Origin of the sequence: Sphingobacterium sp. UDSM-2020 (assembly GCF_016132525.1) — a bacterium.
Classification (GTDB): Bacteria; Bacteroidota; Bacteroidia; order Sphingobacteriales; family Sphingobacteriaceae; genus Sphingobacterium; species Sphingobacterium anhuiense.
Window position 1 is genome coordinate 1,844,140 of the sequence record NZ_CP066166.1, and the last position, 57,671, is coordinate 1,901,810.

Genomic DNA, 57,671 nt, shown 5'->3' on the forward strand with positions numbered 1-57,671 from the left:
TATGAAGATTTTCTCTACCTCAATTTTACGTGCTAAATGGTTTTTTTAGCTGTTTAGAAGACTGGGGAGACCTATTTCTCTAAAAGACAGCTAAAATTGGTTTTATAATTATTAAATGTTAATTTAACACTTGTAAAAAGTCTGCTTTTTACACAGATTTATACCTATACAAACCAATCATTTACGCCAATAATTATGAGGTACAACTTATTATGCCTTCTTATTTTTTTATTGCTATGTTTTGATATGCGAGCGCAGTCATCCATCGAATATCTGGGGATTGATCATGGCTTGTCCAATGATTTTGTGACCGATATTTATCAAGATAGGGATGGATTTCTGTGGTTTGGAACTTTTAATGGCCTCAATCGTTTTGATGGCTATGAATTTAAGATTTTTAAAAATAATCCATTGGCGAATAAATCCCTTCCCGACAATCGAATCACCGATATTCTTGAGGATCAAACTGGTAATCTCTATGTTGCAACCAAGGGCGGATTGGGTTTTTTTGACATGGATCGCAACCATTTTACTCGGATAGATCTTGTTAGAGGCGGGGCGGAAGTGCAACCCATTGATTTTTCCATCCATCAGCTGGAGAAAGATCAGGATGGTCAACTCTTTGCGACTTCAGGAAAAGCGGGTTTATTGGTGATCAAGAAGACCGGAAAAGGTCTCAGGGCGCATACTGTCCCATTGTATATTTCAGGAAAAGTAAGTGATCAAGCATACAGTGTCAGTTCAATCTGTAAAACTTTCGATGGAAGATTAATGCTTATGATACATGGGGTGGGCTTAGCGATGTATGATCGTAAAAACAACGGTATTCAAGTTCTTGTACAGGGAGATTTTAATGCAACATTGATGACTGCTTCTAGTGATGGAGGTATTTGGTTTTCAAATGGCTGGTCGGTCACTCACTTTGATTGCCATGCTAATGCCTTTCAGTATTACGGTTTGGAAAATGGCCTCAGTAATAAGCGGATTGTTAATCTTTATTTTGGCCAGGATCGTAAAATTTGGGTATGCACGGATGGTGATGGCATTCAGAAGATTAATATGGACACCAAAAAAATCGAGAAGAATACGGGGTTTGATGAAAAAAAACTTGCGGGCAATGCTGTTGTTGCTATATACGAAGATACTCAGGGACGCAAATGGTTAGGTACGATTCGCGGGGGAGTGAATGTGATCGATCCGCAGAAGGGTAAATTTCAATTGGTTAAACATCATTCCCAGGATAACCAGACGAGTGCACGAGATTTTATTTCTGTGCTGGAGCAAGCAGATCATGATCATATTTGGGTCGGTACGGACGGTTCTGGTTTATTAAAGTGGAATATAAAACAGAAAGTGTTTGTTCCGTACCCCAATTCTTCACGGCTTTTATCAGAGCGTGCATTTGTCACGGGACTTATTCAGGATGATCATCATCAATTATGGATCGGGACATATGATTCCGGTATTTTTAAATTAGATATGACTAGCGGTCAAATCAAATCATATACCTGTTATTATCCTCAAACCGAATATGTCAATGCAGCCTCTTGGCGTTTGTTTAAAGATAGCCGAAAACGCATCTGGGCATCGACTTTAGGCGGAGGAGAGGTTTATCTTTTTGATGTAAGGGAAGATCAGTTTAAACCTTTGAACTTACCGATATATGATGTGCTTACTTTTTTTGAAGAAAGGGAAGATATCCTCTGGATGGGCTCCTGGTCTGAACTGATCCGCTTGGATCTGCAAACAAGACAATTTAAAACATATGCAGTGGGTACACCTGTCCGGTTTATCAAGCAGGCTGATCGTCATCATTTATGGATAGGTACCGAGGGGGGCGGGCTACGTTACTTTAATATAGCGACGGGTCAATCTAAAATTTACACAGAAAAAGAAGGATTGCCAAGTAATACCTTATTAAATGCATTAAAAGATGATTTTGGCAATTTGTGGATATCGACTTACCATGGTCTATCGAAATTTGATACCAAAACGCGCTTATTCCAAAATTTCTATAAATCCGATGGATTGCAAAGCAATCAATTTAATTACAATGCCGCGCTGAAACTGTTCGATGGACAATTGGTGTTTGGAGGTATTCGAGGATTCAATTTGTTTCATTCCCGTGATCTTTTGGTCCATGCAGTCTTTCCTCCACTCAAATTGACGCAACTCCAGATTAATAATAAACCATATGGTTCTGATAAGCATTATGGTACAGATCCGCTGAATGAGGTCAGTAAATTGACCATCCCTTATAGCCAGGCGGTATTATCCTTTTCATTTGCCGCATTAGATTATAGTTTTTCGGATCGGATTAAATATGCTTACTTTCTTGAAGGCTGGGATAAGGACTGGAATTATGTAGGTAAACAGCGAGCAGCATATTATTCGCACCTTAAAGAAGGAATTTATACTTTAAGGATTAAATCGACAGATGCAAATGGTAATTGGAATTCAAGTGAGCGCACTATTTTGATCCAGATCTTACCGCCATGGTGGCGTACAGGCTGGGCTTATGCAGGCTATGGAATGGCTGTTGTTGCCGCATTATATCTTTATTTTCTGTATGTACGGCATCGTGCATTGTTGTTAACCAAATTGAAGACTGCTGAATTTGAACGCGATAAGGAAAATGAACTGACAGAGAAAAAGGTTACATTTTTCACGCATATCGTGCATGAAATACGTACACCACTTACCCTTATTATAAATCCAATCAAAGAATTACTGAAGGATAACAAAGATCAGATAACAGATTATGAAGAACTTCAGGATGTATATCGTCATTCCAAGAGATTGCTAAATCTGGTTGATAAATTATTGATCTTCAGAAAATCCGAAGGAAACTTTGATGAATTATCTCTTGTTCATTTGGATATCGTACGTTTGGTTAGAGAAGTTTTTTTATGTTTTCGGCAGATCGCACATGCGCAAAATATAAGCTATTCGTTGGAAACGGATATCGAATCTTATCCATGTTATGGGGATCTTGAAAAATTGGAAATCTGTTTTTTTAATCTCTTGCAGAATGCCTTAAAATATACACAAGATGGTGGTATGGTGACCGTACATCTGAACAGGACGGTTACAGGTATTCGCATTGAAATATCGGATTCGGGGAAGGGTACTCCGACTTTGCTGAAGGAAGATATCTTTAAGCCGTTTCAGCGTGATTTCTCTTCTTCCAATACGGTAAAGGAAGGTTTTGGAATAGGCCTATTTTTAGTCAAAAAATTTGTGGAAATACACCAAGGTGAAATCAGTTATCACCCCAATGCTGATCGAGGTATGACTTTTTGTGTTGATTTGCCCCAGCATGCTATTCTGAATGATGAGGATCATATTTTAGAAGTTTCCAACAGCGCTTTTTCTTCCCGGGAAACGATGGGGCTAAATGATCCGGTTATGACAGAAAAGGCCGACCGTAAAAATAGTCATTATGTCGAGGTTTCAGATCGATTGATCCCGATAGAACGAGAAATCATCCTATTGGTAGATGATCATGCTGATATTCGAAATTATATCTATAAACTGTTTCAAGATAGGTTTCATGTCGTACAGGCTGAAAATGGTGAGCAGGCAATAGCAATTTTACAAAAAATAGAACCGCATATCATCATCAGTGATATTATGATGGAAGGAGGTACGGGGATTGATCTTTGTCATAAAATTAAGAAGAGCAATCAATGGAGTCATATCCCTTTAATTCTTTTGACGGCAAGTTCGTCATCCGAAATAAAGCTGAAGGGGATTGAAGGGGGGGCTGATGATTATATTACTAAACCTTTTGATAAAGATATGCTGGTGGCACGTGTGGACAATCTGATTCAGAATAGGAATCGTCTGCATGAATACTTCCATAGCCATATAACGTTGCAATCGAATGACCACAAAATTCCGGTTGAATATAAAGAGTTTTTGGAGAAAGTGATCCAAGCGGTTGAAGCACACTTGCTGGAAGAAGATTTTACGGTAAAAGTGCTCGCCGAAACAATGGGTATGAGCCATTCAAATCTCTATAGACAAATTAAAGCGATATCAGGAAAATCTGCTAACGAATTTATCCGGTACATCCGACTTCGTAGGGCGGCACAACTTTTAATTACGACCAAAGCGAATGTCAACGAATCTGCTTATCAGGTGGGGTTTCGGGATGTTAAACATTTTAGACAACAGTTTACGAAGCTTTTTGGCTGTACACCATCAGAATATCGAAAACGCTATCCTCATTTAAAGAAATCCTATGCGCTAGATGGACTACTGACTCATTAAGATCTGTGTCGATGAGAAAGGTCGACTGTGGAAATATATGGACCATCAAAAGTTCAGATGGTTCATCATGAGAAAGATGAGTCAATGTTCATATCTCTATTAATTTCTAGAGATACCGTCTGATATGGATTGTTATAATCAAGTTAATAATTATCCATCGTCTCCAGGTTCTTTTTGCCTTTATGGTCAAACATAATGTTATGTTAACACAGTCTTAACCCGCAATTGATCTTGCATGCGTAGTATTGCAACAGTTTTAAACAACCCTGCAATTGCTTGCTGTGTTTTGAAGACTTATGAAGAATGAAAAATAAAAAAACTAGATTTTATCGGTATCCTGTATCTAAAGCAACCTCTTTGCTCTTGATCGCAGGATTAGGAATGACTACTGCTGAAGCGAACAACAATTTCTTTGCTAAACAGGAAATTTTAGCGATCAAGCAACAAGGTATAATCGTTTCTGGACGTATTGTGGATGCAAAAACCAATGTTCCTGTTATAGGCGCTACGGTATTGGTGGATGCTAAGGCGGTAGGTACGACAGATGCACAAGGAAAATTTGAAATTAAAGCCCTGCCGAATCAACAGGTAACTTTTAAAAGTGTGGGCTACCAGCAGGTACAGCGCATTTTTACCTCTAATTCACAGCAAGTTGTCATTGCTTTAGAATCTTCAGATGTTGCAATTTCTGAAGTAGTCGTGACGGCTTTGGGAATTAAAAGAGAAGCAAAATCACTAGGTTATGCAGTCAGTACCATCAGTAGTAAGCAGATGACCGATGCCGCATCTAGCAACTGGGTGGATGCGATGAAGGGCAAAGTTGCGGGTCTTAATATTACGCAAGCGAGTTCCGGACCTTTAAATACGGCAAGAATTACACTGCGAGGTGATCAATCCTTAGATCCGACGAAAAATGAGGCTTTGATTGTTGTTGATGGTGTGCCTATGGTAAATGGTCGCTTTAGTTCTGGCGTAACGGATGCTTATGGCGCCGGATCTAGCGGAGCAGATAAGGATGTACCGGTCGATTTTGGGAATGGTCTGGGTGATATCAACCCAGATGATATTGAGTCGATCTCCGTGCTAAAGGGGGCAGCTGCGACTGCATTATATGGAAGCAGAGCTGGTAATGGTGCTTTGATCATTACGACAAAATCTGGTAAGCGCAATGGGAAGGGGATGGGCGTTACGGTCAATTCCAATACGAGTTTTCAAGATATCTTAAAGATGCCCGACTTGCAGTATGAATATGGTCAGGGAAACTTGAATCGGAATGCAGCGGGAGAGCTTTACTATTCGTACGGACTCAGCGAAGATGGCGCGAGTACGGGAGGTACTTCCAGTGCCTGGGGACCTAAATTTGATGGACAGCTGTTTTATCAGTACGATCCTACAGTGGAGGGACAGGGTGCTACACGTACTCCTTGGGTGCCTTATAAAGATGGTGTAAGAGGTTTTTTTAAAACCGGAGCGACTTACATGAACAGTGTGGCATTGGATGGGGGAAATGATAAATATTCGGCCCGCGGTTCCATCACACATACCAAGAATAATTGGATCATGCCGAACACAGGCTTTGAACGTCTGGTAGCATCGTTCAATACAAGTGCTCAAATTAGTGATAAATTGAAATTAAATTTAAAAGCTAATTACACGAATAAGACGAGTGATAATCTGCCTGCAACGGGGTATAATAATCAGTCGATTTCCTACTTTATGATCTTTCAAAATCCAAGTATAGACTTGGATTGGTATCGCCCGATGTGGCAGAAAGGTCAGGAGAATATTAAACAGATCCATCCTTTCAGTTCTTATATTGAAAATCCATTTGTTATCGCAAATGAAATGACCAATAGCCTAAATAGCAATGGTTTTGATGGAATGGTACAAGGTGTATATACGTTCAATCCGAAATGGGAATTGATGGTACGTTCTGGTATGAATATGAACTCTAACCTGCGCGAGCAACGCCGTCCTTGGGATACAGCAAATTTCCCTAAGGGCTACTATAAACAGCAGGATATCTTCTATTTAGAGTCGAATACTGATGCCTTATTGACGTATAACGATCAACTTACTCCGGACTTTAAGATCCGTGCTACGATGGGTGGTAACTTGATGAAGCGGAATATCAAAGAAGCTGTAGGGGTAGCTCGAGGTTTAAATTTACCTGGTATTTATAAATTGAGTAATGCCCTGACGAATGCATTAGCCGACGGTAATAGTTTAACACGCAGAGAGATCCAAAGTATGTTTGGTTTGGTGAATTTATCATGGCAAGATAAAATTTATGTGGATGTTACCGCTCGCAATGACTGGTCTTCAACATTACCTGCGGAAAACCGTTCTTACTTCTATCCTTCGGTGAGCAGTAGTTTTGTCTTAAGTGATCTGATGACTTTACCAAAGGCGATTTCTTTTGCCAAGTTGCGTCTATCCTGGGCACAGGTTGGTAATGATGCAGATCCTTATCAAACGAGTAAATATTACTCAAGTTCTATTTTCCCAGGGTCAGCAGAAGCTCCTTCAAAATTACATAATGCGGAACTGAAACCCGAAATTTCGACTTCTACGGAGGCTGGATTGAATGTTGCATTCCTGAACAATAGATTGACGGCTGATATCAATTTTTATTACAACCGCTCTAAGAACCAGATCTTAACGGTGCCATTAGATCTGACGACGGGATACAGTTCTGCCATCATTAATGGCGGTTTAATCCGAAATCAAGGTCTTGAAATCAGTTTAACCGGTACACCGGTTAAAAATCAAAACTTCCAGTGGAATACGACCTTGACCTGGTCTAAGAATGATAACAAAATCTTAGAATTAAGTGAGGGAGTAGATACACCGCAGCAGATTATTGCTTCTAGTGGGTTTGGCGCTGCACAGATTATTGCAACGGTTGGTGGATCTACGGGTGATCTGTGGGGTTACGGTCTGGTACGTAATGATGCTGGACAGGTTCTGATTGATGGAAAATCAGGACTTCCTGTTCGACCATCGGATAAGGTGAAGATAGGAAATGCCTATGCCGATTGGCGGGGTGGATTCAGCAATGAATTCCGATATAAAAACATCAGCCTAAGTGCTTTGATTGATGGACAATATGGGGGTATAGTATATTCCCAAACGCACCATAAAATGTCGGAACAGGGTAAACTGACCAACACATTGAAGGGACGAGAGACAGGAATGATCGCTGGTGAAGGTGTGATTGCTAATGCTGACGGAACTTTCAGCCCAAATACAAAAGAAGTGCCTATCAATACCTGGTATGGTGATTATTACCGTCGTGCGAATGTCGAGACGAATAGTTTTAATGCTTCTTATTTAAAACTTCGTGAAGTACGTTTTGAAGTGGCATTACCCAAAAATTTAGTTTCCCGTTGGAAAGTGAATAGTGCTTCGATCGCCTTTTTCGGAAGAGATTTATTTATGATCAGCAATTTCCCAATGTTCGATCCGGAGACTGCCGCGCTAAACGGTGCTACGATTATGCCAGGAGTGGAAATGGGACAAATGCCGAGCACAAAAACATATGGTGTTAATTTGAGAGTGAGCTTTTAAGGAGGAATTTAGAGATGAATAAAAAATATATCGGTATCGCATTTTTAGCTGGACTTACTAGTCTTGTAAGCTGTACCAAGAATTTTGATGAATTAAATACAGATCCCAACAAAATTGAACAGGTGACACCCGGTTCTTTAATTACGCCAACTGTTTACGGCATGAGTACGTATTTTACGGTACGAAGTAATGACTTTACCTGGGAAATTATGCAAACAGGTTTGGCCAATCCCAGCGCTGCGAATGGCATCCACCGCTACTATTTTACAGAACAGTCGGGCGATGGCACTTGGAATACAAGTTATGCTTATCTGCGTAATATCCGCGAAATGGAAGCAGCTGCGTTGACAAGTAATAATGAGGCTTATCAGGCTGTTGCTAAGACTTTGAAAGCCTATATCGTAGGTATTTTAACCGATAGTTTTGGAGACGTTCCTTTGTCTGAAGGTCTACAGGCTGAAAGTGGCATAACAAAACCGAAGTTTGATACCCAGGAACAGATTTATGCGGATATGGTAAAGGGATTGGAAGAGGCAAACAAGCTTTATCAGGGTGAGTCTGTCATGAACGGGGAAGATATCCTGTATAAGAATGATAAAAAGCTATGGCGTAAATTTAATAATTCGTTACTACTACGTTATTATTTACGTCAGTCGAAGCGTATGGATGCTTATGCAAAAATTAAAGTGATGCTGGACAATCCCGCCGATTATCCGATCTTTCAATCAAATGCGGAAGCAGCGGTGGTACAGGTGACGGGCTTAGCTCCTTATGATTATGCTTGGGGAAGAAGACAGGATTATGTGAATTTTACGGCAATGGCTGAATTTTTTGTCGACAATCTGAATGCTTTGAATGATCCTCGCCGTCCCTTTATCATGAAAGAAGCGACACGTTTAGTAGATGGTAAAGTGGAGAGCATAGGCTATCGTGGAATCCCGGCAGGGCATTCCGGCGATCTTTCTGCCTATAACTTCAATCCGAGCACACCGAATGGAGATTTAGTATATCCAGAAGCGGTGGGTACTCCTGTTAAAGAACTGATCATGCCTTATGCTGAGGTTGAATTTATCAAAGCAGAAACTTACTTAGCATTAGGATCGACAAATGAAGCTAAAACGGCGTATGAGAAAGGTGTAAAAGCTTCGATAGAACAATATGGTGGTGTTGTGCCGGTAACTTATTTTGAGAATGAATCCGCAAAATTTGATGGTACTCAGGAGCGCATCATGATGCAGAAATACCTAAGTTTATTTATGGTGGATTATCAGCAATGGTTTGAATATCGTCGCACGGGTTTTCCAAAACTGCCTAAAACACCTTATATGTTTCATGATGGGGTAATGCCATCGCGGTTTATGTATAAAAATGAGGTCAGAAGGTTTAACCCAGATAATTATGCAAAGGCTGTTGCGCAAATGGGGGGAGATACTTACCACACGAAAGTATGGTGGGAAAAATAGTTTTTTAGAGCGATATCATATCGTTTTATTTTATGAGCCGATTACATCATGTAATCGGCTCATTTTTTGTGATGGATGGAAGGTTAGCGTGTGAGAAGATTAGAAGTTCAGGGCTTTAGACTTTTAGATTACTCATTCACTATATGACTATTCGGAGGGGAGAAAGTGATTGATACACCTGTTCCGATGTGAGCGATAAGCTGAAATTTTGTGTATAGTGTTTGCAATTGGTTTAGGAGTTGCTACTTTTGCAAACAAATTAATCTTTATTTAAATTAACATCCCTTTCATGATCATACGAATTCTGATTTTTATCATGCTCACCTTTAGTTCCTTTGCCTTAACGGCGCAGGTCAGTCCCCGCATTTCCAGCTCCTTGGATTCCAGCAAATCAGTTGGTTCTGGAAAACCGCGATTGATCTTTCAGCTTGAACATGAAAGTGGCGGTGAATTGAAGATGAATGAACGTACAAAGGAAACGCTTGCAGATTCGTATTACAGTGGTATTAATTTCCGCGTTGGCTTTCAGAGTCAGTACCGTGACTCTGTCACGAGTGTGTACAATGAACTATACAATTACCCGATCTATGGTATTGGAGTGTATAGCAGTACTTTTGGACAGGAGCATCTGGGTAAACCTTTTGCAGTCTATGGCTTTGTTGCCATTCCTATTAAACCAAAAGTAGATAGCAAATGGAATTTTAATTACCGAATTGGTCTGGGACTTTCTGGGCGGTTCAATCCTTATAACGAAGAGGATAATCCTTTAAATCTGATTATTGGCAGTAAGAACAATGTTTACATCGATCTTGGGGTACAGGCAAATTACCGGTTGAGTCAAAAATTCCAACTTGGAGCAGGAATTGCTTTTCATCATTTCAGCAATGGTGCCCTGGCATTGCCCAATACAGGAATAAACTTACTACCGCTCAGTCTTTCTGTGGCATATAGCCCTTCAAGCAAACCTTTTGACTTTAGAAAATCGGCAATTCCCCCAATGGAAGATAAGCAGGAACTCCATTTTAATTATGCTTTTGGATTTAAGCAGATTGATCGTGAAAATGATAAGCAATACTTTAAATCAACACTTGGCGCTTACTATAGTAAACATTTGGGTTATAAATGGCGTATCGGTGCCGGAATGGATGCTTTCTATTCCGCTAGCGGTAACGATAAACAAGTTGCAGGCGATAAAGCGGGGTCATTTTCAGCGTTATTTTCTTACGGACCGGCATTTTACATTGATCACGTTCTGAATTCAAGATTATATCTTAATGGTAATGTTGGAGCCTATTTACACCGTAATAAATTTAATGGTGAGAGTAGCCCGATCTATCTGAGAGCCGGGGTTCGGTACAAAGTTTATCGCGATATTTTTACAGGTGTTTCTATTAAAGCCCATGCCGGAAAAGCGGACTTTATCGAATGGACTATGGGGTATGGATTGCAGTTAAAAAAGAAAAAGTAGCATTATTATAAAAATACATCATAAAAAAGAGCATCTGAATAGCATTCAGATGCTCTTTTTTGTGGAGACTACTGGGTTCGAACCAGTGACCCCTACCTTGTCGAGGTAGTGCTCTAAACCAGCTGAGCTAAGCCTCCATTGTTGATCCTATAGGTCACGGAAACGGGTTTGCTTCCCTATGCCTGAATGAACTGGTGCAAATAAAGCAATTTTATTTGTAAAATAAAAGTTAGTTATCTAAAAGCAGTTCGTTTTTAGTATTTAGATGGTAGTAATTAGTATTTAGATACTAGTAATTAGTAGTTAGATGGTAGTAATTAGTATTTAGATGCTAGTAATTAGTAGTTAGATGGTAGTAATTAGTATTTAGATGGTAGTAATTAGTATTTAGATGGTAGTAAGTAGTATTTAGATACTAGTAATTAGATAGTAGATGGTTAATCGATTAGAACTTTTGTTGACGGGTTATTTAATAGTATTTAGACGATATAAGATTACTCGGTCACTATTTAAAAGTTTTTTAATTATTTTTGAGAGAATTGACATTTGAGAAACTATGAAACAAACAGCTTTACCTCAGAATGTGAAAGGACTTAATGCGGTAGTATTAATCATAATGGCTTTGGTTACTTTAGGTGCGATTGAACCTTGGACCGCCTGGAATGTGGATCCGACATCTCCTGGTTATGGCTGGAACAGATTCAGTTATTTTACAATCCAGAGTAATTTTATTGCGATGGTTACTTACCTGATTGCGGCTGTGGCAATTTTTAGAAATAAGCAACTTGGTGAATGGTTCAGGTATCTTCGCGCGGGAGCAGTTCTTTATATGATGGTAACCGGGATTGTATTTGCCGTTCTGCTTCGTAACACGCAACTTGACCCAGACCATTTTAGCTGGAGCAATTTTATTCTGCATGAATTTGGTCCATTTTTTATTACTGTCTGGTGGTTGTTATGGCCTTCACGAAAACCGATTACATCCGGCAAAGCCTTTTATTTATTGATATTCCCGTTTTTGTGGGTCATCTACACGTTTATCCGAGCTTCGATAACGGGTTGGTACCCTTATCCGTTTTTAGATCCCGCAACTGCCGGAGGTACAGCGGGGGTTATGACCTACGTATGCGGTTTAACAATATTCTTTGTCGTTCTCTGTCAACTGCTTGCATGGATTAGCCGTGCAAGGGAAAATAATAATACACTTTATTAAATATTGAGATAATAGTAGTTAGTAACTAGACTAGAGCTGATTGCTTCGAAGAAATTGCCTATTTTTGTAAGTTGTGAGATCCTTCTTATTGCGATGTTTAATAGAAGGTGAGATGGTTAAAAAGTTAATGGGTTAAGAAAGTATATCACTTGTGACTGTTTTACATTAAAATAAAAAAGAATTGGAAATCCTACTAGTTGAAGATGAGCCATCTGTAATTTCGTTGATTGAAAGGGGATTGAAAGGAGAAAACCATTCAATCAGTGTCGCTATGGACGGATTTACGGGGTTAAAAATGGCAGGTCTTAACCAATATGACTTGATTATTTTGGATGTGATGCTTCCGGGGATGAACGGATTGGAGATCTGTCGAAATATCCGGAAGACGAATAAAGACGTGCCCATTTTGATATTAAGTGCATTAAATCAGACGGAAGATATTGTTGAAGCATTTAATCGTGATGCTGATGATTATCTGACGAAACCTTTTAAACTGGACGAACTTCGTGCGCGAATCAATCGGCAGTCCCGAAAGGCCAGACAGCAGACCACGACCAGTAACACCATTACTATTGATAATCTCGTTATGGATAGAGACAGTAAGAATGTGCAACGTGGAGGTAAATCCGTAATTCTGACGGCTACTGAATACCGATTACTGGAATATCTAATGGTCAATAAAAATAAGATTTTATCCCGGGTTGATATTTTGGAAGAGGTATGGGGTATGGATTTTAATATGAGTACCAATGTGGTGGATGTTTATGTCAACTACCTGCGTAAAAAAATAGATCATCCTACAGAAAAGAAACTTATCCATACTGTTATCGGTATGGGCTATATACTGAGAAATGAAAATTAGAACGAAGGTCATTGTACTTTTTTCAGCGATTTCGATTGCCTATATTGTATCTTTCGCCCTATACGTTTCTTATTTTACGAAGGACAGTCTGCAGACCAAATTCTATCACCGGCTGGAAGAAAATGCCACTATTGTCGGTAATCATATCATACAGAATGATGCGTATAATAATAAGGTGTACTACGAAGTAACCCGAAAATATCTACGCCAGCTTTCTGAGGGTAAAGATTATCTGTTGCGAATTGTTAAAGGACATACCGATCTCCGCTATAAACCCGATCTGCCTTTACCTGATGCTTTCTATGAAGAAGCAATCGTAAAAGGGAAAGCGCAGTTTCTGCATCATAAAACCTCCTATGTAGCCCTATTTTTTGTCGATTCTCTACACAAAGAAAACCTATTGGTTATTTCTGCGGGCGTTGATGAGTATGGACATGATGAACAACAGATACTGGATCACACTTTGATTTCAGGTGGATCATTAGCGATTATCTTGGTTGTTCTGCTGTCTTTTTATTTCGCCAATAGACTGCTTGCACCTATCAAAGCCATCAATAAGGAATTAACTCAGGTGGATATATCAAATCTGAACAAACGGGTTAAAAATAACTATTCGAATGATGATGATGAAATCGGAATATTGATTTCCAATTTCAACGCCATGATGAAACGACTGGATATTTCGGTCAAATCACAGCAGAGCTTTATCGGCAATGCATCCCACTCGTTACGTACACCTTTAACGATTATTGGTGGGGAAGCTGAGCTGGCTTTGCATCATCTGGATAAAAATCATGAAGCGTATTATTCGGTCGAGGCAATTGCTAAACATGCTTCAAAGATGAATCTCATCATCAATAATCTTTTGCTCTTGTCACGTACCGGATTTGAGGGTAAGATCGAAAGCAAACAGTGGATCCGGATCGATGAACTCTTATATGATGTACAGAAGAGTGAAAAAAGCATGAACCCGGACTGTGAGATTTTTTTGGATTTCTCGCATATTCCTGAGGATAGCAGTGAGATGAATATCTTTGTGAATCCGGATCTCTTTTATATTGCCTTCAGTAATATTGTTTCTAATGCCTGTAAGTACGGGGATAAAAAAATGGTCACGATTTCACTGGTCTGTCATGAAAATCTTGTCGTAGTAAAAATTTCAGATCATGGTATCGGTATCCCGTTACACGATCAGCCTCATATTTTTGATTCTTTTTATAGGGCCTCCAATGTGGGTGCGATCTATGGAAACGGATTAGGATTAGTGCTGGCCAAGCATATTTTTGAATTGCATCATGCCATACTTTCGGTTTCCTCGATTGAAAATAAGGGGACATCTGTAAGCGTCTATATCCCTAAGTAAATTTTTCCATTTAGTTCTCCGAAGAGGAAATTATTTAAAAAATTTTGTTTTCATGCGCGTTTCATCGGCATAAAAAAAGATCGGATGAAGTAATTTTTCGTTATTATTCACCTTCTTTAAACTTGTTGATTTATAGGTGTTTAGAATTATTATGTTTGTTTAAACTAATTACACCCTCAAAAATTACGAATTAGCCCCTCTCTTTCATTAGCCCCCTTTCATAATATTGGACTGTTTAAAACGAACCAATTATAAATTATGAAAGAAAATGTACTTTTTTGGAAAGGGAAAGGTTTTTTTATCTTTTTTTTTCTGTTGCTAGGCTTTAATTATGCCTCTGGACAAATCACCAAGATCCAGGGAATAGTTAGAAATGCCACAGGTATTTTACCTGGAGTGACGGTTGCAGCCGAAGGATCTTCATTAAAAACGCAAACGGATGGAAATGGTCAATACAGCTTAAATATTAATGGTGCCAACGCTGTTATATTTACCTTTATTGGTTATGAAAAACAACGTATTGTTCTACAGGATGTCACCGATTCAAAGAATGGTATTTATACTTTAAATGTGACATTAAAGGAGTCTGAAGGAGACCTTTTGGATGAAGTTGTTGTTGTTGGATTTGGAACACAGAAAAAAACAAATCTCACAGGGTCGGTTGCTGTTGTTGATGCGAAGCAATTAGAAAATAGGCCGGTGAGAAATGCGATTCAAGCGTTACAAGGTCTTGCTCCCGGATTAAATATTTCGCAAAATGGTGGAAGTCTGGAAGCTAACCCAACGATAAATATTCGTGGTGTAGGGACGATCGGAACTTCTTCTTCTTCACCCTTAGTCTTGATCGATGGATCAGAAGGCTCATTAGCTGCCCTCAACCCTCAGGATATTGAAAGTGTATCTGTCCTCAAAGATGCAGGCGCTGCTTCTATTTATGGCTCTAGAGCCGCATTTGGTGTTATTCTGGTTACAACAAAATCGGGAAAGGTTGGAAAGACTACTGTTAATTATAACAATAGCTTGAGAATGAATAAACCGACCTTGATGCCGAAGATGATGGATTCCTACACGTTTGCCCAATATTTTAATCAGGCGGAAGTCAATGGAAATGGTACGCCTCATTTTTCTGAGGAATACCTGAAGCGCATTTTAGATTATCAAAACGGATCAAATAAAAATTCAATTATTGTATCACCGGACAATCCGCAATATTGGGCAGATGGGTATGCATACGGAAATGATAATGTAGATTGGTTTAAGGCGATGTATCGGGATCAAGCCTTTTCACATGAGCATAACTTAAGCCTGAACGGAGGATCGGATAAAACAACGTATTATCTGTCAGGAAATTTTATGAAACAACAGGGTTTGATGGCCTTCAATACAGATCATTATGATCGGTATGCGATTTCGGCAAAGATAAACTCAAAAGTATCCGACATTTTTCAAATTGGCTATAATGCGCGATTGGTAAGAGAGGATTATGAACGGCCAGCCGCACTGACCAATAGTTTTTATGATGATTTAGGCCGTCAAGGATGGCCCACGCTCCCGTTATACGACCCGAATGGATTTCTATATAGTTCGCCTTCACCTGCTTTGGTTATGAAAGAGGGCGGGGTGGATAATTCAACCAAAGATTACATTTATCAGCAATTGCAATTAACATTGGAGCCTTTAAAAGGTTGGAAAACGATTGCTAATCTCAATTATCGTACGACAACACAATTTCGCCATTGGGATTCTCAAAAACTGTATAATCATGATGTCAATGGTAATCCTTATTTATATAAAAATACGTCGAATGTCTACGAATTTGGATTGAAGGAGAATTACTACAATATTAATATTTACTCAGAGTATGATAAGCGCATGGGCGATCATCATTTTAAAGGGATGGTCGGATTTCAAGCGGAACAAACAGCCTTCCGTAATTTAGGCGTGCAACGGGATGGAATTATCCTGCCGGATCAACCGGTTATTAATATTGCTTCAGGAACAGATATCAATGGCAATCCTGTAGTACCATCGGTTTCTGGGGAATATCAAAAATGGGCTTCTGCAGGTTTTTTTGGTCGATTAAATTATGATTTTAGGGATAAATATCTTTTCGAAGCAAATTTGCGCTATGATGGATCTTCTCGATTCAGAAGTGATAGTAGATGGGGATGGTTTCCTTCTGTTTCTGCTGGTTGGAATGTGGCTAAAGAGACCTTTTTTGAAGAGGCTTTACCCTATATCAATATGTTTAAGTTCAGAGCTTCGTATGGAGAATTGGGTAATCAGAATACAGAAATATGGTATCCAACTTATGTGGTGCAACCTACGGGAACAAACAATGGCGGCTGGTTAATCAATAATGCACGTCCTAATACAGCTTCGGCTCCGGGATTAGTCAGTGCGCTATTGACATGGGAGTCTATTAACACCACCAATATTGGTGTTGACTTTGCCGCTCTAAATAACAAACTTTCAGGTTCATTTGAAGTATTTGATCGTAGAACTTACGATATGGTAGGCCCAGCTCCGCAGTTGCCTGTTACATTGGGTACTCAAGTACCAGAGACCAATAATACGGACTTGAAAACACAGGGCTTTGAAGCGACTATTGGCTGGAATGACCGGACAAAAGGCGGATTAAGTTATGGTGCTAAGTTTTTGATTTCGGATAACGTGACAACAATAACACGATATCCAAATGAGATTGGTGTATTAAATAAATACCGTAAAAACCAAAGGTGGGGTGATATCTGGGGTTTGCAGACGCTTGGGATAGCAAAATCACAAGAGGAAATGGATCGTCATCTGGCATCGCTTCCTAATGGGGGTCAGACCGCTATCGGTACACAATGGGCGGCAGGTGATGTGATGTATAAAGATATAAATGGAGATGGGAAAATTGATAAAGGTGGTAATACCGAAGGAAATCCAGGTGATTTGAGCGTCATCGGAAATAATACACCAAGGTACACTTTTGGTTTAAATCTAAATGCAGAGTATAAGAATTTTGATTTCAGTATTTTCTTTCAAGGTGTCATGAAACGTGATGTATGGCAAGGAGGCTATTATTTCTGGGGAGCGACAGGTAATAAATGGTGGTCTACGGGTTTGGTCGATCATTTAGATTATTTCCGTACTGCAGATAATGTACTTGGTGAAAACCTGGATGGATACTATGCTCGTCCGACTTTTGGTACTTCTAAAAATCAAGAAATACAAAGCCGCTACCTGCAAAATGCTTCTTATATCCGAATAAAAAATGTGCAATTGGGATATACGATTCCTAAAGCGACGACCAATCGTATCGGTGTCGAACGTTTACGGGTGTATATCGCAGGAGAAAACGTATGGACGGGATCGAAGGTGGCGGGGATGTTTGATCCTGAAACCATTGACGGAGGCAGTAACGGTACTGTGTACCCTTTAACAAAAGTATGGTCAGCGGGCTTAAGTGTAACCTTTTAAAAATAATTCATCATGAAATTCAAGCATAAAATTTTTAATATATTTCAATTGGGATTGATAACTGCGGTCGGTCTTTCTTCTTGTAATAAATATTTGGATATTAATCCACCTTCCCAAATCATCCCGGAAGTTTACCTGACAGAAGAATCTCAATTAGCGGCTTATACCATTGCACGTTATACGGATGTATTTCCTTCACACGGTTCCTGGTCATTTGGAACATTTGGCATTGATGGTAATACGGATAACATGGCCATGCCAAATCTAGATAACCGTTTTATTCCAGGTCAATGGCGGGTTGGAGCGGAAGGTGGAGATTGGGATTTTTCAAATATTTACCAGATGAATTATTTCATAAACACCGTGGTGCCAAAATGGAAGGAAAAAAAATTACTGGGTAATGCATCTAATGTGGAGCATTATATAGGAGAAGCTTATTTTCTGAGAGCTTATGTTTACTTTACAAAACTGCAGGCATTGGGTGATTTTCCGATCATTAAAAATGTCATGTCCGATAAGGATAAAAATATATTAATCGAAGCGAGTAAACGAGCGCCTCGAAATGAAGTAGCACGTTTTATCCTGTCTGATCTGGATTCCGCAATAACTTTATTGAAGACAAATTCTCCCGATGGAAAGAAACAGCGAATATCACAACATGTTGCACAGCTTTTAAAATCGCGCGTTGGTTTATATGAAGGTACCTGGTTGAAATATTTTAAAGGAACTGCTTTTGTACCTAAGGGTGCGGGTTGGCCAGGGGAATCGAAAGATTATTTGAAAAGTTATACGTTTCCTTCTGGAAGTATTGATGGGGAAATTGACTTTTTCTTGTCAGCATCCATGACTGCTGCCGCCGCGGTTGCGGATGCGGTTGCTCTGGTCAATAATACTGGAATCATTGAATCGGCCAATAATGAAAATCCTTATTTCAGCATGTTTGGTGCGGTGGATATGTCCAACTACAGTGAAGTATTGTTATGGCGCCAGTACAATCAAAATCTGGTTACCCATAATGTTCCGGTGTATCAGCAACGGAGTAATTATGCGGTTGGTTTAACGCGTAGTATGGTCGAGAGTTTCTTAATGAAAAATGGACTCCCGGTATATGCTTCCGGTAGCGGATATCATGGGGATGATTACATTGCAAATGTGCGAAAAGACCGTGATGGTCGATTGCAGTTATTTTTGAAAGAACCGGGACAGAAAAACGTGCTGATCAATGTTGGCGCAGGTACACATTATACTTTGGTGGAACCGTATCCCAGCATATGGGAAACAGATTGGGAACGTCGTTATACAACAGGATACACCATCCGTAAAGGTATTTCCTATGATGGTCTACAGACAAATAATAATGGCGGATATACCGGAAGTATTACGTTTAGAGCTGCGGAAGCTTATTTAAATTATATTGAGGCTTCTTATGAAAAAAATGGTAATCTGGATGGAAAAGCGGAGGCTTATTGGCGAGCAATCAGAACCCGGGCAAAGGTGGATCCTGATTTTAATGCAACTATTGCGGCAACAAATATGAGTTTGGAAAAGAAAGACTGGGGCGTTTATTCTGCTGGAAATTTTGTTTCACCGACCTTATATAATATCCGCAGGGAGCGCAGAAACGAATTGATGGCCGAGGGTTTACGATTAATGGATCTAAAACGCTGGAGAGCAATGGATCAGTTAATTACGACTCCAGATCATTATGAAGGGTTTAAACTCTGGGGGCCTATGAAGGAATGGTATACGGCGGCACAGTTGAAATATGGTGCTTCGAGTGATCAATCTGTTGTCTCCGATCCGGCTTTAAGTATTTATCTGCGTCCTTTGGAAGTCCGCAGTAATGCGTTGTCATATGCAGGAATTAAATTTGCGATGGCGCATTACCTATCTCCTATAGCCATTGAGCATTTTCAACTTACTTCGGTAGACGGTAGTATTGAAAATGCGGTTATTTACCAGAATCCGGGATGGCCTTTGGTTGCCGGAAATGGGGCAACAGGCTATTGATAGGTGAACCTACTTGTAGACATCAATTAAAGAATTGTTTTTTTTGCCTAGTATCCCCCTCCATGACACGATGAGATGGGGGATCTTTTATGCAAAGCGCGATCTTAGGAGAAAGAGGCTTAAAAGGATTTTACTAAATAACGTATTTTATTCATGAAAAAACTATACTACTTGATTTTTCTATTGCATCTTACTATACAGGTAAATGCACAACATGTTTCTAAGGCAGGGTATACATTGGTCTGGTCTGATGATTTTGATGAAAACGGATCTGTGAATGATCAAAATTGGAAATTTGAGGAGGGGTTCATGCGTAACCAGGAAGACCAATGGTATCAAAAAGAAAATGTATCCTGTAAAGACGGAATATTGACTATCGAAGCTAGACGAGAGATTAAACCTAATCCTACTTATAAACCGGACAGTCCACATTGGGCGCTTTCGCGACCAGGTATCAGCTATACGTCTGCATCGATTAATACATCTGACAAGCATAGCTGGAAGTATGGCATCTTTGAAATGCGGGCCCGTATTCCCGTGGGTAACGGGTTGTGGCCTGCATTTTGGACGCTAGGAATCGAAAAAGAATGGCCTTCTAACGGGGAAATAGATATTATGGAATATTATAAAGGTAATATTTTAGCAAATATTGCTTCTGGCACGGAGAAGAGATGGCAGGCAAACTGGCATAGTCAGAAAAAAGCGGTTTCTACTTTAGGGGGAAAAGAATGGGCCGAAAAATTTCACGTTTGGACTATGTACTGGGATGAACATGAGATCGCTTTGTATGTGGATGATATACTGATGAATAAAGTGAAGCTGGCTAAATTGACAAACCGTGACGGTACAGGATTTAATCCTTTTAAACAGCCACATTATATCTTACTTAATTTAGCTTTAGGCGGTATCAACGGAGGAGAAGTTGATGAAAATCTCTTACCTGCCAAATATGAGATTGATTATGTCAGGGTATATCAAAAGATTGATAAACAGCAAAAGAAAGAAAAATTCGTACCCGGGGAACTTTGGCAGGATAATCAAGGCAACCACATAAATGCACATGGTGGTGGAATTGTACATCATAATGGTACTTATTATTGGTATGGTGAGAAAAGAGGGGGAACTGAATCACAGGGCGTCAATGTTTATTCTTCTAAAGATCTCTATAACTGGACTTTTGAGAAATTGGCCTTTTCTCCGTCAGATGATAAGGAGAGTGATATTGCTTGGGGTTGTATCATAGAACGACCAAAGGTTATATATAATAAAAGGACTAAAAAATTTGTGATGTGGTTTCATCTCGAGTTAAAGGGTCAAGGTTATGCCGCGGCGCGGGCTGCGGTTGCAATTAGTGATTCTCCCACAGGTCCCTTTAAATTGGTAGACAGCTTTAGACCTAATGGTCATATGTCTAGGGATATGGGACTTTTTGTGGATGAAGATGATACTGCATATCATATCTATTCTTCAGATGAGAATTACGAATTGAGATTATCAAAGTTGACTCCTGATTATTTGGCTCCTACAACATCAGATAAATTATTGTTCAGAAATCATCGCGAAGCTCCTGCATTGTTTAAATACAATAAAAAATATTATTTGTTTACAAGCGGTTGTACAGGTTGGGCACCCAATAAAGCGGAATTGCATGTTGCAGATGATCTTTTTGGCCCCTGGACTTCTTTAGGAGATCCGATGCGTGGCCACGACGCGCAAATTACCTTTGACGCGCAATCTACTTTTGTTTTACCTGTTGCGGGAAAGAAGGACGCCTTTATTTTTATGGCGGACCGCTGGAAGCCTAAAAATTTGTTGGATAGCCGCTACATCTGGCTCCCGATTGATCTTAAGGATGGTCAGATAACCGTTTCGTGGAAAGATCAATGGAAGCTTGATGTATTTAAATAAAAATTTGACGTTCATCAACCGCATTGCTTTGAGGTTTAGAAAATTGATATCAACCAATCAGCCTGTCTGGAACATTAAAAGTCTGTTTTAAATGTGTTATAAACAATTTGAAACAGATTTTTTCACCTTAAAAGTCTGCTTTAAATTGAATTGTCTAATCGGGTAGCCGATTTCTATTTTGAAATGCTTTTCGGTATTTTTTTACATAATCGGAAGGATTTGATCCAAATAGCTTTTTGAACTGTTCTCGAAAATATTTGATGTCGTAAAACCCAGTCATATCAGCAGCTTCATTAATTTTTGCGTCCGTATTGATTAGTATTTCTGCCGCTTTTTTGAGTCTGACCGATCGGATAAATTCATTTATTGTTTGTCCGGATATGGCTTTTATCTTTTTGTAAAAATTGGAATGGCTCATACCAATTTTTGCAGATAATGATGTTACATTCAAATCTTCTAATAAATTCTCTTCGATGATGCGAATACACTTTTCAATGAAATCTTTGTCTTTGTCGGTTATTTTTAATGCATTGGACTGAAGGGTAATTGCATTGAAGAAAAACTCTTGTAGATGCTGACGATTTTTGACTAGCGTATTGACTCTGGCCCGCAGTACAGCCGCATCAAATGGTTTGCTCATATAATCATCTGCCCCAAACCGGATCCCCTCTAGTTTAGTGCTGGAAGAAGCACTGTTGGTGAGTAAGATAACTTGAATATGACTGGATAATGAATTGGATTTTATAGCTTGACAGAGCTCTATACCGTTCATACCATCCATCATTACATCGCTGATCACAACCTCGGGCTGCTTACTTTTAATGGTAGATAATGCATCGATGCCGTTTGCTTCATGATAGACCATATAATCATTTTCAAAAAGCTTAACCAAGTAATCTCGTAGCTGATCATCGTCATCAACAACTAATAAACCTACTTTAGGACTAACAGAATGAAGCTTATTAGACGAGTTTGTTGTTTCTGTTGGTGAAGAGATCCATGTTTCCATTAGCGTTGCGGTATAATTACTAGCTGGATTGGATGAATGGTCCTGTTGATAGTTTTCGTTTAGTAAGGGAAGCTTTAGCTCGAAGACAGTTCCTTGTTCCTGCGAACTTTGATAGGAAATTTCTCCTTTGTGCATCGCTATAAAAGTTCGGGTCAAATACATGCCAATTCCAAATCCAGTCTGTTTTTTTGTTCCATTGCGGTTGTCGGAATAAAATTTTTCAAAAATCTTATCGCCGATATGATCCGGAATTCCGATGCCGGAGTCTTTGATCAATATTTGTATATGCTGTGGATGACATTTTATAGTAAAAGTGATTTGACCATGTTCTGGTGTAAACTTAAAGGCATTTGAGATTAAATTACAAAGTACAATTTCTATTTTTTCTTTATCTGCTTGGATGATAATGTCGTTATGATCTGCAGAAAATTGATAATCAATATGCTGTAGTTTTGCTTGTGCAGAGAAATAGAAATAGATCTCTTCTGCAAAGTGGTGTAAGTTAAATTGACTAATGTGAAGTTTCTCACCCTGTTCCTCCGCTTTTCTAAAAATTAATAATTGATCGACAAGACTTAGAAGGCGTTTGGCATTCCGGTGCACCACTTGTAATGTGGCTGAATTCCGGTTATCTTCATCGCTTTGCAACAGGTCTGTTATAGGATTAATAATTAAAGTAAGTGGCGTCCTGAATTCATGTGATATGTTCGTGAAAAAGGCTTGCCTTTTTTCATAAATTTCCCGTTCCTTGATGACATGCAATTGCGAAACTTCAACCTGATATTGGAGTGCCGTTTGTTTGTTTCGATAGCGATTGTAGTAATAAAAGGCACATGCTATCCCTGATAAATAAATGAGATAAGACCACCAGCTGCGGTACCAAGGGGGTAATATACGGATCGTTAGCGTTACAATGTTTTTTGTCCACTTGCCTTCAGTATCTGTTGAATTGATCAGTAATGTATACTTTCCTTCGTATAGATTATTATAATTAATGGAACGGGAGACTCCTGCATCATTCCAATTTTTATCCCAACCTTCCAGCATATACCTGTACTTGATCTTGTGGGGTGAGGCGAACTCTAAGGCTACATAGTCAATGGATATTGATGATCCATAGGATAATGTTATTTGGGAAATCTGATGTTTATCATTGAGTTGAACCTGATGAGTGGAGTCATTCAGTTTAATATTATTAATTTTGATGGCAGTCAATGCCAGTGATGGTATGTGTTTTCTGGCTTGGATCTTGTCAGGATCAAATAAGTCAAATCCATTGATACCGCCAAAGATGAGTTGTCCGTCACTTAGTTTATGAGCGGCACTATACGAAAATTCATTGTTCAGCAGACCATCTGTTTGATCGTAATTTGTGAATGTTTTTGTCGCTGTATTAAATCTAGACAGACCATTAAAAGTACTTAACCATAAATTTCCTTTCCGATCTTCTAAGATATTTAAAACAGAATTGTTCGAGAGTCCATTGCTCTGGGAATAATTAACTTTTATTTTTTTGATGTTTGGATCAAATTCAATCAGTCCACGACCTTCGGTGCCGATCCACATACGACCTTTGCTGTCGATATAGATTGAACGGACGGGTTTTCCAATGTCATAAGATTCAAAAGTTTGCGATTGTTTATTAATCTTTATTAATGTGTTATAATTTCCAGCCCAAAGACTTCCTGATTTATCTTCGATTAAGCAGTTCAGATCGATTAAGGAATCATTGAATTGCTCGAATCGATCTGTGATTGGGTTATATTTGTAGAGGTATCCATTTGAAAAAGTAGTTGCCCAAATATTTCCTGCAGCATCTTCTAATAGAATCTGTACGCTACTATTGATCAATCCACTCTTAGCAATACAGCTGTAGGTTTTAGATTTACCATGTTGCTCATATCGGACAATCCCATTGTCGGTTGCTGACCAGATGTTACCCTTACGATCTGCTAAAATATTATTAATAACATTGTCCGTTAAGTTCTGATCCCCTTTTTTTATAGTTCGAAATAGGTTTGTGGAACGGTTCCATATATACAGTCCATTTCCTTCTGTGCCTATCCAAAGTGTGGATGGATCAACTTGAGCAAAGGAGCGTACAAATTTTGGATAGTTAGTACTGTTTTGTAATGATATATCCTGCTGTGATTGGAAATTCAGTTGCTGATCATCAATCAAATGGATACCTCCCTTAGCAGTTCCAATCCATTTTTTGTTGTCTTGTCCTACATAGGTCGTATAGATCGCATTGCTCGTTAAGGCATGCGGAGCTAAGGAAGACTGATTCAGATAGCGCACATTATCGGTTTTTAAATCGATGATGGATATGCCATTGTCTTGGGTAGAAACCCATAACTGATTGTCATTGACTAGGGTTATTTGATTGACCTGATCTGAACTTATTTTTTTTTGAAATACTTTTGATATTTTTCGAGATGCGTTATGAAAAGTGTATACACCGTGGTAGTTTGCTATAAAAATATCGCCTGTTTGATTACTGGCCATACTTGTTGCTTCTAGAATATCATGATTGATAAGTTGTAATTCTTGACTTTGAATATCGAATCGATATAAACCTCTGTCACTAATAAATACCCAGATTTGATTTTTTTTATCAATATGGATTACAGGAACGGAGTAATCCACTACCGATTTTTCTTTGTCAAATTTTAATGGAATACGGATGGCATTATCCCGGTTATTTTCTTTGAGTAATAGTCCTAATCCGTTTGTCCCAATATAAACATTGTTTTTTTTGTCAACTTGAATCGTCTTTGTGTCAACATTCATGATATATTTCGTTTCAGGATTGTCATAGTCTAAGAAAGACAAAAGGGAAAAAGTATCAAAATTTCGGTCATAAATAGCAACGCCTTGTCCTGTGCCGATCCATAATTTTTTTAATTGATCTTCTACAATGCAATAAATATAATTGTGGGGAAGACTATTGGTCTGATTCAGCTGATTGCGGTATGCTTTGATTTCGTAACCATCGTAACGGTTTAATCCATCAAATGTGCCAAACCACATGTAGCCTTGGCTATCTTGAAAGATTGATTTAACCGAACTGTTCGATATTTGCTGATTGATATTCGAATTCGTGATTTGACTTACTGCACTCCACGGTTGTGTACAATACAATAGAAGCAGTATTGAAATTAATAGTTGATGAAATTTATGACTGTTCATTGTTGTGATTTTTCCATTCAACAGCATTTATCTTGGTTAAAAATGGCTTTTTATTTACCAAAACAAATGCTGCTATTTCCCTTGTCATCAGATTTTTAAATATCAAATATTTTTAAATATCATTTATTTATAGATAGACATTATACGCTAAACGACACCTCGTTTGGAGACATATTTTATATTTAAAACCGGTGATTTTTTAAAGATATAGAATGTTTAATAAATAATAAGTGTTTGCTTTACATTTATCAAGCTAACAGATCTTTTAAAATGAAGATACAGGTGGGTAATAGATAGGTTTTTGTAAAACTCATCTTCGTAGGAAGAATGCTTTATTCGATGTGAAATAATAAATATGAGTATGACTCAAAATTGAGGCAGAAATTTGAAACACTAAAAAGCCCTGTTTAATTCTAAACAGGGCTTTTCTGCAAGAAGATAAATGACCTTGCTATTACTTTATTTTTATAAGTTTCACGGTATTCGTATTTGCGGGTATATGGTAACGGTTGTATTTATCCTTGTTAAATCCTTCAATTTCATAGCCACTTTCCGGATTGATATTCAGCAAAATATTTGGTACTATCGCGGATTGACTTGTATTAAAGTTTAAGAAGACAGTTTTATCTTTTAGATTGTAGGTGAGTGTTTCAATTTCTCCGGCATCGGACGTTAACCATAAATTTTCTTTGGCAAGAAAAACACGGCCTTTTGAAGCTGTTTTTATTGCGACTTCGATGTTATTTTTATTGGCTTTCAGGTTACCACTAAATGCCAACCAGCCAAATTCTGGATGTTCTATGATGTAAGTGCCTGAGTTTACGGCATAGCCATAAAACCCAGTCCCGTAATCGCCAGATATACCATCATTAGCTAAAGTAGAGGGGTAAGAATGGAATGCTGCGGGACCAAAACCATCTGCAGTTACATTGGCTAATGCTCCCATCATACCTGCATGACCTACGCGGAGCAGGTAGAAATCATCAGGGTGATCTCGGTATTCTGTTAATACAGGGATAGCATTTAATGCGGAACCATAATGATGAAGTTGACGCTCGATGCGGGATAGTTTTCCCCCATATACAAAATCCCAATACCGGCGCGCACTACCGTTGTATCCCCAATGTGGTACTGTAGGCATATAAGCAAGAATGGCATTTAAGGTAACTTGAGTTTTGTCGTCAAAACCAAAGTATCGAGACCATAAATATACTTCTTCTTGGCCTGTAGAATCCCAGGGCATCTCACTTCCAAATGGATAATCAAGACTTTTCCAATGTTCGGCACGTTTACGCATCGCCGCTTCCAATTTATTGGCCGCATCTGTTAATCCCTCCCGACGCAAATCATGGAGAATAAGCAAAAATATACTGCCTTCCATCTGACCAAATTGTGCATAGTAGGGGGCTTTTTCAATCATCGCCATGCTGGTTTGAAAAGCTCGGTCTAAATAGACATCCCAGTTTTCTTCTTGCACCAGATTGTGATAATCGCGAGCGAGCCGATACATGACCCAATGTGCCGCCGCAACATGGGGATAGTTATAGGAGCGTCCAATGTTATCCGCTTCTTTTTTAGGCCATGCCGACCAAGTCTTCCAATTGATATCTGTTTGGTAAGTACCTGCTGGCAGGGAATCTGGTTCGTAGTAAAATAGACTTTTGACCACACCATATTTTTGATCACCTTCCTTATGTTGAATACGACCGTACATGGTTTCATTGACAAAGCGTTTTAACTTGGCGATCTCTTTGGCATTAGGCTGTAAGACCTGCTTCATGATTGCAGCTAGCCAACTAGCTGCTCCGGCCTCATCACTCAAGCCCGCATACCAAGCTCGCTGTTCTTGCGTGACTAGTTTCTTCTCTTCATAATCGTAACTGATAACTGCGGGAGACCTTCCAAAAAGATCGTTATCATTTTCGTACCACTGTGCCGTCGTTAAGAAGTTGCCAAGATCATTGACCACATCTTTTTCTGACTTGATGACTTTATATTGGATGGTTTGTTCGATGCCATCCTGGTAGGTAATGGTCAATCGTGCACGACCCCATTGTTGACCTTTAACCTCATATTGATGCCATTTCTGAGGTGTATCTTTTTGCTTAGTAACAAGTAAAGAGCCCTCAGGATAGACCGAAATGTTTTTAATGGCTTTGCTATGTTTGATAAATAACTTGACCGGATTATCTAATGGAACGACATACCCGGGAGCTCCAACTGCCACAGGTCTGTTATTTTTTAAAAGCGTATTTTCGATTTCTTTGATACTTGGCGCGAGTACAAACTTGAGTGCAAATGTTTTGGATTCATTCGGTTTTAATAGGGTCGAAGTTGGTGTATTCCATTGTTCTACTCCTTTCCACTCTGTTTCTGCAAGTGCTTTACTATGGATCATCCATTCATGGAAACCTTCGAAAGTAATACTTTTTGGTGTAGGATCAGTGTTTAAGGGGTTGTATGCCTCAAATCCTGCATTGGCATATGGTAGAACCAATAGGCTTGGGCCATTTCCATGTAAATGGTTCACTTGCATATAACCTGCATCTTTTCCAATGTAGGGGTCGAAAAACACATTTTGTGCATGCGCCTGATTCAAGTTTTTCCAATCCATATTGTTATTGAAGGGTAGCGGTATTCCTAAAGCACCGATTTCAATAGGTTGATCGGTAGAATTGGTGATTTGAAACTTTAAGATCAGATCGCCGTTTACATTTTCCCAACTTCGCACAACTTTTAAAGGAATATCTCCTAATGTCGGAGTGATATCGGCAGCAGCCAGAACTGTTTTTGAGGGCGTTATTTCAATGACTTTTTTACGGTCTTTAGCCGAAGAATAACTTGACCAATGGGTCTCTCCTTGTCGTTTAAGACTGATGTTGATATCGCCAAGATGGAAAAAGTTATTACGGTCACGTTTATGGAGCATTTCAACAGGAGTATAATCGAAAGCATCATCACCATTTACTTGTTGGAAGGCTGATAAAGTTTGTGATGTACGGAGCACTTTAATTTTTAGCCCATCTAAGCCAAAGCTTTTGGCTCCCTGGTCTATGCCTAAAGTCGCAGGCTGACTTTTTGTTGCCTTCCATACCGGATGTTCATCCTGCTGACTGAATGCCGGAATACTATATTGGAGGTAAAATAAAGTAAATAGGAGATAACAACTTTTCTTTAAATTCATTTTGCAAAGTTTAGAGATTCATTATTCTTTAATAGGGTATCAGGTGAACTGTTACAAATTTGACTTATTAAGTCCTTTATTTATTACCAGATTTTAACAATGTGTAGCATGTTATTGATATAAAGCAACAAAATATTTGTTTTGTCAACAAGTAAACCATAAATTTAATGTACAAATGACATTTATTACAAACCAATCTATTTATGAAACCAATTCAATATCGGGTTCCTGTTCCCAAAGATAGGAGCGTTTTTATTCAGGAAGATTTTTTGGATAAGTTTTACCCTCATTTGCATTGTCATGAGGAGTATCAGTTAATTTGGATTAAGGCGGGAGCTGGACAATTGCTAGTAGATGATAATGTACATTATTTTGAAAAGGATGATATCTTCCTTTTAGGGTCTAACCAAGCACATGTGTTTAAAAATGATTTGTTACACGGGTATGTTCAATCTATTTCTATTTTCTTTAGTTTAAAAGGAACATTGTCAAAGATTTTGAATGTCCCCGAATTAAGCACATTACTTGATTTTATTGACAATAACTGCCGGGGTTTTAAAGTTCCTAAAATATACTTGCCACAAGTGAGCCGAAGAATAGAAGCACTCAAGAATTCGGATAGTTTGGGACAGCTGGTCAGTTTTTTTTATTTGTTGAAATCTTTGAATAAACTTTCATTCAATCTTAAACCACTTTCGGGAATAGCATCTAATGGCTTGGGTGAAGTTGGATCTTTTAGGATCACAACCTTGTGCAATTTTCTTGAAAATAATTATAAGAATAACATTTGCTTGAGTGAAATAGCCGAAAAGGCTAATCTGACACCGCAGGCCTTTTGTCGTTATTTTAAGAAAAGTACAGGCAAAACGTTTATTTCTTATTTGAATGAATTGCGGGTAAGGGAAGCCTGCCGTTTACTTGGAGGAAAAGATTATGACTGCATTTCGATCGTTGCTTACGACTCGGGATTCAATAGCATTACAAATTTTAACCGCGTTTTTCGAAATATACTAGGAATCTCGCCCAAGATGTATGTTGCTAATTATAGGAATTTACTTTACGGGTAGTTCAAAATGTTAATATCCAATAAGTAATTATTAAAACCCGGTTAGTTTACTTCTTTAATAGTTGGTTTCTTTGATAAAAGAAAATATTAAACTAATTAAGTAAAAACCAACTATGGCTGAATTAAATTGGAAGGGTGTTTACCCAGCAGTATTGACCCCCTTTAAAGAGAATGGTGAGATTGACTTTGATATGTTTGCTAAGAATACCGAAGCACAGATTAAAGCAGGGGTGCACGGAATTATCATTGCAGGATCATTGGGTGATGCAGCAGTTCTGGATACGGATGAAAAATTTGAATTATTGACTTATGCAATCCAGGTTATTGCAGGCCGAGTACCTATTATATTAAACATCGCAGAAAATACAACTGAACATGCTGTTAATTTTGCTGTTAAAGCAAAGGAATTAGGTGCAGACGGTTTAATGTTATTGCCTCCGATGCGCTATAGAGCTGATGACCGTGAGGTAGTTACTTATTTTAAAGCAGTAGCCAATGCGACAGATTTACCTATTTTGATCTATAACAATCCTGTTGATTATGCTGTGTTTGTGTCAACAGTAATGTTTGATGAATTGAAAGACTGTCCAACGATCGTTGCGGTTAAGGAATCTACTCGAGATTTGACTAATATAACCCGGATGAAAAATAAATTTGGAGACCGGTTTAAGATATTAGGTGGTGTGGATACCATCTCGTTGGAGTCAATTTTAGTGGGTGCTGATGGATGGGTCTTTGGATTAGTGGATGCTTTTCCAAATGAAACTGTTGCGATGTACAATTATGCCGTAAATGGCGAATACGATAAGGCATTAGAAATTTATCGTTGGTTTATGCCTTTGCTGGAACTGGATATTCACCCTAAGCTTATTCAATATATTAAGCTTGCGGCAACAGCTGAAGGAATAAGTACGCCACACCTTCGTGCACCTAGACTTCCGTTGATAGGTGAGGAAGCGGAGAGAATCAATAAAGTTATTGCTGATGGTATTGCTAATCGTCCTCAGTTAAATTAGGATCTGCTCGTTGAATAGCGTTAAAGTACTGTGGGCGATTGGTGAATACTATTCGCCTACAGTTCGTTTTTACATAAAAAAATTGGATTAAAAAAAATGAATCAATCACAAGTTTATTTGGATGAGCGTATTCGCATAGCGGCAGAAGCATTTCAATTTTTGAAATCTACGACGATTGCACAACGGGCAGCATTTATGCATGCCGTTGCAACTGAAATTGAAGAGTTAGGCCCAGAACTTTTGGAGACTGCTCATGCGGAGACGGCATTGCCGTTGCCTCGTCTTACAGGAGAAAAGGCTCGGACAGTAGGGCAATGGCGCAGTTATGCCAATGCGGTTGCATTGGGTATTTATACGGAAGCCCGTATCGATTTAGCAAATTCTGAAACGGGTAAAAGTGATATCCGGAAATTCAATTTGGGTATAGGACCTGTTGTTGTATTCGGGGCCAGTAATTTTCCATTTGCCTTTTCTACGGCTGGAGGTGATACGGCCAGTGCCATTGGTGCAGGTTGTCCGGTGATTGTGAAAGGTCATTCGGGACATTCCCAAACATCGACCATTATGGCCGATACCATAGCTACTGTTATTAAGAGATTCGGCTGGCCTGAAGGGGTATTTAGCCATATTCTCGGAGCCAATATGGAGGGTACGGATACTAAGATAGGCGCTTATCTGACTGCCCATCCTCTTGTGAAAGCCGTCGGCTTTACGGGCTCGTATTGGGGTGGAAAAGCCCTGTTTGATATCGCTAACCAACGGGAAGAACCGATACCGGTATTTGCCGAGATGGGAAGTATCAATCCGGTATTTGCCTTTACCCATCTTTTAACTGACCGTGCGGAAGCGCTTGCAAAAGAATACGCCGCTTCACTGACTTTGGGTGTGGGCCAGTTCTGTACCAACCCTGGGGTATTTATAGCTGTAAAAGGTGATGCTCTAGAACGGTTTAAAAAAGCATTGGCATCGGAAATAGCTGTTATAGCACCGGGTACCATGCTCAATAAGGGGATCTATGAACATTTTGAAAAAAATAAAATAACGTTAAGCAGCCAAAATGCGGTAGCGGTAATTGCCGAATCGCGTATTGAAGCTACTCTAGGTCAGGGACGTCCAAGAATTATTAGGACTACGGCAAGCAATTTTTTGAAAAACCAGGTATTGAGTGAGGAAGTATTTGGTCCTTTTGCGGTATTGGTAGAAGCGGAAAATAATGCAGAGGTATTGGCTATTGCGCAACAACTTAAAGGGCAACTGACCATTACAATTGCAGGGACTACGGAAGATGTGAAGGAGCATCAAGATGTTTTCAATGTGGTAAAAGATAAAGCGGGACGTCTGCTCTTTAATGGTATGCCCACTGGAGTAGAGGTTGTTTATGCTATGCAACATGGCGGTCCTTTTCCTTCTTGTACTGATCCCCGGTTCACCTCTGTTGGACCAGATGCAGTGAAGCGTTTTGTACGCCCATTATCTTTTCAGAATTGGCCCGATGAATTTTTGCCAGAGGAGTTGAAAAATGAAAACCCATTAGGCATTGCACGTATCGTAGATGGTGCTGTGGTAACAAAAACAAGTATTTAGGACAATTTTGTATAGCAATTGATGAAGAAAACATTTTTTTGTATTGATTCCCACACCTGTGGTTGCCCTGTGAGGCTGGTAGCAGGAGGAGGACCTGTGTTGCGTGGAAACTCAATGATGGAGCGTCGGCTGCATTTTATGGAAGAATATGACTGGATTCGTAAAGGACTGATGTTTGAACCGCGAGGTCATGATATGATGAGCGGTAGTATTCTGTATCCGCCTACAGACCCCAATAATGATACCGGTGTACTTTATATTGAAACCAGTGGTTGTCTTCCGATGTGTGGTCACGGAACCATTGGGACTGTGACGCTTGCGATCGAGGAGGGCTTGGTCATTCCAAAAGTCCCGGGTAAGCTGCGATTAGAAACTCCGGCCGGTTTAATCCTGATCGATTATGTACAAGAAGGTCCGAAGGTTAAAACGGTTAAACTGACGAATGTAAAGTCTTTTCTTTATAAAGAGGCGCTGACCGTACTGTGTCCAGACTTGGGAGAGATCGTGGCCGATGTCGCCTATGGTGGAAACTTTTATGCCATCATAGATCCTCAAAAGAATTTTAAAGATATCAGCGATTTTTCGGCTAGTCAGCTCATTCATTATGGAAAGATTATTCGTCGTCTCCTTAATGAGAAGACAGATTTTATTCATCCTGAAGATCAAAATATATATGGTCTTAGCCATATACAATGGACGGGAAATCCCACTAAAAAAAATTCTACAGGAAGAAATGCGGTGTTGGTCGGTGAAAATGCACTGGATAGGTCTCCTTGCGGTACCGGAACCTCTGCCCGTATGGCACAATGGTATGCTAAAGGGAAGTTGAGCAGGGGGGAGGAATTTGTTCATGAGAGTTATATCGGTTCGCAATTTGTCGGTCGTATTGAAGAAGAAACGAAGACAATATCGGGCCAGCCAGCAATCATTCCTTCGGTAGAGGGATGGGCAAGAATTACGGGCTATAGTCAGATCATTATTGATGACGAAGATCCGTACAAAGAAGGATTTCAGGTTATGTAATTATTATTAAAATATCAAAAACGTGTCAACACATAATAAAGGAAAAGTTGCTATCATAGGAGCGGGGATTGCAGGCTTATCCACCGCTTATTACCTCTTACAGGATGGTTGGGAAGTTCAGATTTTGGAGAAGGGTGACGGGCAAGATAATTGCTCCTATGGCAATGCAGGAATGATCGTTCCCAGCCATTTCACCCCATTGGCAGCACCGGGTATCGTAGCACAGGGTGTAAAATGGATGCTAAACAGTAAAAGCCCGTTTTACGTTAGACCCTCATTGAATTTTTCATTGATAGACTGGGGTTTGAAGTTTTTGAAACATGCCAATGAAAAACATGTAAACCGAAATGCAGCAGCTATACGTGATTTGAATCTTGCAAGTAGCCGCTCATATGATGAATTGGCGCAACAGGAAGGTTTTGATTTTGAGCTAAGACAGAACGGTATTATGATGCTTTATAAATCAAGCCATGTCGCACATGAAGAAATTGAATTGGCAGAAAAGGCTCAAAACTTGGGATTGGATGTGGAAGTTTTTGATCAAGCAGGGATTCAGGCTTTAGAACCTAATCTGCGAATGGATACGATCGGTGGTATTTTATACAAATGCGATGGTATCTTGTACCCCCCAAAATTGATGAAAATATTGACCGATTACCTGCTCGCTCATGGGGTGAGATTCAACTATCAAACAGCGGTGTCAGGATTCAAGTTTTCAGGTAAAAAGGTGTCTGAAATCATTACTTCAAAAGGGACATTTCATGCGGATGAAATTGTCGTAACAGGTGGAGCTTCTCTCCCTGCATTAGCTTCTAAATTACAGTTAAAGTTGCCTTTGATGCCTGGAAAGGGATACTCCTTCATGCATAATACAACGGGGAATAACCAGATGGTGCATGCTGCGCTGTTGCTGGAAGCACGTGTGGCGGTGACGCCTATGAATAATCAAATCCGCTTCAGTGGAACCATGGAATTAGGTCCGGCTAATGATAAAATATACAGCAACCGGGTAAAGGGCATCGTCGAGTCAATACCAAAATATTTTCCTGATCTGCAAGTTGATTATCCGAAAGATATTTGGTTTGGCTACAGACCATGTTCACCAGATGGGCTTCCATATTTGGGCAGGACTTCCAAATACAGTAATGTCAGCATTGCTGGTGCGGGTGGTATGATGGGGTTGAGTCTAGGACCTGCTTACGGAAAAGCGATCACGGCCTTACTGTCCAACAAAGCCACCGAAACAGATATCACGGGCTTTAATCCGGATCGGTTTCAATAGACAAAAATAAGCCTAAATGATGAAGAAAAACAACAATTACCCTAACGTAAAGAAATTTATAGTCCTTGGAGTGCTTTGTATGGCTTCTTCGCTAACAGATGCCCAAAATATGGATTTGTATCAGCACACAACACCTATTGAGCCTTATATCATACAATATCGACATGATCTGCAGGCTGTCAATTATTTTTATGGGCCAATGCCTAAAAATTGGGGATTTCAGCAGTCGGTAGCCTCTCCCGAGCAGATCAATAGACTGGTCAAAATCGATGAAGACTATTTAGCTAAATTAAAACAATTTGATTATAATAGACTGAATACAAACGGTCAGGTTGATTATATTCTGCTGAGCCAGAAAGTGCAGCGGCATCAAGAAGAGCTGAAAGAAACATTCGCTTCTTACAACCGACTGAAGGCCTATTTACCCTTTGCCGAAAATATTCTTCAATTTGAACAGAAACGTCGTCGCGGTGCCGCAGTGGTCGGAAAGGATGTTGCCATAGTGTTAGAAAAAACGACTGATCAGGTTTCTGAATCGATTCAAAAGCTAGAAAATGTGGCCGCGATTGAATCTGCTGATGTCAATTTTTTGGTCAATATGGTGGAGTCATTGCGAGTCCGTTTGGAGAGTGCGTTCGATTTCTATAATGGATATGACCCGATGTTTACCTGGTGGGTCCCTAAATCTTATGAAAGTTTAAATGAAAAACTGATTCAATATAAAACTGCTTTGCAGGGAAAGAGCAACTGGAAAGTCTTTAATGATGGCAGTAATATTGGTGGGCAACCGATCGGAAAATCTGCACTCAACAAAAAGTTACGTGAAGAAATGATTGCATATAATGCGGATGAGTTGTTGCGTATCGCTGATCAGGAATGGGAATGGTGTGTGGCAGAGTTATTAAAAGCTTCTCGTGAGATGGGATTTGGAGACGATTGGAAGGCCGCGCAGGAAAAGGTTAAAAACACCTATGTGCCAGAAGGGCAACAACCTGGTCTGATCAATGAATTGTATGATCGAGCCCAAGCATTTATCAAGGAGCACGAGCTAATTGCAATTCCTGAATTGGCGGATGAGACCTGGGGAATGATTATGATGACTCCTGAACGGCAGTTGGTGAATCCATTTTTTACCGGAGGACGTGAGATCAGTATTTCGTATCCAACCAATACCATGACTTATGATCAAAAAATGATGAGCATGCGCGGTAACAATCCACATTTTTCTTTGGGTACGGTGCAACATGAACTCAATCCGGGGCATCATCTACAGTATTTTATGAATAAAAGGTATAAGCCTTATCGGGAGGAGAATTTCAATACACCATTCTGGACCGAAGGCTGGACCTTATATTGGGAATTACTGCTCTATAGAATGGGATTTGCCAAGACTCCGGAAGAACGTATCGGGATGTTATTTTGGCGAATGCATCGTTGTGCGCGGATTACTTTCAGCATTAAATTTCATTTGGGCGAATGGACACCACAACAATGTGTGGATTATTTAGTCAATCAGGTCGGTCATGAACCTGCAAACGCACATGGAGAGGTGAAGCGATCATTTGAAGGTTCTTACGATCCTTTATACCAATTGGCTTATTTAATCGGTGGTTTACAGCTATTGAGTATCAGTGATGAATTGGTAGGATCGGAGAAAATGTCCTACACTGAATTTCATGATCGGGTCATCAAGGAAAATTACTTACCGATGGAGATGCTGAGGGCGATATTGACAAACCAAAAGCTTGAACCTAACCATCAAGCAAAATGGAAATTTTATGATTTTAAATAAGTGCAATCCAAACTTTAATCTATGAGTAATCAAGAAAATAGTCAAGATTTCAAAAAGTCACTAGGTTTGTTGGATGCAACAATGCTCGTTGCGGGAAGTATGATCGGTTCGGGGATCTTTATTGTGTCGTCGGATATCGCCCGAAATACGGGGTCTGCTGGCTGGCTGATGGTGGTTTGGTTGATCTGCGGATTTATGACTTTAGCCGCCGCTTTGAGTTATGGCGAACTGAGTGCTATGTTTCCGAAAGCTGGTGGTCAGTATATTTATCTCCAAGAAGCCTATGGACCGGTTGTCAGTTTCACATTTGGATGGACTTTTTTTGCCGTGATCCAAACGGCTACGATTGCAGCTGTGGGGGTTGCTTTTGCTAAGTTTACCGCTTATTTATTTCCGGTACTGGATGAAGATGTGTATTTGCTGGTACTGGGTGACTATCATATATCATCTGCTCAAGTGTTAGCTATCGCTGTCATTGTGCTGCTTACCTTTATTAATACAGGCGGTGTAAAGAATGGTAAAACAGTACAGACAGTGCTGACATTGATCAAAATATTAAGTTTGGTGCTGTTGGTTATTTTTGGTTTTGCAGCTTTCGATCTGGAGGTGTGGAATCAAAACTGGTCTTCAGAGCATATGTGGAATCTACAACGATTAAATACGGATGGATCGACGGCAGATTATGCCACTTTTGGGGCATTTGGAGCTATATCTGCGGCATCGGTAGGCGCATTGTTCAGCAGCGATTCCTGGCACTCATCTTCTGCTGTAGCAGGTGAGATCAAGAATCCGCAACGCAACATTGGTTTGAGTTTAGCACTGGGAACGCTAATGGTAACAGTGATCTATATTTTGACCAATCTGATGTATACAGGTGTGTTGACAATAGAGGAGATGGCCAGCGCTCCTAAGGATCGTGTTGCCATGCTCGTAGCGCAAGAAATTTTCGGTCCTGTTGGTATTGCCATCTTGGCGATTATGATTATGGTCAGCACTTTTGGCTGTAATAATGGGCTGATTTTGGCTGGGGCAAGAATCTATTATTCTATGGCTAAGGATGGTTTGTTTTTTAAGAAAACGGGCACCTTAAATAAGAATGCCGTACCGGCTTACGCGTTATGGTTACAGGCGGTGATAGCTGCAATATGGTGTTTAACAGGTAAGTATGGCGATTTATTGGATATGATAACCTGTGTGGTTGTCATGTTTTATGTTTTGTGCATCATCGGAATTTTTTGGTTGCGATATAAGCGCCCCGATGTACCGAGACCTTATAAGGCCTTTGGTTATCCTTTTATACCAGCTATCTATATTTTGATGGGGATCTCGTTTATTATTCTGTTGGTGATCTATAAACCGCAATTTACCTGGCCAGGTATTATCATCACACTTTTGGGGATCCCATTATACTATTTTGTGAAACAGAAAGATGTAAAGACCTAGTCTTACTTAATTTTTTATCCTGTCTGTACAAATTAAAGGTAGATCAACACATACGATATAAAAAAATAAAATACATATGAAGATAACATTAACAGCTGTTTTATTACTGATATTTCAGCTTACGACATTGGCGCAAGGGACATTGGAGGATTATAAACGTGCCAAAGAGATCAGAAGCTCATTCGGCAAGGTGTATCAAGTGCCGCAACAGATTATTTGGTCTGAAAAAGGAGATAGTTTTTCTTATCGGCTGCATAAAAAAGACGGCAAGAGGAGCTTGTATCTGGTAGATGCGGTTACGCATAAAAAGATAGATACCGATGTTGATGCAATTGAAAAACAGCTATCCGCTCAATTGGGTAAAGAAGTGAAATTGGGTGTTTTGTGGGGGAGAGATCTGAAAGTATTGACGGCAAATGAAGTTGAATTTACGGAAGAGAAAGTGATTTGGAAGTGGAATGCACAGGAAAATAAGCTGAGCAAAACGCGCGATATCGCAACGACAGGTATGGATCGTAGATCGGATGGCTACTGGGGAGCACGTTGGGATGATAGTAAGGGGGAATCTGTAGAGTCGCCCGATAAGACCTATACTGCTTATATTAAAAATAGTAATGTATACATTAGCAAAAAAGGGGATCCAAAGAGTGAGCGACAGTTGACCTTTGATGGAAGTCCCGGGGAGTATTATAGCGCTCGTATCCAATGGTCCAATGATTCAAAGAAATTGGCAGCTTCAAAAGTGAGAAAGGCTGAAATCAGACAGTTGACTTTATTGGAGTCCTCTCCAGTGGATCAATTACAACCTAAGTTACAGACCAGAGACTATAACAAACCTGGGGATGCTTTATCACAATATTATCCAACGATTATTGATGTCATGGGGGAGCGGGTGATAACAGTAGATCCTGCTCAGATACCCAATCAATTTTCACTTTCTGCACTGGTATGGAAGGCGGATAATAGTGGAATCACATTTGAATATAACCAACGTGGCCATCAGCGGTACGATGTGATAGAATTGAGTGCTGTGGACGGGAAAACGAAAACCATTATTTCAGAACGCAGTGCTACATTTATTGATTATAGCGGAAAGAAATACCGCAATGATCTCAAAAAAACAGCGGACATCATATGGGCTTCGGAACGTGACGGATGGAATCATCTGTATCTGTTTGATGCAAAAACAGGCGCATTGAAACAGCAGATTACCAAAGGAAATTGGGTAGTACGAAAAGTTGTTCATGTCGATGAGGATAACAAAAAGATTATTTTTGAGGCGAGTGGCATGAATAAAGAGTTGGATCCTTATTTAATCCGTTATTACACTATTGGTTTTGACGGTAAGGGCTTGAAAGAACTCACTCCAGAAACAGCCAATCATCAAGCAACATTTAATCCTGACCATTCTTTATTTGTAGATCTTTACTCGCTGGTTGACCAAGCTCCACAGGCCGTATTGCGACGTGCAACAGATGGGCAGATCGTGATGGATTTGGAAAAAGCGGATATTTCGGATCTGGAGGCTACGGGATGGCGCAAACCTGAAGTGTTTAAGTCGCTTGCTAGAGATGGTAAAACAGAGATCTGGGGTATTATTGTCCGTCCACGAAATTTTGATCCGAATAAAAAATATCCTGTAATTGAGTATATCTATGCAGGCCCACATAGTGCTTTTGTCCCTAAATCATTTTCAGCTAATCCGTCAGGACTAGTTGAGCTCGCTGAACTGGGCTTTATAGTCGTGCAAATCGACGGAATGGGAACATCCAATCGTTCGAAGGCATTTCAAGATGTGGCATGGAAAAATCTAAAAGATGCCGGTTTTCCCGATCGCATTGCCTGGATGAAGGCAGCTGCGCTTAAATATCCTTATATGGACATCGAAAAAGTCGGTATTTATGGTACTTCTGCCGGAGGACAGTCTTCTGCTGGCGCTCTTTTGTTTCATCCTGAATTTTATAAGGTAGGGGTTTCGTCTTGTGGTTGTCACGATAACCGTATGGATAAAATATGGTGGAATGAGCAATGGATGGGCTGGCCGATCGGCCCTGAATATGCCGCTTGTTCTAATATCGAAAATGCGTATAGATTAGAAGGGAAGTTGCTATTGATCGTTGGTGAATTGGATGACAATGTGGATCCTGCTTCCACTTACCAGTTCGTCAATCAGTTGATCAAACATGGTAAAGATCATGATTTCATTATGGTTCCAGGAATGGGACATGCTTCTGGTGGTGATTTTGGAGAAAAGAAGCGTCGCGATTATTTCGTGAAACACTTGTTAGGGGTAGAGCCTCCTGCTTGGAATGCTTATTAACGAAGGTATAATGATGAGCAAGAGTTCTCAAACTGAAGCAAGAACACCGTACAGTCATGCCGATCGTTTAGGAAGATATAAACTGTTCAAATCTTCTTGCTTGCCGTTTAAACTAAAATAGAATTTAAACCGAGCTCGCGAGCTCACAGTAATGATATATCAATGAAAAGTTATAGAGTTTTTTTACGTTTTATCCTCATTGCCACGCTACTATCTAAAGGGGGCAGTACCGTGCAGGCGCAAAGTGGTGATCAGATATTGGATGGAATCGGAGAAACGGGAATGATCGCACGATATGTATTTGATGGAAATCTGAAAGATTGGTCTCGGAATAATTTGCATGCTACTGCTGGTCGGGATGTTACTTTTATCAATGACAAGCGGTTTGGAAAAGTGCTGTCATTATCGGGTGAGAAAAATGATTTTATCCAAATCCCTGCTGATGCATTGACCGATATGGAGTCATTGAGTATTTCGGGCTGGGTGTATCTTCGTTCGGAAAAAAAAGATCAGGTTTTTTTTGACTTTGGAAAGGATGTGCATAAACATTTCTTTGCTGCTCCTTTTGGAACAAACCTTCAAGATGGTTTTCAAAGTTTAATTACTGCAGGTAAAAATAATCAAAAAGGTGCTGTTTCTCCAGCATTACTGTTGAATAAGTGGGTTTACTTGACCATTGTGGTGGATATTCCGGCTAAGAAGATGATGACTTATGTGGATGCTGCACTCGTTGGTGAATCGCAGCAGATACCGCGTGAGTTGACCGAAGTGTTTGGATCTTCTGGAGATAAGAACAAATTATATATTGGAAAATCACTGCTGGCAGGATCGCCGACATTGGATGGCTTGTTGTATGATTTTCGAATCTATCGTGTTCCGTTAAGTAAAAATCAGCTTACTGGAATTTATACCAATTCGCAACGTGGAGTAAGTAATCGCTCCGTAAATGTGACCAAAGTGGAGGATAATCTTCCTGAGTTTCCATTGACCCAAACCCAGCTCTATAATGCTTACTTAGTTGCTGTGCCAGATGTGCAGGTGGAAACCACATTGGGAGATTTACCACGTTTACCAAGTTATATAAAGGGAATATATAAAGAGGAGATGGTTGGCCCTAAAGTCAGGGTATTGTGGCCTTCGCCAAACGACAACAGTACGGTCTTGGAAGCTGGCCGATATACGATTACAGGAAGAGTTCCCGGAACAAATTTACAGCCTAAAGCGATCGTAACTGTTAAGGGAGGCAATAAGGCTACAGCACCAAGTTTGAAATTAGCAGCTTTTGATCTTAGTCAGGTTTCATTGCAAGCTGATGCGCAGCACCAAGAAACAAAATTTATTGAAAATCGGGATAAATTTATCAACACATTGGCGTCGACTGATCCCAACTCTTTTCTCTATATGTTTCGTGATGCATTTGGTAAACCACAGCCTGAAGGGGCAAAACCTTTAGGGGTATGGGATAGTCAGGATACCAAACTTAGAGGACATGCTACAGGTCATTATTTGACGGCTATCGCACAGGCTTATGCAAGTACCGGATATGATAAAACTTTGCAAGCTAATTTCGCAGAGAAAATGACCTATATGGTCAATACACTTTACGAACTGGCACAATTATCGGGTAAACCGCAGCAAGCAGGAGCTGTGGCAGTAGCGGATCCGACAGCTGTACCTTATGGTCCGGGCAAATCAACCTATGATTCAGATCTGAGCCACGAAGGTATCCGTACGGATTATTGGAATTGGGGTTTAGGCTATATCAGCGCTTATCCGCCCGATCAATTTATAATGTTGGAAAAGGGTGCGAAGTATGGAGGCCAGAAAACGCAAGTATGGGCTCCTTACTATACCTTGCATAAAATTTTGGCCGGATTAATTGATATCTATGAAGTAAGTGGCAATGAAAAGGCACTGCAAGTGGCAACAGGAATGGCAGACTGGGTGCATGCGCGTCTTAGTCAATTGCCTAAAGAAACCCTGATACAAGTTTGGAATACGTACATAGCCGGTGAATTTGGAGGGATGAATGAGACGATGGCACATCTCTATCGCATCACCAATAAGGACCACTATTTGAAGACAGCGCAATTGTTTGATAATATTGATATGTTCTTTGGCAATGCGCAGCATACACATGGATTGGCGAAAAATGTCGATACTTTTCGTGGATTGCATGCCAATCAGCATATTCCACAAATTGTGGGTAGTATCGAGCTATACCAGGTTTCTAATCTTCCGGAATACTACCGTGTAGCAGACAATTTCTGGTACAAAGCTGTTAATGACTATATGTACAGTATAGGAGGAGTTGCGGGCGCTCGAAATCCGGCTAATGCGGAGGTGTTTACAGCAGAACCAGCAACCTTATATGAAAATGGTTTTTCTGAAGGGGGACAGAATGAAACCTGTGCGACTTACAATATGCTTAAATTAACGAGCAACCTGTTTCTTTTTGATCAACGGGCTGAATATATGGATTACTACGAACGTGGATTGTATAATCATATTTTAGCGTCTGTTGCTGAAAATACTCCGGCTAATACGTACCATGTGCCACTAAGACCAGGATCAATAAAGCAATTTGGGAATCCCAATATGACGGGCTTTACCTGCTGTAATGGTACCGCAATTGAAAGTAGTACCAAATTGCAAAATAGTATTTATTTTAAAAGCAAGGATGATCAGGCTTTATATGTCAATCTATTTATTCCTTCTACTTTGGAATGGACAGAGCGCGGGGTAACTGTGGAACAGAAGACGAGTTTTCCAAAACAGGACGACACGGAGCTGACCATAAAAGGAAACGGCAAATTTGACCTTCATGTCCGTGTACCGAGTTGGGCAACCAAAGGATTTTATGTGACGATTAACGGTAAAGATCAAAAAGTACAGGCAGCGCCCGGTTCTTATTTGAAATTGAGCCGTAACTGGAAGAATGGCGATCGCATTACGCTGAAAATGCCTTTCCAATTTCATTTAGATCCGGTCATGGATCAACAGAATATTGCCAGCTTATTTTATGGACCTATCTTGTTGGCAGCTCAAGAACCGGAAGCAAGAAAAGATTGGCGTAAAGTGACGTTGGATGCGAAGGATATCAGCAAATCTATATCAGGTGATCCACAAAGTTTAGCGTTCAAGATTGATGGGATTGATTTTAAACCATTCTATGATACTTATGGACGGCACTCAGTTTATCTGGATGTTACATTAAAATAATTACAATAGGTGCTAAAAATTTTGAGGGGTACTTTGCTTGGCGAAGTACCCCTTTATTATTTCTTTCCAATTCTAATTTTTGGTCACAATCGAAGTGCGATTGGTTAAATTCGGACTGAATTTGGACCTCATTCTACTTTATCTTCGGTTATCTATTAACAACTAATATTAACTAACCAAATTAATTTATGAAAAACGCAGGTCTTTTATTAGTCCTCGTGGTTCTCCTTTCGTTTGACTCATTTGCTCAACAGGTAACAGGCGTAGTTCGGGATGTTTCAGGAAGTGCAATGGTCGGAGCTACGCTGAGAAATTTGTCTACGCAGATCAGTGCACAAACCAATAGCACAGGAGAATTTACGATGGTAGCAAAGCCGGGAGACGTTATCGAGGCAAGCTTGCTTGGATATGAATCAAAGAGATTAAAATTCAGTTCGGAGTCTCCGCTCAATTTCGAATTGAATACGACATTTTCCACCTTAGATGAAACCGTTGTCATTGGTTATCAAAAAATCTCCCGAAAGAAATCTACCGCCGCAATTTCGAGTATCTCCGGAAAAGAATTGGCAAATCTGCCAGCGGCCAGTTTTGACCAACTCCTGCAGGGACGTTTATCGGGGGTAAATGTGCAGAATTTTACTGGAGAGCCGGGCGCATCTCCCACGGTTCAAGTACGGGGCAATACCAGTTTGAATAGAGAGTACGATGAGTTTAGTGTCGGAAATGCACCGCTATATGTTGTAGATGGAGTTCCTCAACCACCACAACAGTATACTTCTCCTGTAACAGGCACGGGTACAAATTTTATAGCTGGAATAAATCCGCAGGACATTGAAAGTATTGATGTACTGAAAGATGCTTCTGCCGCTGCTATTTATGGATCAAGAGCTTCCAGTGGTGTGATCCTGATCACAACAAAAAAAGGCATCAGTCGAGAGCCACAAGTAATGGTTTCGGCGTATACCGGATTGACACAACGACCTGAATTGCGGGATGTGGCCTTAGGAGCAGAAGAGAGAAGGCAAAAAATGCGCATCTTAGAAGAATTACAGCAATATCGGCCTGATATCGAGAATCGAAACATTTCTTTTCTGCTTACGGATAGTTTAAATCCGGCTTTTAACGGATCTACCGATTGGCAGGATATGTACTATCGGAAAGGAATGGTTAATAATGCAGATCTGAGTTTAAGTGGAGGAGGAGCAGGAGGTTCTAATTATCGTTTCAGTGCCGGATTATATGATGAGAAAGGGATTGTCAAGGCTACAGGATTTAAGCGCTATTCAACCCGATTGAACTTAATGTCAAAAGCGCTGCATGAACGTTTGATGATCAACCCGATTGTTGCTTATTCGCGTACAGAACGTACTCGAGCGGGTGGCGGCGGAGTTGGTGTGACGGCTCGATACACGCCGGCATCTTATTTCAACCTAAGTGAGACACGAAAAAATTATCTTCTTGGGATGTATAATGATGATTCGGATGTGAATACGGGTAATCAATTTACATTTAACTTAAATCTAGGGTATGATTTTTCAAAAGCGTTGAAATTTACGTCCCAAACGTCATATATCTATTCAAACAGTAGACGTGATGTAAGTACCCCATCTTCAGTAGCAAATTTTACAGGTAACAGACAGGATGTGTTTTCGGACAATCAAGTCAATGTATTGGCTTCTAATTACTTTAGTTATAATAAAGAATTTAATAAACATAGCCTGAGTATGATCTTGGGAAGTGATCTGGAATATAATCAATACCGGTCAGTAGGGGCTGGAGCTTCGAATGGTGCTTCAGACCAAATCAAAGTGATACAAGGTTTTCAGCAACGCTATTTGACTGCTACTTCCGATTATCAAGCTTACAGTATGGCTTCTTTTTACTCACGGTTGGCCTATGACTATGACTCCCGGTACTTACTGTCAGCCAGTATACGTGGCGATGGATCATCTCGTTTTGGAATGGGTAATAAGTGGGGTTATTTTCCTTCGGCATCGGTAGCATGGCTCGTTTCGGAAGAATCTTTTATGAAAGAAGAGGAGTCTCCGTTTTCAATGTTAAAACTCCGTGCTAGTATAGGCACAACAGGTGGATTGCCAGGAAATAATTATCTACAGTACAATCTTTACAGGGTCAATGCTGGAAATTTCTGGGGAAATGACAATGGGACTTCTTATAATGGTGTTACGGCGATAACACCCAATCTGGTAGATGGTGTGGCGCAACCTAATATTAGCTGGGAACGCTCTATGCAATGGAACATAGGTTTGGACGGTGAGATTGCCAACGGTCGTTTTTCTTTTGCACTGGACGTTTTTAATAAGGAAAATAAACAATCTTTATTTGACGTGGCACTGCCTGTGACAACCGGATATGACCGGGCATTGACCAATTCAGTCGGCGTACGTAATTATGGGGCTGAAGTGGTTTTGATGGCCAATCCGCTTCCAAGGACCAGTCCTGTTCAGTGGTTTAGCCGGTTGAATGTTTCGTATGTGAGGAATAAAATTATGAACCTTCCTAATTCGGGACGGGACTTAGTGGTCGCGGGTTCGCGATTTGATAAAACACATATTCTATCGGTGGGTAGCCCGATTAATACCTTCTACTTGTACCAAACTTTAGGAATATACTCAACACTTAATGATATTCCGATAAATCCCTTAACAGGAGACCGTTTTAATGCTGGAGGCAGTCCCTATGCTCCGGGTGATATGTGGATCAGAGATGTGGACGGAGATTACATGATCGATCCTTTTAATGATGGTATAAACCCGGACAAACTTCCGCTCGGTGATCCAAATCCCAAATTCACGGGTGGTTGGACAAATAATGTGACCTGGAAGAATTTTAATGTTGGTGTGCTCTTCACCTTTTTGTTCGATAGGGATGTGCTCAATCTGTATCAATCGGATCTATTTGAGAATGGTGCAGCAACCAATTCAACCAGTGGTTTTGCGCAGTATGCAACACCAGATTTTAGTAAGATCAATATCTGGCGCCAACCGGGCGATCGAGCAGATTATCCGGCTTATCCTTTAGGGTCTTGGCGTTATTATACCGTTGCTGGTCAAACATTTTTCATGGATAAAGGTGATTATTTCAGAGTGAAAAGTGTGAGTCTTTCGTACAGTCTGCCTAATCGTTTAGTGTCGGGATGGGGAATGAAAAGTATTCGGATGTATGGTATCGTTGATAATTTAATGATGTTCCAGCGTTCGAAAAGATTACCGGATGCCGAGGCTGTAAATTATTATGGTGAATATGAAGGTAATGGTTATCCTATCCCGCGGAAGTTCACGTTTGGTGTAGAGTTACAATTTTAATTAGAGCATCATGAAAACATTATTTATAATCAATTATTGGAAATGGGTCCTGCTTGCAGCTATCGGCTTGAGCACGATGTCATGCAACAAATTTTTGGAAGAGGAGCCTCGAAATTCGACCTATAAGGAGGTGTATTGGAAAGATCCAAAGGCAGGAGAAACTGCGATAGCGGGAAATTATGCGCTGTTAAGAAATGCCTTGATGGATGGTTTCTATGGAGTTGGAAACCGTTATTATATCTATGGGGATATGACTCCGGATATTTATATCGGCATCAATCGGGATAGCTACAGCCATCCAGAAATTGGAAAAGGAAATTGGACCAGCAATTATTTTGCACAGTCTTATGGCAATTGGACCGTGTTTTATAAAACAATAGCGATGTCCAATATCATTCTCAAAGAAATGCCTTTGGTATCGAATGATATTTTGATTTTAGAACAGGCAGATCCGGAGGCTTTCCGAAAGAAAATCATGGGACAAGCTTATTTTATTCGTGCTTTTTCTTATTTCATGTTGACCAAAATTTGGGGAGATGTGCCCCTTGTTACGGAGGCATATGATGATCCGATCAGTGCACCTCATCTGGGAAGAACCGCTCGCATAGACGTGATGAAGCAGATCGAGGAAGATTGTCGCCATGCTATAAATTTTTTGAGCTGGGGCTATAAAACAGCAGCAGAACGCGCTGTTACAGCAAACAGAGGTTCGGCTTATGCTCTAATGGCACACCTGTATCTGTGGCGGGCGACGACAACTGATTTAACATCTAACAATCCCATTTTGAGCGATGTCCATAGTGCGGATACGACCATCAATACCTTGCTTGCGCAAGGTGGCTACGCGCTTACTGATACCGCAAAATATGGTGATATTTTTAAGGGCAGATCGAGCGAGGGTATTTTTGAATTGAATGTCAGTGAGAATACGTTAGAAGGATCGAGCGCACATATCGGGATGAAATTTTTGAATAATAACTATATCCCAACGTACGGTGCAGCGGCCGATTTTTTCACCAAACCAGCTTATTTGAGTAGTCATTTTTATAAGATCGAAGAAAAAGAGGATTGGGTATGGCATGAAGATATCAGACAATGGGTCTGGGAGGCTGTACAATCTCGGGGGCTAGATACATTGGATGTGCGCTTCAAAAATAATTTTGTCAATTATACGACGGATAAACCCGTATGTGTTAAGTATAGCAATATAGTTTTTAGGAACCCGGGACAGCAGCTTGAACCCTATAATAGTAATAATTTGATTTTGTTTCGGTTGAGCGATATCAAATTGTTGCAGGCGGAAATAGCGCTCTACCAAAATAATCCTAGTCGAGCGATTACCATCATCAATGCATCAAGAACACGTTACGGAGGTGATCCCTCAAGTTTATTAAAGCCGGGGCTGGCAAAAACGGAAGTGATGAAAGAATATATGATCGAACGGGGAAAAGAGCTGTATCTGGAAGGTCATCTATTTTTTGATATGATCCGTACACGAACTTACTCGGACCATATCACTTGGCTGACAGAAGCTCGCTTTAAACAAGGTGGTTTTTTCTGGCCAGTAGATCCTCGTTTATTTAGTGAGAATAGACTTTTGGTTCAGACAGAATACTGGCGAGGAAAGATTTAATGACATATTTTGAAACATAAATTCTTTAGAAATGATGACTAAAATAATAAATAAAACTTGTGCACACCTATTATTTGCTCTACTGTTTTTTCATCTATTGACCTCCTGCACGAAAGATGATTACATCAACGATGGGGGGATACATCAGGCGAAAGTGAATATGACAACTTATGATTTTCTGGCATCGCATCCAAAATTTGATTCTTTGGTACGGATCATTGACCGAGCAAATTTAAAAGAGCTGGTGAACAGTGATATTACCTTTTATGCGACAACAAATTGGGGCGTAGCGGAATATGTAAGTGCTAAAAAACAGCAGCGTATCGCAGAGGTTGGCGATGAGAATATTTCTTTTACGATTGATGATATTGACCCAAAACGATTGGATTCGTTGAAGATATATATGTTTAATGGAAAAATAGAGCGTGCTCAGCTGGATGTGAATGGAGCCTATTTTACCAATTTGTATGGTCCTATTCCTGGTGTGCGATTTCAGTTGGGGTTGAGACGAACAAGAGATTACAGTTCCTATGTCGATTATGTTGATTATTTATATTATACGAGAGTACGTGGAACGCTGGATTCGGAAGAACCAAACCAAAATGCGATCCCGGAAGCAGAGCGTGATGAACGCATTGATGTACAGACTTCAGGAATCATTACGACAACGGGTGTCATACATGTATTGCACGGTGATCATCGGTTATTTTTTAATAAAGAAAGAATGGCTTCCAATTAATTCGGAGGGATTTTAAAAAATATAGGCTAATGAAAATGAATAATATAACAAGGTACGCGATCTTATTAGGAATAATGATCGGTATAATTATATCTTCCTGTTCCAAAATAGAGGAAGGTTTCTTGAGTGATACCATTCGATATCGGGACAGTGTGATCTACTGTAAGCGAGGGATGACGCTCACACTTTCGGATCGGATCAATGCAGATGGATCGACTCCACCATTTGAATTTAAAATGTTAAATCTGCGGAATAAGTTGACGGGAGAGCCTGCACCTGAGGAATTTACTAAAATGTACGAAATTGAAGTTTTTAAGGAAGGCATGACTTTCAATGCGGCAACGGATACCACTGTTGCACTTCTGAAAGCTAAGCGGGAAACGAAGAAGGTGACGCCAATGGAATTTAGTCCGATCAGTGGACAGATCAGTTTTAATCGCGCATCTGCAAATCTACCTTTAGGTATCTATACGTTTGATTTGCAGGCAACGAATCGCAAGGGTACTAAAATTTATAAATCATTTGCCGAGATCCATGTCATCGAACCTTTTTTAGAGGATGTTTTCGAGTTGACTTATGCTTCATTGACAGGGTCTAATGCATCTGAAACATTTACTCCGGCTTATAATAGTAATATCAAATTAACCTGTACAAAAGTCTCTGACGAGGGGGCACGTGTAATCTTAAAAGTTGTTGATAAAAATGGTCGTGCATGGGATCCAAGTGCTGGGCAAGTGATCAAACGGGGAGATCGTCCGACGTTTGAATCGCATGTTCGTTTCAATCCGGTTGTTGCCACCAATACAGCATTAGTATGTGATTATGAAGTGGCTCCGTTTCCGTTAACAAAATTCAATGACGGTAAGACAAATTGGGATTATAATATTTATTACCGTATCCCGATGCGCTTTGCCGCGATGGATGGGCATCCCAATCATAATATCAATCCTGTTTTTGGCTTTCGTGTCCTGATGGAGGGAACATTTGAGGTGGAAGTTAAGCTCACAAACGTGGCTGCAATAAACTCATCTGGACCACCTACAACAGGACTTTAGATCGGGGTATTGTAGGTTTTATCGTGATAATTACAGTTGCTGATTACCCAAAGCGTTAAATGCTAATTAGGCACTTATGGCGCTTTGGGTAAAAAACGGTGATGAATGGTTAGTTTATAAGGATCTGACGCGCTAATTATTCGCTATGTTTATGGTTTTACCAAATGCTGTTGAAAATATGAAAATCATTGATAAAGAAACGATTGAATCTATACTTAAATATGATAAATTGATTGAAGCGCTGCGCGAGATTTTTCAATCGTCATTTACGATGCCTGTTCGGCACCATCACTTTTATCAAAATGCTGAGGGAATTGAAAATACGCTTATTTTGATGCCTTCGTGGACGGACAATTATATCGGAATCAAGCAGGTTGTTGTCGCTCCCGAGAATCACAGAAAAAACCTCCCGGCTATTCATGCCTTGTATACGTTGTTGGATGCGGTCACTGGAAAACCTTTGGCACAGATGGATGCGGCAGGGTTGACTTCCCGAAGAACAGCCTGTACTTCTGCTTTAGCGGCTTCTTATTTAGCTCGAGATGATTCAAAAATCTTACTGATTGTCGGAGGAGGGAAAGTTGCGCAACATCTTGTGCAAGCGCATTCGGCTGTGCGTGCGTATGACCAAATTTTGATCTGGACAAGAAACGAATCGAAAGGTGGAGATCTGGTATTGAACTTACAGCAGGCGGGATTTCGTAATGTTGTGTATGCCGATAAGCTGGAAGAGGCTGTGCGTAGGGCAGATGTAATCTCCTGTGCGACGCTTAGTCATGAACCTTTGATAAACGGGGAATGGATTAAGGCTGGAACACACTTGGATCTCATTGGATCACATACGCCTAAAACGCGTGAAGTAGATGATAGCGCCATTCTTAAAAGTAGCATTTTTGTGGATTCGCGCGCGGGAGCGCTCCACGAGACGGGAGAACTTGCGATCCCCATTGCAACCGGTGTACTGGATCCTGCAAGTATAAAAGGTGATATCAAAGAACTTTGTTGTGGTGAAATTATGGGAAGATCATCATCAGATGAAATCACTTTATTTAAATCGGCGGGATTGGCAATTGAAGATTTGGCGGCAGCTTTGCTCGTGTATAGGAATGTGGGAGAGGAGATGACATCGGTTTGATCATTTCAGAAAATGAAAAAGAGTAGGGCTTTGTCAGTCATCATACCTCAAAGAATATTTTTTGATTCTTGGGGAAGCATAGTAGGTTGATTTGGATTTCTGTCGAAATAATACTCGTTCTTTAGATAGATTTTGTATGACCATAAATTGGAATATTAACTAATATTTCCTACTTTCAAGGCTACTAAAACCTTTTAATGATGAAAGTATTTTTTTATTTCCTTGCAGGCTTCGTCCTCTACATTTCACAACCTGTCTATGCGCAACAAAATCCTGTATTTCCAGGTTGGTATGCCGATCCTGAAGGTATTATATATAACAATGAGTATTGGGTTTTTCCGACCTATTCTGCGCGATATGAAGATCAGATATTCTTTGATGCGTTTTCATCAAAAGATTTTGTCACCTGGAAAAAGCATCACCGTATCATTGATACGGCTGAAGTAAAATGGGCTAAAAAAGCGATGTGGGCACCAAGTGTTTTTCAGAAAGACAAGAAATACTATTTATTTTTTGGTGCGAATGATGTGCACAAAGGCGAAATTGGCGGTATCGGCGTAGCTGTTGCTGACAAGCCGCAAGGTCCTTATAAAGATCTGCTTGGGAAACCGTTAATTAATGATATTGTGAATGGGGCACAACCTATTGATCAATTTGTTTTTAAAGATAAAGATGGACAATATTATATGTACTATGGTGGCTGGCAACATTGTAATGTGGTCAAATTAAGCCCTGATTTTAAGAGTTTAGTTCCTTTTGATGATGGAACGATCTATAAGGAGGTAACTCCTGAAAACTATGTAGAAGGTCCGTTTATGTTTATTCGCAATAATAAATACTACTTTATGTGGTCTGAGGGAGGTTGGGGTCTTCCGAATTATAAGGTAGCCTACGCTATTGCGGATTCTCCTTTTGGTCCCTTTAAACGAATAGGTACCATTTTGGAACAGGATCCTGCAATCGCAACTGGGGCGGGACATCATTCGGTGATCAAGGTACCAAATAAAGATCAATATTATATCGTGTATCACCGCAGGCCATTAGGAAAAACGGGTGCGAATGAACGAGAAACTTGTATCGATGTGATGACATTTGATGCGAATGGTTACATTAATCCCGTAAAAATGACTTTCGAAGGTGTGAAGCATAAATTGAAGTAAGTTCAAGCAACCTCATTAAGAAATTTCTAATATAGAATCCCGGTAGTGCCTAACATCGCTATCGGGATTCTGCATTTATAGACATTTTTGTCTCTTTTTTGTAACAATTTGTGCTCTTAATCAAATAAATAGTCGAAAAATGAGGGTATAGACAGCGAATGGAAAGATTGATTAAGTTTTCTAATCTCGCTCTAATTTCGCTCTTATCACATTTTTATCTCTTTGTGATATACTTGTGCGAATGTACAGATAATGAACATGTCATGAGTACGCTGTTATCCTGCAGCATTTCATATGCTCATGCATCTTCATTGTTATTGAAAAACAAGTTATTCTCATGAACATAAGAGCATTAATCGCGACGACGTTATTTTTTTCCCCTGCTATCTCGTTACTGGTCACAGCACAGGAGAGGCCTGCGGCATTGCTTATACAACAAGAGGCTGACTCCTTGAAAAGCAAGGAACCTGCCCGTGCAGATCTTTTTAAACTGGATGTGCTTTTACGCGCAGGATTAAATGTTGAGTCCATGGGCGATAATGAGCGCAGTAATAAAGTTAATTTGGATGAAGCCCGTATTTTGCTTCACGGTGATTATAATGACCAACTCTCTTATCGTGTTCGTTTTCGTTTAAACCGTCCGTTTACACCTACAAGTCAGGACAATGCTTCGCGGGCATTGGATATGGCTTACATCAAATATAAATTTGGAAAGGATTATAAATGGTCTGTTACTGCCGGAAAGCAAAGTGCTTTGGTCGGAAGTTACGAGTTTGAAAATAATCCGATCTATGAATTTATGTTCACGGATTATGTGGACCGTATTCTTAATCTTTTTGTGGTAGGGGGAACGCTTTCTTATGAGCTTAATCCTGACCACTCGCTAAACGTACAGGTTTATAATACAATCAACGACAGTTTTGTGGATCTGCATACCAAAAACGGTTATGCAATGGGTGACTTGAAAGCGTCTAAAACACCAATTGGGGCTTATGCTACCTGGATCGGATCGTTCTGGAATAAAAAGATCAGTACAAAGTGGTCTTATAATATTTCGCAGTTTGCTCAAAATAAAACCAATCACGGGATCTCTTTGGCTAATAAATTTAAAACAGATAAAGACATGCTGTATGTGGATCTGCAGTATAGTTATCTGGCGGTAGATCATGCTTTGATCGCATCTGCTGCGATGAATGACTTTTATGCGCGCACGAATTCCGATCGTGTGCTGGCTCAGGATGTGACTTACAAGTCTATTGTGGTCCGTTACGATAGAATGCTTACGGATAAATGGGAGCTTGCTCTGAAAGGAGCAGATGAAACAGCTGGAATGGATAAGGATGCAAACATTGATGCTAATTTCCGTCAAAACTGGACCTATTTTGCGGCTTTACAGCATAAACCGTTTAAAAAACAGGATTTACGGTTTTATCTGGGTTACGTCGGCAATACGGTGTCTTTTGATCGTCAGTTTGATCGCGCTCAACAACAGTTTAACCGCCTTACATTAGGAACTTATTTTACGATACCGGCACTATAAATTTTTTACACATCGATAGGGTGGGTTCAGGTGATAGGTAATGCTATGCTTACTGTAATTGAACATATCCAAGATGTTTTTATTAATAAAAAGCTTTGAATTTAAATCAATCAATATGCATTTAACACCGAGAGAAACAGAGAAGCTCTTGCTCCACTTGGCAGGGGAACTTGCTGCCAAGCGATTAAAAAGAGGGGTAAAATTAAACTATCCGGAATGTATCGCTTACATCAGCGGACAGATTATGGAAGAAGCACGTGACGGTAAGTCTGTGGCATCACTGATGCAGTATGGTACGACATTATTGAAGCGTTCCCAGGTGATGGAGGGTGTTCCGGAAATGATTCACGATGTACAAATTGAAGTAACCTTTCCGGACGGAACGAAATTGGTTACGGTTCACAACCCAATCCGTTAATTTAATAACGTATACGATATGATACCAGGAGAATATATCCTTAAAAAAGGAGAAATAAAAGCGAATGTCGGCTATAAAACGACAAGTGTTACCGTGAAAAATGTAGGTGACCGCCCGATTCAGGTTGGCTCTCATTATCATTTTTTTGAAGTGAATAAAATGTTGTCTTTTGACCGTGAGGAAAGTTTTGGAATGCGTTTAAATATCCCTGCGAGTACAGCGGTACGTTTTGAGCCCGGAGAACAAAAGAAAGTGATCTTGGTCGAAATGGGAGGTAACAAAGAGATCCACGGGTTTAATGGCTTGACCAACGGTAAATATACCGATCCAAAGGTTAAGAAAGCCGCATTGGAGAAAGCGAAAAAATTGGAATTTAAAGATTCGAAATAGTTATGGCAGGTTGGAATAGAAGAGAGTGGATTAAAGTAGTCGGAATGGGTACTTTAGGTTCGATTGTAGGACTTGACGCTCTTGGTTTAGATAAACTGGGTTTAGATAAATCGTCGGTTAAGTATATAGATGGGGAGCTTTATATCCCTCGTGATAAATATGCTGCATTATTTGGTCCAACGACGGGCGATAAGGTGCGTTTGGCAGATACAGAGCTTTTCATTGAAATCGAGAAAGATTTTGGTGTATATGGTGAAGAAAATAAATTTGGTGGCGGTAAAACAATCCGTGATGGTATGGGCCAATCTGCCCGTGCGATGCGCGATGAAGATGTACTGGATTTCTGTATCACCAATGTAATTATCATCGATCACTGGGGTATTGTGAAAGGTGATATCGGTATTAAAGATGGTAAGATCGTGGGTATAGGTAAAGCGGGTAACCCGGATGTTCAAGATGGTATTACCAAAGGCATGGTGATCGGCGGGTCTACAGAGGTGCATGGAGGTGCGGGACATATCTTAACTGCAGGTGGTATTGATACACACATCCACTTTATTTCGCCACAACAGGTAGAAACAGCACTTTATAGTGGTGTCACCACTTTTATTGGTGGTGGAACCGGTCCTGCTGATGGTACCAATGCAACCACGGTGACTTCTGGTAAATGGTATATGGAGCGTATGTTTGAAGCTTTTGAAAACTTGCCGATCAACGTAGGTTTCTTTGGTAAAGGTAATATATCGACTACTGGACCTATTATTGAGCAAATTGAAGCGGGTGCACTGGGGGTGAAAATCCACGAAGATTGGGGTGCTACTCCAGCGACAATTGATGCCGCGCTTACTGTTGCGGATAAATACGATGTGCAAGTTGCCATCCATACGGATACGCTGAACGAGGCGGGATTCTTAGAAGATACAGTTGCGGCTATTGATGGCCGTGTGATCCATACCTTCCACACGGAAGGAGCGGGCGGTGGTCACGCGCCGGATATCATCAAAATTGCGATGTATCCTAATATTTTACCCGCATCGACCAATCCAACAAAACCTTTTACAGTAAATACGGTAGAAGAACATTTGGATATGTTGATGGTTTGTCATCACTTGGATAAAAACGTGAAGGAAGATGTGGCGTTTGCCGATTCACGTATCCGTCCACAGAGTATTGCGGCAGAAGATATTTTGCAGGATATGGGGGTGTTCTCGATTATGAGTTCAGATAGCCAGGCGATGGGACGTGTAGGTGAGGTAATTTCACGTACTTTCCAGACGGCACACAAGATGAAAATTCAGCGTGGTGCATTAGCGGAAGATAAAGGAAAAGACAATGATAACTTCCGTGTGAAGCGTTACGTTTCTAAATATACGATCAATCCTGCTAAAGCGCATGGTATCGATCAATACATCGGTTCTGTTGAACCGGGTAAGATTGCCGATTTGATATTATGGAAACCTGCAATGTTTGGTGTGAAGCCAGAAATGATCATTAAAGGGGGTATGATTGTGGGTGCTAAAATGGGTGATATCAATGCGTCTATCCCTACACCGCAACCTGTTTTATACCGCCCGATGTTTGGAGTGCACGGTAAAGCATTACAGAAGTTGTGTTTCAACTTTGTTTCCAAAGTTTCTTTGGAAAATGGCAACATCGCGAAATTAAACTTGTCACGTGTGAGTCTACCGGTAGAAGGTTGCCGTACAGTACGTAAAAAAGATATGGTGCATAATGATGCAACACCAAATATCGAGGTGAATCCAGAAACTTACGAAGTGTCGGTAGATGGTGTTTTGGCCATCTGCGAACCTCTACATGAAGTGCCAATGGCACAACGTTTCTTCTTATTTTAAAGAAAATCGGATTTATGCTACTGGCAAGAACAATCTTGGGCAATATCGCTAGCGGATCCTTCCAACTGGAGGTGGACTTCCTTCAGTTGGAATGGTTCGACACCACAAAAAAAATCATTCGGGCAATTACAGTAGGGGGACGTGAAATCGGTTTCAAAAATTTATCCTCCCGGCAACTGTCGGATGGTGATGTACTCTACCGTGATGAAAAGGCTGGTTTTTGTATTGCGGTCAAGATATTGCCCTGTTCTTGTCTTGTATTTCGAGCAAATGGCCCAAAGCAGATGGCCTACGCTTGTTTTGAAATCGGAAATCGACATGTTCCCGTTTTTATCAACGATCGGCAAGAAGTTATAACAGCATTTGAAAAACCTTTGTTTGATCTGCTCTGCCGTAGGGGGCTAGAGCCGACGATCGAAACGCGGGTGATAGAAAAAACGAGTACTCTGGTGATCCATCAGTATACTTCAGGAAAAATGAAAATAAAACTAGGACTATAACAAGCATATGAATCCATTATTAACGCTGTTGCAGATCAATGACTCGGTATTTCCTATTGGAGGATTTACGCATTCATATGGATTGGAAACCTACATTACAAAAGATATTGTAAAGGATAGCAAATCTGCCGAAGAATATGCAAGAACCATGTTGGAGCATAATTTTTATTATAATGACGCCGCTTTTTTTTC

The 57,671-nt window shown here is 40.1% G+C and carries 32 protein-coding genes, 1 tRNA gene and 1 pseudogene (1 of these 34 running past the window's edge); 31 read left to right on the forward strand and 3 right to left on the reverse strand.

Annotated features, from left to right (window positions below):
- Nucleotides 1-195 precede the first annotated feature (195 nt).
- From JAZ75_RS08085 to JAZ75_RS08100, 4 genes are all read left to right on the forward strand, one after another.
- Nucleotides 196-4,275: a two-component regulator propeller domain-containing protein gene (locus tag JAZ75_RS08085; protein WP_208701095.1), complete on the forward strand. Its 4,080-nt coding sequence runs from the start codon at nt 196-198 to the stop codon at nt 4,273-4,275.
- 303 nt (nt 4,276-4,578) lie between these two features.
- Nucleotides 4,579-7,845, forward strand: a complete 3,267-nt coding sequence (locus JAZ75_RS08090; RefSeq protein WP_232789383.1) for a SusC/RagA family TonB-linked outer membrane protein — start codon at nt 4,579-4,581, stop codon at nt 7,843-7,845.
- 14 nt (nt 7,846-7,859) lie between these two features.
- A complete protein-coding gene (locus JAZ75_RS08095; protein WP_208701097.1) occupies nt 7,860-9,308 on the forward strand; it encodes a SusD/RagB family nutrient-binding outer membrane lipoprotein in 1,449 nt (482 codons plus the stop codon).
- Nucleotides 9,309-9,597: 289 nt separating this feature from the next.
- Complete coding sequence (locus JAZ75_RS08100; RefSeq protein WP_132840713.1) at nt 9,598-10,776, forward strand: acyloxyacyl hydrolase; 1,179 nt, start codon at nt 9,598-9,600, stop codon at nt 10,774-10,776.
- A 62-nt stretch (nt 10,777-10,838) separates the two neighbouring features.
- Here the strand turns inward: JAZ75_RS08100 and JAZ75_RS08105 are convergent.
- Nucleotides 10,839-10,913: transfer RNA gene (locus JAZ75_RS08105), tRNA-Val, on the reverse strand.
- A 419-nt stretch (nt 10,914-11,332) separates the two neighbouring features.
- Here JAZ75_RS08105 and JAZ75_RS08110 point away from each other — a divergent pair.
- The 6 genes from JAZ75_RS08110 (at nt 11,333) to JAZ75_RS08135 (ending at nt 21,597) form a co-directional block, all read left to right on the forward strand.
- Nucleotides 11,333-11,989 (forward strand): Pr6Pr family membrane protein, encoded by a 657-nt coding sequence (locus JAZ75_RS08110; RefSeq protein WP_208701099.1) that lies wholly within the window; start codon nt 11,333-11,335, stop codon nt 11,987-11,989.
- Nucleotides 11,990-12,170: 181 nt separating this feature from the next.
- Entirely contained in the window at nt 12,171-12,851 is a 681-nt protein-coding gene (locus JAZ75_RS08115) for a response regulator transcription factor (protein WP_132840715.1), read from the forward strand.
- Nucleotides 12,841-14,214, forward strand: a complete 1,374-nt coding sequence (locus JAZ75_RS08120) for a sensor histidine kinase (RefSeq protein ID WP_132840716.1) — start codon at nt 12,841-12,843, stop codon at nt 14,212-14,214. The genes JAZ75_RS08115 and JAZ75_RS08120 overlap by 11 nt, the downstream gene beginning before the upstream one ends.
- A gap of 258 nt (nt 14,215-14,472) precedes the next feature.
- Nucleotides 14,473-17,679, forward strand: coding sequence for a SusC/RagA family TonB-linked outer membrane protein (locus JAZ75_RS08125; protein WP_208701101.1), 3,207 nt, complete (start codon nt 14,473-14,475; stop codon nt 17,677-17,679).
- A gap of 12 nt (nt 17,680-17,691) precedes the next feature.
- Nucleotides 17,692-19,689, forward strand: coding sequence for a RagB/SusD family nutrient uptake outer membrane protein (locus JAZ75_RS08130; RefSeq protein WP_208701103.1), 1,998 nt, complete (start codon nt 17,692-17,694; stop codon nt 19,687-19,689).
- A 153-nt stretch (nt 19,690-19,842) separates the two neighbouring features.
- Nucleotides 19,843-21,597: a family 16 glycosylhydrolase gene (locus tag JAZ75_RS08135; protein ID WP_208701105.1), complete on the forward strand. Its 1,755-nt coding sequence runs from the start codon at nt 19,843-19,845 to the stop codon at nt 21,595-21,597.
- A 154-nt stretch (nt 21,598-21,751) separates the two neighbouring features.
- On the opposite strand, the gene JAZ75_RS08140 is transcribed toward JAZ75_RS08135, so the two are convergent.
- Together JAZ75_RS08140 and JAZ75_RS08145 are read right to left on the reverse strand one after the other, a co-directional pair.
- A complete protein-coding gene (locus JAZ75_RS08140; protein WP_208701107.1) occupies nt 21,752-25,798 on the reverse strand; it encodes a two-component regulator propeller domain-containing protein in 4,047 nt (1,348 codons plus the stop codon).
- A 454-nt stretch (nt 25,799-26,252) separates the two neighbouring features.
- Nucleotides 26,253-28,982: a DUF5695 domain-containing protein gene (locus JAZ75_RS08145; RefSeq protein ID WP_208701108.1), complete on the reverse strand. Its 2,730-nt coding sequence runs from the start codon at nt 28,980-28,982 to the stop codon at nt 26,253-26,255.
- Between the two features lie 203 nt (nt 28,983-29,185).
- Between JAZ75_RS08145 and JAZ75_RS08150 the strand changes: the two genes are divergently transcribed.
- The 21 genes and pseudogenes from JAZ75_RS08150 to JAZ75_RS08250 form a co-directional block, all read left to right on the forward strand.
- Nucleotides 29,186-30,049: an AraC family transcriptional regulator gene (locus tag JAZ75_RS08150; protein WP_183917739.1), complete on the forward strand. Its 864-nt coding sequence runs from the start codon at nt 29,186-29,188 to the stop codon at nt 30,047-30,049.
- Nucleotides 30,050-30,161: 112 nt separating this feature from the next.
- Entirely contained in the window at nt 30,162-31,064 is a 903-nt protein-coding gene (locus tag JAZ75_RS08155) for a dihydrodipicolinate synthase family protein (protein WP_183917737.1), read from the forward strand.
- Between the two features lie 96 nt (nt 31,065-31,160).
- Nucleotides 31,161-32,648, forward strand: a complete 1,488-nt coding sequence (locus JAZ75_RS08160) for an aldehyde dehydrogenase (NADP(+)) (RefSeq protein WP_208701110.1) — start codon at nt 31,161-31,163, stop codon at nt 32,646-32,648.
- Between the two features lie 21 nt (nt 32,649-32,669).
- A complete protein-coding gene (locus tag JAZ75_RS08165) occupies nt 32,670-33,671 on the forward strand; it encodes a 4-hydroxyproline epimerase (RefSeq protein ID WP_208701112.1) in 1,002 nt (333 codons plus the stop codon).
- A gap of 22 nt (nt 33,672-33,693) precedes the next feature.
- The gene (locus JAZ75_RS08170; RefSeq protein WP_208701114.1) at nt 33,694-34,953 is read left to right on the forward strand and encodes an NAD(P)/FAD-dependent oxidoreductase; all 1,260 of its coding nucleotides are present in this window, start codon (nt 33,694-33,696) and stop codon (nt 34,951-34,953) included.
- Nucleotides 34,954-34,969: 16 nt separating this feature from the next.
- On the forward strand, nt 34,970-36,745 hold the full coding sequence (locus JAZ75_RS08175; RefSeq protein WP_208701116.1) for a DUF885 family protein: 1,776 nt from the start codon (nt 34,970-34,972) through the stop codon (nt 36,743-36,745).
- Between the two features lie 21 nt (nt 36,746-36,766).
- Nucleotides 36,767-38,188 (forward strand): APC family permease, encoded by a 1,422-nt coding sequence (locus JAZ75_RS08180; RefSeq protein ID WP_208701118.1) that lies wholly within the window; start codon nt 36,767-36,769, stop codon nt 38,186-38,188.
- A gap of 76 nt (nt 38,189-38,264) precedes the next feature.
- A complete protein-coding gene (locus JAZ75_RS08185; RefSeq protein ID WP_208701120.1) occupies nt 38,265-40,508 on the forward strand; it encodes a S9 family peptidase in 2,244 nt (747 codons plus the stop codon).
- A gap of 162 nt (nt 40,509-40,670) precedes the next feature.
- Nucleotides 40,671-43,730: a beta-L-arabinofuranosidase domain-containing protein gene (locus tag JAZ75_RS08190; protein ID WP_232789384.1), complete on the forward strand. Its 3,060-nt coding sequence runs from the start codon at nt 40,671-40,673 to the stop codon at nt 43,728-43,730.
- A gap of 188 nt (nt 43,731-43,918) precedes the next feature.
- Nucleotides 43,919-47,056, forward strand: coding sequence for a SusC/RagA family TonB-linked outer membrane protein (locus JAZ75_RS08195; protein WP_208701122.1), 3,138 nt, complete (start codon nt 43,919-43,921; stop codon nt 47,054-47,056).
- Nucleotides 47,057-47,066: 10 nt separating this feature from the next.
- Complete coding sequence (locus tag JAZ75_RS08200) at nt 47,067-48,689, forward strand: RagB/SusD family nutrient uptake outer membrane protein (RefSeq protein ID WP_208701124.1); 1,623 nt, start codon at nt 47,067-47,069, stop codon at nt 48,687-48,689.
- Between the two features lie 31 nt (nt 48,690-48,720).
- Nucleotides 48,721-49,428, forward strand: coding sequence for a hypothetical protein (locus JAZ75_RS08205; RefSeq protein WP_208701126.1), 708 nt, complete (start codon nt 48,721-48,723; stop codon nt 49,426-49,428).
- 35 nt (nt 49,429-49,463) lie between these two features.
- Nucleotides 49,464-50,483 carry a DUF5007 domain-containing protein gene (locus tag JAZ75_RS08210; RefSeq protein ID WP_208701128.1) on the forward strand — a complete coding sequence of 340 codons (1,020 nt, stop codon included), beginning with the start codon at nt 49,464-49,466 and terminating at the stop codon, nt 50,481-50,483.
- A gap of 178 nt (nt 50,484-50,661) precedes the next feature.
- On the forward strand, nt 50,662-51,618 hold the full coding sequence (locus tag JAZ75_RS08215; protein WP_208701129.1) for an ornithine cyclodeaminase family protein: 957 nt from the start codon (nt 50,662-50,664) through the stop codon (nt 51,616-51,618).
- Nucleotides 51,619-51,815: 197 nt separating this feature from the next.
- A complete protein-coding gene (locus tag JAZ75_RS08220; RefSeq protein ID WP_208701131.1) occupies nt 51,816-52,778 on the forward strand; it encodes a glycoside hydrolase family 43 protein in 963 nt (320 codons plus the stop codon).
- Nucleotides 52,779-53,115: 337 nt separating this feature from the next.
- A complete protein-coding gene (locus JAZ75_RS08225; RefSeq protein WP_208701133.1) occupies nt 53,116-54,318 on the forward strand; it encodes a porin in 1,203 nt (400 codons plus the stop codon).
- A 115-nt stretch (nt 54,319-54,433) separates the two neighbouring features.
- A complete protein-coding gene (gene ureA / locus JAZ75_RS08230) occupies nt 54,434-54,736 on the forward strand; it encodes an urease subunit gamma (RefSeq protein WP_132769601.1) in 303 nt (100 codons plus the stop codon).
- 18 nt (nt 54,737-54,754) lie between these two features.
- Nucleotides 54,755-55,051, forward strand: a pseudogene (gene ureB, locus JAZ75_RS08235) (urease subunit beta); the annotation flags it as partial.
- A 77-nt stretch (nt 55,052-55,128) separates the two neighbouring features.
- Nucleotides 55,129-56,979, forward strand: coding sequence for an urease subunit alpha (gene ureC, locus JAZ75_RS08240; RefSeq protein ID WP_132769597.1), 1,851 nt, complete (start codon nt 55,129-55,131; stop codon nt 56,977-56,979).
- A gap of 14 nt (nt 56,980-56,993) precedes the next feature.
- Entirely contained in the window at nt 56,994-57,479 is a 486-nt protein-coding gene (locus JAZ75_RS08245; RefSeq protein WP_132840729.1) for an urease accessory protein UreE, read from the forward strand.
- A gap of 7 nt (nt 57,480-57,486) precedes the next feature.
- A protein-coding gene (locus JAZ75_RS08250) for an urease accessory protein UreF (protein ID WP_132769593.1) crosses the window boundary here: on the forward strand, nt 57,487-57,671 show its beginning. It continues 502 nt past the right edge of the window; only the first 185 of its 687 coding nucleotides appear in the window; it begins with the start codon at nt 57,487-57,489; its stop codon lies off the right edge, out of view.

What these genes read in the sequence shown, in the direction of transcription:
- JAZ75_RS08220 (WP_208701131.1), top strand. Translation starts at nt 51,816, where the DNA reads ATGATGAAAGTATTTTTTTATTTCCTTGCAGGCTTCGTCCTCTACATT.
- JAZ75_RS08175 (WP_208701116.1), top strand. Translation starts at nt 34,970, where the DNA reads ATGATGAAGAAAAACAACAATTACCCTAACGTAAAGAAATTTATAGTC.
- JAZ75_RS08155 (WP_183917737.1), top strand. Translation starts at nt 30,162, where the DNA reads ATGGCTGAATTAAATTGGAAGGGTGTTTACCCAGCAGTATTGACCCCC.
- JAZ75_RS08225 (WP_208701133.1), top strand. Translation starts at nt 53,116, where the DNA reads ATGAACATAAGAGCATTAATCGCGACGACGTTATTTTTTTCCCCTGCT.
- JAZ75_RS08095 (WP_208701097.1), top strand. Translation starts at nt 7,860, where the DNA reads ATGAATAAAAAATATATCGGTATCGCATTTTTAGCTGGACTTACTAGT.
- JAZ75_RS08165 (WP_208701112.1), top strand. Translation starts at nt 32,670, where the DNA reads ATGAAGAAAACATTTTTTTGTATTGATTCCCACACCTGTGGTTGCCCT.
- ureA (WP_132769601.1), top strand. Translation starts at nt 54,434, where the DNA reads ATGCATTTAACACCGAGAGAAACAGAGAAGCTCTTGCTCCACTTGGCA.
- JAZ75_RS08160 (WP_208701110.1), top strand. Translation starts at nt 31,161, where the DNA reads ATGAATCAATCACAAGTTTATTTGGATGAGCGTATTCGCATAGCGGCA.
- JAZ75_RS08085 (WP_208701095.1), top strand. Translation starts at nt 196, where the DNA reads ATGAGGTACAACTTATTATGCCTTCTTATTTTTTTATTGCTATGTTTT.
- JAZ75_RS08140 (WP_208701107.1), bottom strand. Translation starts at nt 25,798, where the DNA reads ATGAACAGTCATAAATTTCATCAACTATTAATTTCAATACTGCTTCTA.
- JAZ75_RS08110 (WP_208701099.1), top strand. Translation starts at nt 11,333, where the DNA reads ATGAAACAAACAGCTTTACCTCAGAATGTGAAAGGACTTAATGCGGTA.
- JAZ75_RS08120 (WP_132840716.1), top strand. Translation starts at nt 12,841, where the DNA reads ATGAAAATTAGAACGAAGGTCATTGTACTTTTTTCAGCGATTTCGATT.
- JAZ75_RS08145 (WP_208701108.1), bottom strand. Translation starts at nt 28,982, where the DNA reads ATGAATTTAAAGAAAAGTTGTTATCTCCTATTTACTTTATTTTACCTC.
- JAZ75_RS08200 (WP_208701124.1), top strand. Translation starts at nt 47,067, where the DNA reads ATGAAAACATTATTTATAATCAATTATTGGAAATGGGTCCTGCTTGCA.
- JAZ75_RS08205 (WP_208701126.1), top strand. Translation starts at nt 48,721, where the DNA reads ATGATGACTAAAATAATAAATAAAACTTGTGCACACCTATTATTTGCT.
- JAZ75_RS08090 (WP_232789383.1), top strand. Translation starts at nt 4,579, where the DNA reads ATGAAAAATAAAAAAACTAGATTTTATCGGTATCCTGTATCTAAAGCA.
- JAZ75_RS08130 (WP_208701103.1), top strand. Translation starts at nt 17,692, where the DNA reads ATGAAATTCAAGCATAAAATTTTTAATATATTTCAATTGGGATTGATA.
- JAZ75_RS08135 (WP_208701105.1), top strand. Translation starts at nt 19,843, where the DNA reads ATGAAAAAACTATACTACTTGATTTTTCTATTGCATCTTACTATACAG.
- JAZ75_RS08125 (WP_208701101.1), top strand. Translation starts at nt 14,473, where the DNA reads ATGAAAGAAAATGTACTTTTTTGGAAAGGGAAAGGTTTTTTTATCTTT.
- JAZ75_RS08215 (WP_208701129.1), top strand. Translation starts at nt 50,662, where the DNA reads ATGAAAATCATTGATAAAGAAACGATTGAATCTATACTTAAATATGAT.
- JAZ75_RS08150 (WP_183917739.1), top strand. Translation starts at nt 29,186, where the DNA reads ATGAAACCAATTCAATATCGGGTTCCTGTTCCCAAAGATAGGAGCGTT.
- JAZ75_RS08210 (WP_208701128.1), top strand. Translation starts at nt 49,464, where the DNA reads ATGAATAATATAACAAGGTACGCGATCTTATTAGGAATAATGATCGGT.
- JAZ75_RS08180 (WP_208701118.1), top strand. Translation starts at nt 36,767, where the DNA reads ATGAGTAATCAAGAAAATAGTCAAGATTTCAAAAAGTCACTAGGTTTG.
- JAZ75_RS08185 (WP_208701120.1), top strand. Translation starts at nt 38,265, where the DNA reads ATGAAGATAACATTAACAGCTGTTTTATTACTGATATTTCAGCTTACG.
- JAZ75_RS08245 (WP_132840729.1), top strand. Translation starts at nt 56,994, where the DNA reads ATGCTACTGGCAAGAACAATCTTGGGCAATATCGCTAGCGGATCCTTC.
- JAZ75_RS08190 (WP_232789384.1), top strand. Translation starts at nt 40,671, where the DNA reads ATGAAAAGTTATAGAGTTTTTTTACGTTTTATCCTCATTGCCACGCTA.
- ureC (WP_132769597.1), top strand. Translation starts at nt 55,129, where the DNA reads ATGGCAGGTTGGAATAGAAGAGAGTGGATTAAAGTAGTCGGAATGGGT.
- JAZ75_RS08100 (WP_132840713.1), top strand. Translation starts at nt 9,598, where the DNA reads ATGATCATACGAATTCTGATTTTTATCATGCTCACCTTTAGTTCCTTT.
- JAZ75_RS08195 (WP_208701122.1), top strand. Translation starts at nt 43,919, where the DNA reads ATGAAAAACGCAGGTCTTTTATTAGTCCTCGTGGTTCTCCTTTCGTTT.